General features: G+C 55.1%; 49 protein-coding genes and 1 tRNA gene (1 of these 50 running past the window's edge). 29 read left to right on the top strand and 21 right to left on the bottom strand.

The window, feature by feature from the left end:
- Nucleotides 1-1,530 (bottom strand): dermonecrotic toxin domain-containing protein (locus AQS70_RS00005; RefSeq protein ID WP_338152627.1); only part of this gene is annotated, 1,530 nt, incomplete at its 3' end.
- A 256-nt stretch (nt 1,531-1,786) separates the two neighbouring features.
- Here AQS70_RS00005 and AQS70_RS00010 point away from each other — a divergent pair.
- The 5 genes from AQS70_RS00010 to AQS70_RS00030 all read left to right on the top strand — a co-directional run bounded on the left by AQS70_RS00010 (nt 1,787) and on the right by AQS70_RS00030 (nt 8,027).
- Nucleotides 1,787-3,541, top strand: a complete 1,755-nt coding sequence (locus tag AQS70_RS00010; RefSeq protein ID WP_055100898.1) for a sensor histidine kinase — start codon at nt 1,787-1,789, stop codon at nt 3,539-3,541.
- Nucleotides 3,542-3,544: 3 nt separating this feature from the next.
- Entirely contained in the window at nt 3,545-4,876 is a 1,332-nt protein-coding gene (locus tag AQS70_RS00015; protein WP_055100899.1) for a sigma-54-dependent transcriptional regulator, read from the top strand.
- A gap of 457 nt (nt 4,877-5,333) precedes the next feature.
- The gene (locus AQS70_RS00020; RefSeq protein ID WP_055100900.1) at nt 5,334-6,656 is read left to right on the top strand and encodes an MFS transporter; all 1,323 of its coding nucleotides are present in this window, start codon (nt 5,334-5,336) and stop codon (nt 6,654-6,656) included.
- Nucleotides 6,657-7,020: 364 nt separating this feature from the next.
- Entirely contained in the window at nt 7,021-7,278 is a 258-nt protein-coding gene (locus AQS70_RS00025; protein ID WP_055100901.1) for a hypothetical protein, read from the top strand.
- A 128-nt stretch (nt 7,279-7,406) separates the two neighbouring features.
- Nucleotides 7,407-8,027 (top strand): flavin reductase family protein, encoded by a 621-nt coding sequence (locus AQS70_RS00030; protein WP_055100902.1) that lies wholly within the window; start codon nt 7,407-7,409, stop codon nt 8,025-8,027.
- Here the strand turns inward: AQS70_RS00030 and AQS70_RS00035 are convergent, their stop codons facing one another.
- Together AQS70_RS00035 and AQS70_RS00040 are read right to left on the bottom strand one after the other, a co-directional pair.
- Nucleotides 8,028-8,270: a hypothetical protein gene (locus AQS70_RS00035; RefSeq protein WP_055100903.1), complete on the bottom strand. Its 243-nt coding sequence runs from the start codon at nt 8,268-8,270 to the stop codon at nt 8,028-8,030.
- 41 nt (nt 8,271-8,311) lie between these two features.
- Nucleotides 8,312-8,641, bottom strand: coding sequence for a putative quinol monooxygenase (locus AQS70_RS00040; protein ID WP_055100904.1), 330 nt, complete (start codon nt 8,639-8,641; stop codon nt 8,312-8,314).
- A 316-nt stretch (nt 8,642-8,957) separates the two neighbouring features.
- Between AQS70_RS00040 and AQS70_RS00045 the strand changes: the two genes are divergently transcribed.
- Nucleotides 8,958-9,887, top strand: a complete 930-nt coding sequence (locus AQS70_RS00045; protein WP_055100905.1) for an AraC family transcriptional regulator — start codon at nt 8,958-8,960, stop codon at nt 9,885-9,887.
- Here the strand turns inward: AQS70_RS00045 and AQS70_RS00050 are convergent.
- Nucleotides 9,882-11,519, bottom strand: a complete 1,638-nt coding sequence (locus tag AQS70_RS00050) for a 5-guanidino-2-oxopentanoate decarboxylase (RefSeq protein WP_055100906.1) — start codon at nt 11,517-11,519, stop codon at nt 9,882-9,884. The genes AQS70_RS00045 and AQS70_RS00050 overlap by 6 nt on opposite strands.
- Nucleotides 11,520-11,633: 114 nt before the next feature.
- Between AQS70_RS00050 and AQS70_RS00055 the strand changes: the two genes are divergently transcribed.
- Nucleotides 11,634-12,530 carry a LysR substrate-binding domain-containing protein gene (locus AQS70_RS00055; protein WP_055100907.1) on the top strand — a complete coding sequence of 299 codons (897 nt, stop codon included), beginning with the start codon at nt 11,634-11,636 and terminating at the stop codon, nt 12,528-12,530.
- Between the two features lie 160 nt (nt 12,531-12,690).
- On the opposite strand, the gene AQS70_RS00060 is transcribed toward AQS70_RS00055, so the two are convergent.
- The gene (locus AQS70_RS00060; RefSeq protein ID WP_055100908.1) at nt 12,691-13,308 is read right to left on the bottom strand and encodes an NAD(P)-dependent oxidoreductase; all 618 of its coding nucleotides are present in this window, start codon (nt 13,306-13,308) and stop codon (nt 12,691-12,693) included.
- Between the two features lie 42 nt (nt 13,309-13,350).
- Nucleotides 13,351-14,229, bottom strand: coding sequence for an MBL fold metallo-hydrolase (locus AQS70_RS00065; protein WP_055100909.1), 879 nt, complete (start codon nt 14,227-14,229; stop codon nt 13,351-13,353).
- 105 nt (nt 14,230-14,334) lie between these two features.
- Between AQS70_RS00065 and AQS70_RS00070 the strand changes: the two genes are divergently transcribed.
- On the top strand, nt 14,335-15,240 hold the full coding sequence (locus AQS70_RS00070; RefSeq protein WP_055100910.1) for a LysR family transcriptional regulator: 906 nt from the start codon (nt 14,335-14,337) through the stop codon (nt 15,238-15,240).
- Between the two features lie 22 nt (nt 15,241-15,262).
- Here the strand turns inward: AQS70_RS00070 and AQS70_RS00075 are convergent, their stop codons facing one another.
- A complete protein-coding gene (locus AQS70_RS00075) occupies nt 15,263-16,156 on the bottom strand; it encodes a helix-turn-helix domain-containing protein (protein WP_055100911.1) in 894 nt (297 codons plus the stop codon).
- 171 nt (nt 16,157-16,327) lie between these two features.
- On the opposite strand from AQS70_RS00075, the gene pobA reads away from it, so the two are divergent.
- Together pobA and AQS70_RS00085 are read left to right on the top strand one after the other, a co-directional pair.
- Nucleotides 16,328-17,512, top strand: a complete 1,185-nt coding sequence (gene pobA / locus AQS70_RS00080) for a 4-hydroxybenzoate 3-monooxygenase (protein ID WP_055100912.1) — start codon at nt 16,328-16,330, stop codon at nt 17,510-17,512.
- A gap of 61 nt (nt 17,513-17,573) precedes the next feature.
- Nucleotides 17,574-19,088, top strand: a complete 1,515-nt coding sequence (locus AQS70_RS00085; protein WP_055100913.1) for an MDR family MFS transporter — start codon at nt 17,574-17,576, stop codon at nt 19,086-19,088.
- 213 nt (nt 19,089-19,301) lie between these two features.
- Here the strand turns inward: AQS70_RS00085 and AQS70_RS00090 are convergent, their stop codons facing one another.
- The 3 genes from AQS70_RS00090 to AQS70_RS00100 are packed head-to-tail and all read right to left on the bottom strand — an operon-like array spanning nt 19,302 to nt 22,098.
- Nucleotides 19,302-20,123 carry a hypothetical protein gene (locus AQS70_RS00090; protein WP_055100914.1) on the bottom strand — a complete coding sequence of 274 codons (822 nt, stop codon included), beginning with the start codon at nt 20,121-20,123 and terminating at the stop codon, nt 19,302-19,304.
- Nucleotides 20,124-20,153: 30 nt separating this feature from the next.
- The gene (locus tag AQS70_RS00095; RefSeq protein WP_055100915.1) at nt 20,154-21,152 is read right to left on the bottom strand and encodes an NAD-dependent epimerase/dehydratase family protein; all 999 of its coding nucleotides are present in this window, start codon (nt 21,150-21,152) and stop codon (nt 20,154-20,156) included.
- Nucleotides 21,153-21,204: 52 nt separating this feature from the next.
- Nucleotides 21,205-22,098, bottom strand: coding sequence for a LysR family transcriptional regulator ArgP (locus AQS70_RS00100; protein WP_055100916.1), 894 nt, complete (start codon nt 22,096-22,098; stop codon nt 21,205-21,207).
- A 104-nt stretch (nt 22,099-22,202) separates the two neighbouring features.
- Between AQS70_RS00100 and AQS70_RS00105 the strand changes: the two genes are divergently transcribed.
- From AQS70_RS00105 to AQS70_RS00135, 7 genes are all read left to right on the top strand, one after another.
- Nucleotides 22,203-22,805, top strand: a complete 603-nt coding sequence (locus AQS70_RS00105; protein WP_055100917.1) for a LysE/ArgO family amino acid transporter — start codon at nt 22,203-22,205, stop codon at nt 22,803-22,805.
- Between the two features lie 197 nt (nt 22,806-23,002).
- A complete protein-coding gene (locus AQS70_RS00110; RefSeq protein WP_055100918.1) occupies nt 23,003-23,599 on the top strand; it encodes a superoxide dismutase in 597 nt (198 codons plus the stop codon).
- Nucleotides 23,600-23,853: 254 nt separating this feature from the next.
- Nucleotides 23,854-25,905: a putative bifunctional diguanylate cyclase/phosphodiesterase gene (locus AQS70_RS00115; protein WP_055100919.1), complete on the top strand. Its 2,052-nt coding sequence runs from the start codon at nt 23,854-23,856 to the stop codon at nt 25,903-25,905.
- A 166-nt stretch (nt 25,906-26,071) separates the two neighbouring features.
- A complete protein-coding gene (locus AQS70_RS00120; protein WP_055100920.1) occupies nt 26,072-27,418 on the top strand; it encodes an imelysin family protein in 1,347 nt (448 codons plus the stop codon).
- A 1,312-nt stretch (nt 27,419-28,730) separates the two neighbouring features.
- Nucleotides 28,731-30,149, top strand: coding sequence for a di-heme oxidoreductase family protein (locus tag AQS70_RS00125; RefSeq protein ID WP_055100921.1), 1,419 nt, complete (start codon nt 28,731-28,733; stop codon nt 30,147-30,149).
- Nucleotides 30,150-30,174: 25 nt separating this feature from the next.
- Entirely contained in the window at nt 30,175-31,239 is a 1,065-nt protein-coding gene (locus AQS70_RS00130) for an imelysin family protein (RefSeq protein ID WP_055100922.1), read from the top strand.
- A 14-nt stretch (nt 31,240-31,253) separates the two neighbouring features.
- Entirely contained in the window at nt 31,254-32,348 is a 1,095-nt protein-coding gene (locus tag AQS70_RS00135) for a DUF1513 domain-containing protein (RefSeq protein WP_055100923.1), read from the top strand.
- A 112-nt stretch (nt 32,349-32,460) separates the two neighbouring features.
- On the opposite strand, the gene AQS70_RS00140 is transcribed toward AQS70_RS00135, so the two are convergent.
- The 8 genes from AQS70_RS00140 to AQS70_RS00175 all read right to left on the bottom strand — a co-directional run bounded on the left by AQS70_RS00140 (nt 32,461) and on the right by AQS70_RS00175 (nt 39,410).
- Nucleotides 32,461-32,682 carry a hypothetical protein gene (locus AQS70_RS00140; RefSeq protein WP_055100924.1) on the bottom strand — a complete coding sequence of 74 codons (222 nt, stop codon included), beginning with the start codon at nt 32,680-32,682 and terminating at the stop codon, nt 32,461-32,463.
- Complete coding sequence (locus AQS70_RS00145) at nt 32,682-33,398, bottom strand: lipopolysaccharide kinase InaA family protein (protein WP_055100925.1); 717 nt, start codon at nt 33,396-33,398, stop codon at nt 32,682-32,684. The genes AQS70_RS00140 and AQS70_RS00145 overlap by 1 nt, the downstream gene beginning before the upstream one ends.
- A gap of 223 nt (nt 33,399-33,621) precedes the next feature.
- Nucleotides 33,622-34,902, bottom strand: a complete 1,281-nt coding sequence (locus AQS70_RS00150) for a sensor histidine kinase (RefSeq protein ID WP_055100926.1) — start codon at nt 34,900-34,902, stop codon at nt 33,622-33,624.
- Nucleotides 34,892-35,575 carry a two-component system response regulator ColR gene (gene colR, locus AQS70_RS00155; RefSeq protein WP_055100927.1) on the bottom strand — a complete coding sequence of 228 codons (684 nt, stop codon included), beginning with the start codon at nt 35,573-35,575 and terminating at the stop codon, nt 34,892-34,894. Before colR ends, AQS70_RS00150 begins: the two co-directional genes overlap by 11 nt.
- Before the next feature lie 330 nt (nt 35,576-35,905).
- Nucleotides 35,906-37,549, bottom strand: coding sequence for a chaperonin GroEL (gene groL, locus AQS70_RS00160; RefSeq protein ID WP_055100928.1), 1,644 nt, complete (start codon nt 37,547-37,549; stop codon nt 35,906-35,908).
- Nucleotides 37,550-37,597: 48 nt separating this feature from the next.
- On the bottom strand, nt 37,598-37,891 hold the full coding sequence (locus tag AQS70_RS00165; protein WP_016779794.1) for a co-chaperone GroES: 294 nt from the start codon (nt 37,889-37,891) through the stop codon (nt 37,598-37,600).
- A 248-nt stretch (nt 37,892-38,139) separates the two neighbouring features.
- A complete protein-coding gene (locus AQS70_RS00170; RefSeq protein WP_055100929.1) occupies nt 38,140-38,613 on the bottom strand; it encodes an FxsA family protein in 474 nt (157 codons plus the stop codon).
- 80 nt (nt 38,614-38,693) lie between these two features.
- On the bottom strand, nt 38,694-39,410 hold the full coding sequence (locus AQS70_RS00175) for a HugZ family pyridoxamine 5'-phosphate oxidase (protein ID WP_055100930.1): 717 nt from the start codon (nt 39,408-39,410) through the stop codon (nt 38,694-38,696).
- A gap of 51 nt (nt 39,411-39,461) precedes the next feature.
- Between AQS70_RS00175 and AQS70_RS00180 the strand changes: the two genes are divergently transcribed.
- Entirely contained in the window at nt 39,462-40,220 is a 759-nt protein-coding gene (locus tag AQS70_RS00180; protein WP_055100931.1) for an SDR family oxidoreductase, read from the top strand.
- 163 nt (nt 40,221-40,383) lie between these two features.
- On the opposite strand, the gene AQS70_RS00185 is transcribed toward AQS70_RS00180, so the two are convergent.
- Nucleotides 40,384-41,397 (bottom strand): DUF481 domain-containing protein, encoded by a 1,014-nt coding sequence (locus tag AQS70_RS00185; RefSeq protein WP_055100932.1) that lies wholly within the window; start codon nt 41,395-41,397, stop codon nt 40,384-40,386.
- A 151-nt stretch (nt 41,398-41,548) separates the two neighbouring features.
- Between AQS70_RS00185 and AQS70_RS00190 the strand changes: the two genes are divergently transcribed.
- The 4 genes from AQS70_RS00190 (at nt 41,549) to AQS70_RS00205 (ending at nt 46,319) form a co-directional block, all read left to right on the top strand.
- The gene (locus AQS70_RS00190) at nt 41,549-41,902 is read left to right on the top strand and encodes an MGMT family protein (protein ID WP_055100933.1); all 354 of its coding nucleotides are present in this window, start codon (nt 41,549-41,551) and stop codon (nt 41,900-41,902) included.
- A gap of 42 nt (nt 41,903-41,944) precedes the next feature.
- Nucleotides 41,945-43,492 carry an AmpG family muropeptide MFS transporter gene (locus AQS70_RS00195; RefSeq protein WP_055100934.1) on the top strand — a complete coding sequence of 516 codons (1,548 nt, stop codon included), beginning with the start codon at nt 41,945-41,947 and terminating at the stop codon, nt 43,490-43,492.
- A gap of 146 nt (nt 43,493-43,638) precedes the next feature.
- The gene (locus tag AQS70_RS00200) at nt 43,639-45,354 is read left to right on the top strand and encodes a proline--tRNA ligase (RefSeq protein WP_055100935.1); all 1,716 of its coding nucleotides are present in this window, start codon (nt 43,639-43,641) and stop codon (nt 45,352-45,354) included.
- A gap of 17 nt (nt 45,355-45,371) precedes the next feature.
- Nucleotides 45,372-46,319 carry a hypothetical protein gene (locus tag AQS70_RS00205; protein ID WP_055100936.1) on the top strand — a complete coding sequence of 316 codons (948 nt, stop codon included), beginning with the start codon at nt 45,372-45,374 and terminating at the stop codon, nt 46,317-46,319.
- A 58-nt stretch (nt 46,320-46,377) separates the two neighbouring features.
- Here AQS70_RS00205 and dinB read toward each other — a convergent pair whose 3' ends face one another.
- Nucleotides 46,378-47,445, bottom strand: coding sequence for a DNA polymerase IV (gene dinB / locus AQS70_RS00210; protein ID WP_055100937.1), 1,068 nt, complete (start codon nt 47,443-47,445; stop codon nt 46,378-46,380).
- 289 nt (nt 47,446-47,734) lie between these two features.
- On the opposite strand from dinB, the gene AQS70_RS00215 reads away from it, so the two are divergent.
- From AQS70_RS00215 to AQS70_RS00230, 4 genes are all read left to right on the top strand, one after another.
- Nucleotides 47,735-47,811 (top strand) — tRNA-Met (locus AQS70_RS00215).
- Nucleotides 47,812-48,067: 256 nt separating this feature from the next.
- Entirely contained in the window at nt 48,068-50,710 is a 2,643-nt protein-coding gene (gene mprF, locus AQS70_RS00220) for a bifunctional lysylphosphatidylglycerol flippase/synthetase MprF (RefSeq protein WP_055100938.1), read from the top strand.
- Entirely contained in the window at nt 50,710-51,990 is a 1,281-nt protein-coding gene (locus AQS70_RS00225) for a virulence factor family protein (RefSeq protein ID WP_055100939.1), read from the top strand. Before mprF ends, AQS70_RS00225 begins: the two co-directional genes overlap by 1 nt.
- 155 nt (nt 51,991-52,145) lie before the next feature.
- The gene (locus AQS70_RS00230; RefSeq protein WP_055100940.1) at nt 52,146-52,688 is read left to right on the top strand and encodes a hypothetical protein; all 543 of its coding nucleotides are present in this window, start codon (nt 52,146-52,148) and stop codon (nt 52,686-52,688) included.
- Nucleotides 52,689-52,953: 265 nt separating this feature from the next.
- Here AQS70_RS00230 and AQS70_RS00235 read toward each other — a convergent pair whose 3' ends face one another.
- A complete protein-coding gene (locus AQS70_RS00235) occupies nt 52,954-54,855 on the bottom strand; it encodes a potassium transporter Kup (protein WP_055100941.1) in 1,902 nt (633 codons plus the stop codon).
- A gap of 310 nt (nt 54,856-55,165) precedes the next feature.
- Here AQS70_RS00235 and rimO point away from each other — a divergent pair, with 310 nt between their 5' ends.
- The 3 genes from rimO to AQS70_RS00250 all read left to right on the top strand — a co-directional run.
- Nucleotides 55,166-56,503 carry a 30S ribosomal protein S12 methylthiotransferase RimO gene (gene rimO / locus AQS70_RS00240; protein WP_055100942.1) on the top strand — a complete coding sequence of 446 codons (1,338 nt, stop codon included), beginning with the start codon at nt 55,166-55,168 and terminating at the stop codon, nt 56,501-56,503.
- A gap of 107 nt (nt 56,504-56,610) precedes the next feature.
- Complete coding sequence (locus AQS70_RS00245) at nt 56,611-57,084, top strand: GNAT family N-acetyltransferase (RefSeq protein ID WP_055100943.1); 474 nt, start codon at nt 56,611-56,613, stop codon at nt 57,082-57,084.
- A 71-nt stretch (nt 57,085-57,155) separates the two neighbouring features.
- Nucleotides 57,156-57,671: the 5' portion of an rRNA pseudouridine synthase gene (locus AQS70_RS00250; RefSeq protein WP_055100944.1), read on the top strand. It continues 195 nt past the right edge of the window; only the first 516 of its 711 coding nucleotides appear in the window; it begins with the start codon at nt 57,156-57,158; the stop codon falls past the right edge of the window.

Genomic DNA, 57,671 nt, shown 5'->3' on the forward strand with positions numbered 1-57,671 from the left:
AACCCCGATAAAACCGCCACTGATCAACAGATCAGCAGTATCAAGCAGTGCATGGGCAAACTCATTGGACTCTCCTTGGCTGGCCTGGTAAACGCCTTTGACCAGGCTATAACTCAGCGCACCGAGTATGACTACTTGCAACACTCGGTTCAGGCTGGATAGTCCACCCGGAACCGGCGTCATGAGCAAACTCAACACTTCTTGCCCAATCGCCAGCATCGCGTCTTTAAGCGCTTGCCAATCGGCGTCGGAACGCGTCTTGGCCAGCAGCCTGAAGTCAGCCTTGTAACGGTTTTCTGGATACGCACTCAACATCTGGGGCAATGTGCTCTGATCCTCGTGAACCGGGTCAGGGTAAATCGCCACGGTGTTCAGTGATGGCTCGGGGAACGCCGCATGAAAGCCGTCATACAAAACACCGGCCAACCAACTCAAGCCCGCAGGACGGGGTTCATCAGTGACCAGCCGTTGAAAATGACGGAGTTCGGTCAGGGGTAAATACGAAGCAAACCACCCCATATTTTTATCTTGATGGGCTTGTTTAAGCTGATCGATAAAGTGCTGTTTATAGTCATCCAGCGTCGGATGAAAGAGCAGCCCGCCGCCCGGGCGGCCAGGGAAGTAACTGTACCCGCCTGTCTCACGAGAAAAATGAATGAGAAACAACGGGATGGGAATGAAATCGTCCAGTGACAGCGTCGTGCGGGCCATTTGGGTCAAATGTACATGGGCACTCAACTTACCTTTGAAGACTTCGCGCAATTGAAGGTAGCGGCGCCGGGTAACACCGCTGACCGCCGAGTTTCGATACGCCTCCAGCAATTCCAGTTCAAACGTGTCACAGGCCACATTAGCAATGAGCTTTTTCAAGGCCCCGTCAGGGCCCATTGCCTGCGACAGCCTATTCGATAACGCCGTGCCTAAATCCAGACGACGAACGATGGCGATAAACGTCCTGACATCGATCGTTTTTTCTGATTTTCCGTAACGAATAAAGCTGGCCTCGACGAAACTGAACGGTTTGAGAAAAATCGAGTCGGCGCTGAACCCGAAATTAGCACAGGCCGCGTCCCACAAACTGATTGAATGCAAACGGTCGACATGTTCCGACTGATCCAGAGCACGATCTGTGCGACTACCAGCCTCACTTACCTTATCCGGGTTGATCCAGCCACTTAAGACATCCAGCGGTGTTCGCTGCTCTTTGAATTCTCGGTAACGGGTATAAATCCAGGCCTTTTCAGGGTCAACGTCGTCCCCGGTCAAGCGTTTCAGTTCCTGTTTGAGTATCGTCAGATACGTACTCTTGAAGTCGGCTTTGAACCGCGCACTTTCAGCATCAAGCGCTTTTACGCTCGTTTGAGCCTTGCGTTGTAAAGCAACGTATTCCAGGATCCTCTCGTTAGTAAACCCCTCAAAATTGGCCTTCATGGTAGAGGCAATAAAGCTCAAGGCTTCTTGCTGTGCCCATTGCCCCGCAGATAACAACACGGGGACTTTGTCCGGGGCGTCTAGTGGTTGGTCGGTCATATACCGTTTCCTGGGAGTTAAACACTCACCCTAAACAGCTTGAAACCGATCTACGCGGTAGATAGTTAGCCTGCGGGAAAACCTCACACCTGCAATCAGCACAAAGCTTTCGCACATAGCTCTACGAGTCGCCAAACCCTGTCGTCAGGTGGACGACCGGCGGACTATAAGCGCCTGTGTGGTGGCGGGTAAGGTAGGAGCCAGAACCACCGCCATGTTATGGTTTGCGCCCTCAAATCCAAGCCCAAGCCCCCTTATGCCCGTGACTTCTCGCCACCTGCGTCTGGCTGTGTATACCCTGCTGATTGTGATCGGCGCCGCTCTGGCTGGCGGCTGGGCGATGCATCAGGCCGAGCGCCATGCGCTGGAAGAAAGCGCCAAACGCGGCCCCGAGCAGCTCAACTTGTATGCGAACTCGCTGCACACGCTGATTGAACGCTACCGCGCCCTGCCTGCGGTGTTGGCCTTGGACCCGGAGCTGATATCGGCGTTAAGCGGCCCGATCAACAGCGATCTGCAATCGACGCTCAATCGCAAGTTGGAGCGTATCAATGGTGCGGCGCAATCCTCGACCCTAGAGCTCATGGACCACACGGGGCTGGCGGTGGCGGCCAGTAATTGGAACACCTCAAACAGTTATGTGGGTAACAATTACGGCTTTCGCCCTTACTTCAAGCAAACCCGAGTCGCAGGCGCGGGTAGCTTCTATGCGGTGGGTGTGACCAGCGGTATTCCAGGGTATTTCTTGTCCAGCGCCATCCATGATGCCCAAGGCACGTTTTTGGGGGCGATGGTGGTCAAGTTGGAGTTTCCAGAACTGGAACGCGAGTGGAGTCATGGCAACGACATCCTGCTGGTAAGCGATGCACGTGGGGTGGTGTTTATCGCCAACCAACCGGGCTGGCGCTATCGGTTTCTGCGCCCATTGTCGGACCAAGATCACAGTGAAATTACCGAGACTCGCCAGTACTACAAACAGCCGCTGATACACATGAGCACGCGCACTCTGCGCAGTTTTAGCGACACCAGTTTTCTGACCCGCGTCGATGGCCCCAATGGCTCAAAAGACTATTTGTGGGAGTCGTTACCGCTTAGCGCAGAAGGCTGGACACTGCACTTGCTGCGGCGGCCACTGATCTCGGCCGAAGACAGCCGCAATGCGGCCCTCGCGGGTGTTGGCCTGTGGCTGACCTTGGTTTTTTTGGGGCTGTTTTTACTGCAACGCTGGCGCCTGTCACGCTTACGCCAACGTAATCGTGAAGAGCTTGAACAGCTAGTCGAAGACCGTACCCGCGACTTACGCACGGCCCAAGACGGCCTGGTGCAATCGGCCAAGTTGGCCGCCTTGGGCCAAATGTCCGCTGCCTTGGCCCATGAGATCAACCAGCCGCTGACCGCTCAGCGTATGCAACTGGCCACGCTGCGTTTGTTGCTCGAGCATGGCCGCGTCGACGATGCGTACAAAGCGCTGGCCCCGTTGGAGAATATGCTCACGCGCATGACGGCCCTCACCGGGCACTTGAAAACCTATGCCCGACAAAGCCCCAGTGGCTTGCGCGAGCCACTCGATTTGGCCACGGTAGTTGACCACGCCTTGCACCTGCTCGAAACGCGCCTACAAGATCAAGCCATTGACCTGCACGTCGATCTGATACGCCCAGCTTGGGTACGCGGTGACGCCATCCGGCTGGAACAAGTGCTGATCAACTTGCTGGGCAATGCGTTGGACGCCATGCGTGAGACGCCTAATAAGCGTTTGCAGGTTCGCATCGAATCGGATCAACAGCTGTGGCACGTAATGGTCAGCGACACCGGCGGCGGGATTCGCGATGAGCATTTGGGTAAGATCTTCGATCCGTTTTTCACCACTAAGCCGGTGGGCGATGGACTGGGGCTTGGGCTGGCGGTGTCTTACGCCATTGTTCACGAACTTGGCGGCCGCCTGACCGCCAGCAACCACGGCGAGGGCGCGTTATTCACCCTGACACTGCCGATCGCACAGGAATCTTGAAGCATGCTCAATTCGGTGATTGTGGTCGATGATGAGGCCAGTATTCGCAGTGCTGTAGAGCAATGGTTGAGCCTGAGCGGGTTTGACGTGCAGTTGTTCAGTTGCGCCGAAGACTGCTTAAGCCAACTGCCCGCGCACTTTGCCGGGGTGGTCGTCAGTGATGTGCGGATGCCTGGCATGGGTGGCTTGGCCCTGCTTACCCAGTTGCAGCAACAAGACCCAGACCTGCCGGTGATTCTACTGACCGGGCATGGCGATGTGCCGATGGCCGTCGAAGCCATGCGCGAGGGGGCATACGACTTTCTAGAAAAACCCTTCAGCCCCGAAGCCCTACTGAGCAGCCTGCGGCGCGCACTGGAGAAACGCCAACTGGTGCTGGAAAACCGCCGTTTGCATGAACAGGCCGACCTACGCGAGCAAATCGACGGGCGCTTGCTCGGCGTGTCACGCAGCTTGCAGACCTTACGCCGACAGATCATCGACTTGGCGCCGCTGCCGGTTAACGTGCTGATCCGTGGCGAAACCGGCAGTGGTAAAGAGCTGGTCGCACGTTGCCTGCATGACTTTGGCCCCCGCGCCGACAAGCCTTTTGTGGCCCTGAACTGCGCAGCCATCCCCGAGCACCTGTTTGAGGCCGAGTTGTTTGGCCATGAAAGCGGGGCGTTCACCGGCGCGCAAGGCAAGCGAATCGGCAAACTGGAATATGCCGATGGCGGCACGTTGTTCCTCGATGAAATCGAGAGCATGCCCTTGGCCCAGCAGGCCAAACTGCTGCGGGTCTTGCAGGAACAAAAGCTTGAGCGCTTGGGCGCCAACCAAAGCATCCCTGTGGACTTACGGGTAATTGCAGCGACCAAACCGGACTTGCTCGACGAGGCGCGTGCCGGGCGTTTTCGTGAAGACTTGGCTTATCGACTGACCGTGGCTGAATTACGCCTAGCGCCGTTGCGTGAGCGCCGCGAAGATATTCCGTTGTTATATGAGGCGTTTTCCCGCCATGCAGCACAGCGCATGGGGCGCAAGGTAACGCCGTTGTCCGGGGGGCAACTGTCGCATCTGTTGAGCCACAACTGGCCTGGCAATGTGCGTGAACTGGCAAACGTCGCCGAGCGGCATGTACTGGGGTTGAGTGACCCGCAGTTCGACGAGATTGACGCGAGCCAATCGCTGGTGGCCCAACAAGAAGCGTTTGAAGCTCAATGTTTGCGGGCTGCGTTGACGCGGCACAAAGGTGACATCAAGGCCGTGCTCAACGAACTGCAACTGCCGCGCCGCACGTTAAATGAAAAGATGCAGCGCCACGGGTTAGTCCGCGAAACGTTTTTGAGCCCGTAGGCGCGAGCGTGCTCGCTCTTATCAAACATGAAGTCAGTTATTGATTTTAAAAGACACCACAGGGTGTGTTGGCAGACAAATATCCTGCGTAGGAGCTGCCGCAGGCTGCGATCTTTTGATGTTGCGGTAGAAGATCAAAAGATCGCAGGCTGCGCCAGCTCCTACAAAAAACGAGATGCACCCAAGCACCGTGCGCGATGGTGTTACAACTGCCAGCAGTTGATCGCAGCCTCTTATCAAACATGAAGTCAGTTATTGATTTTAAAAGACACCACAGGGTGTGTTATGAGCGGATTTGCGCTTACGAATAACCCACAACCAGCAAGTTTCCGCTCATTTATTGATTGAAATCCTTGTAAACCGGGGCGTTCAGGCCTTGGCACAAGTTCTGCTATAGCCCCCACAAGCTCGCGCTTTGTCGCGCTATAACAAAACCAAGAAAACAAGGATCCATTCAATGGATAACTCAAGCTCTCTGCCTGCTGGGGCAGCCTCTGCTGCACCTCAAGTAAAGACCACGTCCAGCCGTATCAAGTCCATCTTCAGTGGTTCTGTCGGCAACATGGTCGAATGGTACGACTGGTACGTGTACGCCGCGTTCTCGCTGTACTTCGCCAAAGCCTTTTTCCCCAAAGGCGACACCACCGCTCAACTGCTCAACACCGCTGCCATTTTCGCCGTGGGCTTTTTGATGCGCCCCATCGGTGGCTGGCTGATGGGTCTGTACGCAGACCGCAAAGGCCGTAAAGCCGCATTGATGGCCTCGGTATTGCTGATGTGTTTCGGCTCGCTGGTGATCGCGCTGTCCCCTGGGTACGAAACCATTGGGGTCTGGGCACCTGTATTGCTGGTCTTCGCACGCTTGTTGCAAGGTTTGTCGGTGGGTGGCGAATACGGCACCTCGGCCACTTACCTCAGTGAAATGGCCACCAAAGAACGCCGTGGCTTCTTCTCAAGCTTCCAATACGTGACCCTGATCTCGGGCCAGCTCATCGCACTTGGGGTGCTGATCATCCTGCAACAAACCCTGACTGAAGAGCAGCTGTATAGCTGGGGCTGGCGTATTCCGTTTGTCATCGGTGCCCTGTGCGCGGTGGTAGCGTTGTGGTTGCGTCGCGGCATGCAAGAGACTGAGTCGTTTAAGAAGGTCAAGACCACGCCAAAAGAAAGCGCCATGCGCACGTTGCTGCGCCACCCCAAAGAACTGCTGACCGTCGTCGGTCTGACCATGGGCGGCACGCTGGCGTTTTACACCTACACCACGTACATGCAGAAGTACTTGGTGAACACGGTCGGGATGAGCATCTCGGACTCCACCACGATTTCGGCGGCCACGCTGTTCCTGTTCATGTGTATTCAGCCGCTGGTGGGCGGGCTGTCTGACAAGATTGGTCGGCGCCCGATTCTCATCGCTTTCGGGATCTTGGGTACGCTGTTCACAGTGCCCATTCTGACCACGTTGCACACCGTTACAACATGGTGGGGCGCGTTCTTCTTAATCATGGCTGCTTTGATCATTGTCAGCGGCTACACCTCGATCAACGCCGTGGTTAAAGCAGAGCTGTTCCCGACCGAGATCCGTGCACTGGGCGTCGGCTTGCCTTACGCACTGACCGTGTCGATCTTCGGCGGTACGGCTGAATACATCGCGCTGTGGTTCAAAAGCGCTGGCATGGAAACCGGTTACTACTGGTACGTCACGGCGTGTATCGCCTGCTCGCTGCTGGTGTACGCGACCATGAAAGACACCCGCACTCACTCGCGGATCGAGACCGACTAACACGAGCTGGCCCTACCGTTTTCTTCCCTTTTGAGCTGCCGAGGCACGAAGGCTGCGATCTTTTGATGTTAAAGATCAACAGATCGCAGCCTGCGGCAGCTCCTACGCGTAAGAACTATCTGACTTAATAGTCAGTTAACTTACAACGCGCACTCTCCCTCCTAACCAAAACGTCTATTGGCAAACAGCGTTGGTGTGGCCACACCCGTGTGGCAAACCCTCTCTGAAGCCAGCCTTCGCACGGACCAACACATCTAATTATTAGATGCTTAGGCGCTAATTTATGCGCTTTTTAATCGGATTGATCGGCGTAACATTCAATCCATAGACAGCACATACCCAATCACGTAACAGGAGCTTCATCATGAAAAGCAAATTTATCCTCGCCGCTGCACTGTCGGTACTGGCCTTCAACACCTTCGCCGCTGATGGTTTTGATCGCACCCCGTCCTCAACCTTCGCTGAAGACGGTTACAACAACACTCGTTCAGCCACCTTCGCTGAAGACGGCTACAACAACACTCGCTCGGCCACCTTCGCTGAAGACGGTTACAACAGCACCCGTTCAGCAGCCTTTGCTGACGATGGTTATGACCGCACCAACGGCGCTCGCTTCAGCTAACCCACGCTGGCAGCATCGCAGCCCGGCTTTGCCGGGCTTATTCATTTTTAGGGCTTGAGGGTTTGTCATCACAGGTTTTGCCTTGCACTATGTAGCCCCTCTGTCTCAGCTGTTTACGGATGCTTGCCATGCCTGACGATATCCATTTTTACGAGCCTTCCAAGGGTCACAATCTGCCTCATGACCCTTTCAATGCCATTGTCGGGCCGCGCCCGATTGGCTGGATTTCGTCACAAGACGCGCAGGGTCAGTTGAATCTCGCACCGTATAGCTTTTTTAATGCGTTCAATTACATCCCCCCGATCATTGGTTTTTGCAGCGTGGGGCGCAAAGACAGCCTCAATAATATTGAGCAAACCGGTGAGTTCGTTTGGAACCTGGCCACGCGCCCATTGGCCGAGCCAATGAACCAAAGCTGCGCAGCGGTAGGCCCCGAGGTGGATGAGTTTGCGTTGGCAGGGTTGACCACTGTGGCGTCACGTGTGGTGAGCGTGCCGCGGGTGGCCGAAACGCCAGTGTCGTTTGAATGTAAGGTCACGCAGATTATTCAGCTCCAGCGGGCCGATAAGGCGCTGGTGCCGAGCTGGCTGATTCTGGGGGAAGTGGTGGCGGTGCATATTGCTAAACACTTGCTCAAAGACGGCATTTACGACACGGCCGCAGCGCAACCTATTTTGCGCGGTGGCGGCCCGGCGGACTATTTCCAGCTAGGCCCAGAAGCGTTGTTTAAAATGCACCGCCCAACGTAACTACCAGACCAGTTCAGCGTCGTCAGTGACGCCTTGCAGTCGCTTTAATTGTTCTACCGCTGCGGCATCGGCTGCCGTGGCGGTGGCGAAGGTTTGTTCGCTCAACACTTTATGAAATCGCGGTGCGCCGCCTTCGTATAAAGCTTTGACCGCAATGGCCGCGTGGTAGGCCCCGGCAACGCCCATTTGCGCAGGGACGACGGCTGATACTGCTTCAAATTGTTCAAACTCTTTACGCGCCATGCTCACCTTCCGGCCAATGCAAAAGGCGCCATTCTACCCATTTAGCTAGCACGCTTGCGCAACGGCGTGCTGCCCTGCTCGTCAAAGGTTTGAAAATCCAGGCTACACACCACTTGCTGGTTGAGCAGCGTGCTAAACACGTCCATCAAGGGTGAGTTGAAGTACGCTTGCATCGCACACGCGTCCGCCCACTGCCCCGAGACATGCCACAGCAGTGGATCACTGTCGCAAGGGTGTAGCACGAAGTTCAGGCAACCGGGGACTTGCAGCGTGGGTTCGATCAGTTGCTTTAAGTGTGCATGCACTTGGGCCGAACACCCGGCACGAGCGCGAATCAACGTCAGGTGACTGACAGCACAGGACTGGGACATGGATGCCTCCACAAAAAAGGGCTATGAGTGGAAGGCTCTAAGATTAGAGACCAGCGCTGCAGGCCGTTAGTCGATTCCTGCCCCAGACTTGCACGATTCTGCTCGATCACCTCAACCCGCTCGCAGCGCACTTTCTGACCTGACTTCAACGTTACCCACGGTTTCAAGCAAGGTTGCGCCACTCTTGAGCATTGAATCTTCAATGGCGGGTCAACGCAGACAGGATCAGGCAAGTTTTCAGTAGAAATTGGCTACCCCTGTACCTTGCACAAACTTAAGCTGTGAACCTTTCACTGCATGATCGAGGATGCGCCCCATGTTTGTGCCAGAACCCCCTCGACCTGCGCCGGACTGCGCACTGGAACATCAGCGCGTGGAACTGGCCAACCTGATCGACCGCCACACCCAAAAAGACGGCTCGTTCGCGACAGGTATCGAGGCGTTTTTTCTATCGCGTTACAGCCAACCCATGGATTTTTCCACCAGCCAAGCAAAACCTGCGTTGTGCATCATGGCTCAGGGCCGAAAAGAAGTGCGCTTGGCGGATGAAGACTTCGCCTACGACCCCCTTAACTACCTTGTAGTGTCGGTGTCGCTGCCTATCAGCGGACGCGTCATCGAGGCATCCCCCGAGCGCCCCATACTGTCTTTACGTCTGGATATCGACCCCATTGATATCACCACGTTGCTCAGTGAGGCTGGCCCTATGGGTGTTCCTTCGCGGCCCGCCAGACGTGGGCTGTATGTTGAGCCCATCGACCCGCCCATGCTGGATGCTTTGCTGCGCCTGACGCGTCTGCTTGATGCCCCAAAAGACATCGGCATCCTCGCGCCGCTGATTCGCCGCGAGATTTTGTACCGTTTGCTACGCAGCCCACAGGGCTATCGCTTGTACGAAATTGCCAGTGAGAACACTCAAACTCATCGTGTCAGCCGTGCGATTTCTTGGCTTAACGAACACTACGAACAACCCTTGCGTATCGACAATTTGGCCCGCGAGGCTAATTTAAGCGTGTCAACGCTGCATCATCGGTTCAAAGCCATGACTGCCATGAGCCCGCTGCAATATCAAAAACAGCTACGCCTTAACGAAGCCCGGCGGCTGATGCTCAGTGAAGGGCTGGATGCCTCGGCGGCGGGGTATCGCGTAGGGTATGAGAGTGCTTCACAGTTCAGCCGCGAATACAGTCGGCAATTTGGCGCGCCTCCCGCACGGGATCTGGCGCGCCTGCGCAAGACGTTATAGCGCGAACGTCTGCTGCCAGTGTTGCTCGTCAATTTCAATCACGGTTGGCCCCTGGCGATCAACTGCACTGGCCAGCGCCGCCCGTAATTGCGCTTCGCCCTCAACGGCCAACGCCGTGCAGCCCAAGGCCTTGGCTGCGCCTATCAGGTCCGGGGTGTAGATGTCGACACCAACGGGCTCGATGCCGCGGTTGAGCATGTATTTTTTGATTTCGCCATAGCCTTGGTTGTTCCACAGCAACACGATGATCGGCGTGCGCGCCTCAACGGCGCTGGCCAATTCGGGCAGGGTAAATTGCAAACCGCCATCACCGATCAAACACAGCACCGGGCCTGCCGGTTGGCCATCGACGCAACGCCCCAACCACGCCCCAATGGCAGCCGGCAAGGCATAGCCAAGGGTGCCGTAACCGGTCGATGAGTTGAACCAACGCCGAGGGTGCTCGGGGTTGAAGGTCAAGTTGCCGGTATACACCGGCTGAGTCGAGTCGCCGACGCACACAGCCTGAGGCAGTACCTCAAAAACGGTCTGCAAAAAATGTGTCTGCGCACGGGTCGGCGCATCCCACGTAGCGGCTAACTGCATGTTTAAACGCCCAGCGCGCTCGGCGCCCCAGTCAGCCAGCCGTTCAGGCAGCACTTGAGTTGAGAGACGAGCCAGCAAGGCTTCGGCGGCCAATTGAGCATCAGCCACCAACGCCAGCGTTGGCGGGTAATTGCGCACGGTTTGGTCCGGATCGATGTCGATGCGCAGCAACGCGCCGGGGATCTCAAAGCCGCCAGCAAAGGTCACGTCATAATCGGTTTCGGCTAACTCGGTGCCAATCGCCAGCACCACATCGGCCTCAGCGACCAACGCACGAGTCGCGGCCAAGGTTTGTGTGGAGCCGATTAATAAAGGATGAGACGAAGGCAGCATGCCTTTGGCGTTGATGGTCAGCGCCACGGGCGCGCCTAGGTGTTCGGCCAGTTGCAGCAAGGCCCCAGCGGCGTCGACGGCGCCGCCACCGGCCAGAATCAGTGGCCGCTTGGCCTCAATCAGGCGCAGGCTCATCTGCTCAATCGCCGCAGGCGCCGCTCCAGGTCGAGCGATATTGACCGGCTGACTGCTGAGCAAGGCGTCAGCATTTTCGACTAGCACGTCCAGCGGGATCTCAATGTGTACAGGCCGAGGACGACCGGCCTGAAACACTGCAAAGGCACGCGCTAGCACGCTTGGCAACTCGGCTGCGGACATTAACGTGTGGGAAAACGCGGCAACGCCCGCCACCAACGCGCGTTGATCAGGCAGCTCATGTAACTTGCCACGTCCACCGCCCAGTTGGCTGCGCGATTGCACACTGGAGATCACCAACATCGGAATCGAGTCTGCGTAAGCCTGCCCCATCGCCGTGGTGATATTGGTCATGCCCGGCCCAGTGATGATGAAGCACACCGCAGGCTTACCACGGGTGCGCGCATAGCCATCGGCCATAAAGCCTGCACCTTGCTCGTGACGCGGGGTCACGTGGTGGATGCTTGAACGGGCCAGGCCACGATACAACTCCACGGTATGCACGCCGGGGATGCCGAAAACCTGCTCAACGCCATACGCTTCCAGCAGCTTGACCAATACTTCGCCGCACGTTGCCATCCGTTATGCCCTCTTGTTGTTCTCGAGTGATGAACCATTGAAGCGAGGGTGTGTGGCGGGCACAACGCAAACCTGCTCATACTACCCATGTCCTGAAATCATGGCTGACTCAACATGAAACGTCTTCCGCCGCTGCCTGCGCTGCACACTTTTCTGATCACTGCCCAGTGCTGCAACTTCACGCGTGCCGGTGAGCAACTGCATATCACCCAAGGCGCGGTAAGCCGACAAATCGCCGGGCTTGAAGCGCATTTAGGGTATCCGCTGTTCCATCGCCAAGCTCGCGGCTTGAGCCTGACGCAACAGGGCCAGGCGCTTTACCCGCGCATTGAAGAGGTTTTCGAGCTGATCGGCGAGGCCGTCGAACATGCCAGCATTCGCCGCACGCCCCTGCAAATCAAAGCGCCGACCTGCATGCTGCGTTGGCTGTTGCCCAAGTTAATCGCATGGCAAACACTGCGCCCGGACGTGCCGGTGGAGCTGACCAGCAGCGTGCAGCACGGCATCGACTTTCGCCGTGAAGACTTTGATGCGGCAGTGGTTTACAGCCCGCTGCCGGGGCCAAAACGGGTAGGCCAGCACCTGTTCGATGAATTACTGACCCCGGTCTGTGCGCCGCACTTGCTCGAAGGCCCTAACGCCATTAACGCGTTGCGCGACCTTGAACAGCACACCTTGTTGCACCCCAGCCGGGACCAGCGGGATTGGACGCACTGGTTGAGTGCCGCTGGGGCGCAATTATCGAGCATTCGCCAGAGCCAATACTTCGATACCTTGGACTTGGCCGTTACCGTCGCCGTCCAAGGCAACGGCGTCGCGATAGGAGATTGCACGCTTATCGAAGAAGACCTGAAAGCGGGACGCCTCGTCATGCCCTTTGATTTAAACGTGCGCACTGGGGCGGCTTATATGCTGGTGGGTTCAACCCGCAACGAACCATCGGCGCCGCTGCGCGAATTAATGGATTGGTTAGTAAAACAAGCCAACACAAAACCCGCGGCGACTGATTAAAACGTATGCATAGGGGCAGGTTTCTTGCAGGTGGATTTAGATCAACACCCGCGTAGGAGCTGCCGCAGGCTGCGATCTTTTGATCTTTAAAAGCAAAAGATCGCAGCCTGCGGCAGCTCCTACACCAGCAGATTGCTCGGCATTGGATTGAGGTTTTTGGCTAGTAACCTACGGTAAAGCGCTGGCGGGAATGCTTGGGTTGCTCAACTTCGTCCAACAGAGCAATTGCGTAATCCGCGAAGGTGATCCAGCTTTTGCCCTCTTCACTGACCAGTAAATGGTCTTTGCCCAGGCGGAACTTGCCCGTGCGCTCGCCTTCTACAAACTCGGCAGACGGCGACAGGAAGGTCCAATCGAGGTCTTTTTCGCTGCGTAAGGTGTCCAGATACACGCCGCCCGCTGTGGCTTCGGCTTTGTAAGCGTCTGGGAAACCCTCGCTGTCGATAACATTGGTGTCGTCGGGCAGTAACAGCGAGCCCGCACCGCCAACCACCAGCAAGCGCTTAACCCCAGCTTTTTTCACCGGTTCAAGAATCGCCTCAGGTTTTAAAGTCGAGAAATGCGCAGCGCTGAGCACCACGTCACTGCCTTGCACCGCGGCTTGCAAGGCTTGGGTGTTGTTGACGTCAACGTCCTTGACCACCATATCCTCTCGCTCACCGATTTTGGACGAGGCATGGCGGGCAATCGCTGTTACTTGATGGCCACGACGCAGCGCTTCTTCCAGCAATTGGCTGCCTGCGCGACCGGTGGCGCCGATAATTGCAATCTTGCTCATGATGTTCTCCCGTTGAATGGACTGCGTAGGGTTCGCTTTAAATCACCACTGGATTTCGCCTTTCGCTACTTTGGCGCTCAGCTCCAGCGAAGACTCTTCACCTAAGTTCGGGTAACGCTTTTTCATGGCGGCGATTAGCTCGTCCGAGTTCTTGGCTTTGAGGGTTTCTTCATCAAACGCCTTGATGTAATCACGCGTGAAGTTAACCGACTGCAATGAGCGGTCGTTCTCGCCCAAATAATGCCCCGGTATGACGATCTCCGGTTGCAGGCTGGCGATGCGCTTGAGGGTAGATAACCATTGGCGGTGCGACTGCGGGGTCTGAGTATCGGCCATCCACACGTGCAGGTTGTCGGCCACGACCACGCCACCCACCACGGCTTTAAGCGATGGAATCCAAACAAAAGTGCGCTCGGGTTGCCGCCCGTTCAGGCCGACCACATCCAGCTCGTGCCCTTCCAGCTCCAAGGTGTCGCCGTTGATCACCTGCGGCACGATCAGCTTGCTCGGCACATCAGCCCCCATCTGTGGCCCCCAGAACGCCAATTTGGCGTCCTTGGTTTGTTTGATGTGGGCAACCGTAGGTGCCGATGCCAGCACTTTGGCATCTGGAAACGCTTGGGTCAGGGTTTCAAGGCCGAAGTAATAATCGGGGTCGCCGTGGCTGATGTAGATCGTGGTCAGGTGTTTGCCGCTGGCGCGAATTTTATCGACCACCTGCTGGGCTTGTGCTTTAGAAAACTGCGCATCCACCAGAATCGCGTCTTTCTCGCCGCTGACCAGCACCGACGACACCGGAAAAATCGCCGCAGCGCCAGGGTTGTAAACATCCAAGGTCAAAGGAGCGGCGGCTGCATGGCAGGCGAATCCGAGCACAACCGCACTCAGGCAAAAACGTCGGACAGTCGAAAGTACGGTCATGGAACTTCCTGCATTAAAAATCAGCGATAGACAGAGCTTAGACGCACAATAGGCGCTAAAAAATGCGATGCTCCGACATAGTTTGTTTCAGTAATCGGGCAGATCATGGATCGTTTAATTGCAATGCGCGTGTTTGTGACAGTAGTCGACTTGGGCAGCCAGTCGGCCGCCGCCGACCATCTAGACCTATCACGCCCAGTGGTATCGCGTTATTTGGCTGAGCTTGAGGAGTGGGTCGGTGCGCGCTTGATGCACCGTACCACGCGCAAGTTGAGCTTAACCGCTGCCGGCAACGAAACCCTGCCCCGCTGCCGCCAGCTACTGGAGTTGGCCGATGACTTACAGGCCGCGGTCAGCGTGCCCGATGCGGCGCCACGCGGATTACTGCGCATCAGCGTCAGCACGTCGTTCGGCCAAGCGCAATTGGCCAGTGCGGTGACCGAGTATGTTCGGCGCTACCCGCAGGTCAAGATTGATCTGCAAATGCTGGATCGCACGGTCAACCTGGTGGACGAGGGTATCGACTTGGCCATTCGCACCAGTAACGACCTGGACCCGAGTTTGATCGCGCGCAAGCTGACGGTTTGTCGTTCCGTACTCTGTGCCTCACCGGCTTATTTGCACGAGCATCCTGCGCCACAACAGGTTGATGACCTGCGCCAGCACAACTGCCTGAGCCACGCGTATTACGGCAAGAGCCTGTGGCATTTCAAGGTCCAAGGCGAAGCGGTTTCGATCCCAGTGCAGGGCAATATCAGCGCCAATGAAGCCAGCACGTTGCTCAGCGCCACACTGGCTGGGGCAGGGATTTCGCTGCTGCCCAGTTATCTGGTCGGGTGCGCGGTGCGCCGAGGTGAGTTAGTACAACTGTTACCCGAGTCGGAGCCCTTGGCGTTGAACATTTATGCGGTGTACGCCTCACGCAAACATATGCCCGCGACACTGCGCAGCATGCTCGACTTTCTCTCGGAACGTTTTACCGAGGTGCCCTCTTGGGACAAAGATTTGTAATGTGCCATTCAAGCTTGAAGCGTCACGTCGGGCGGAGGCTGTCAGCCCGTTCGGTTCGATAGGCACTGGGCGAAGTCCCGGTTAGACGTCGGAAAAACCGCGCAAAATACGCCGGATCGGCAAACCCCAAACGATCCGCCACTTCGCTGATGGTCATAGGTGTGTAGATCAAATGACGCTTGGCCTCCAAAAGCAGGCGCTGATGAATGATCTGCAAAGCCGACTGCCCCGCCAGCTCGCGACAGATGCTGTTCAAGTGCGCAACGCTGATGCCAACCTGATGCGCCAATTGCTCAACACTGGGTTGTTGCTGAAACAGGGCTTCGACCTGTTGGTTGAAGAGATTCAAATAGTCACGCCCACGCTGGGGTACTTGCTGGGCTTCACGACGTTGAATGACCTGACGCGTGACCCATACCAGCAGCACGCTGATCAACGATTGCAGCAACATATCGCGGGCGGGGCGAGCGCTGACATATTCACTGTGTAGCGCGCTGAACAAGCTGTTCAGGTAATGCCGGTCCTTACCCGCCGGGTAGCTGGCAACACGCTGTAAGGCATTGAGCGATCCACCCAATTGTGTTTGTAACTGCGTGACCAATGGCGCCGCCAAGGTCAGAACAAACCCTTCAACGTTGGGTGAAAATTGAAATCCGTGTACGCACAGAGGCGGGATCACCTGAATCGAAGATTCCGTCAGTTCATGGTAATGGCCTTCTACCTCGACCCGCGCTTGACCTTTATGGACGTAAAGCAACTGGCACAAATCGGCATGCCGATGGGGGCGTATCTCCCAATCATGAACGCGGCTGCGCAATGAAATGGTTTCACAATGCAGCAGGTCTGGGCTGAGCCAATCTTGTTGCTCACCGTAAAGCTTGAATACCGGGATCGAAGCACTATTGGGGGCAGCCATGGGTTTGACCTGATCATTGGGCGCGGGGCGATAATCGCACCGATTAGCGAAAAGTACCGACAATGACGCCGTTATCACCTTCATTTGCCACGCTCGCAAGCGAAAAATACAGGCACAAAAACCCTAAATGAACCCCAACACTTGTTACGGGCCTTGCGAGAGACAACAACAATGAGAACTCAAGTCGCTATTATCGGTGCTGGGCCTTCTGGCTTACTGCTCGGCCAACTGCTGCACAACGCCGGGATTGATAACGTCATTCTCGAACGTCAAACCGCGGATTACGTGCTCGGACGAATTCGCGCAGGGGTCTTGGAACAAGGCATGATCGACCTGCTGCGTCAAGCCGGTGTTAGCCAGCGCATGGATGCTGAAGGTCAAGTACATGATGGCTTTGAACTAGCATTGGATGGCCGTCGGGTACACATCGACCTCAAAGGTTTGACTGGCGGTAAAAGCGTGATGGTCTACGGCCAGACCGAGGTCACCCGTGACTTGATGGCCGCCCGCACAGCCGCGGGTGCACAAACGCTGTATAGCGCCAGCCATGTGCAGCCCCATGATATGAAAACCGACGCGCCTTACATCACCTTCGAAAAAAACGGCGAAACGTGGCGCTTGGACTGCGATTACATCGCCGGCTGCGATGGTTTTCACGGGGTCGCACGTCAGTCGATTCCGAGCGAAGTGTTGAAAGTCTTTGAGCGTGTGTATCCGTTTGGCTGGCTGGGTGTGTTGGCAGACACACCACCGGTGAATGATGAGTTGGTTTACGCCAAACATAAGCGCGGTTTTGCCTTATGCAGCCAACGGTCGGCGACTCGCAGTCGCTATTACTTACAGGTGCCCGCCGATGAAAAAGCGCAAGACTGGTCAGATCAGCGTTTCTGGGACGAATTAAAAACCCGCCTGCCCGCCGAGTTGAGCGAACGGCTGGTGACCGGCCCTTCGATCGAGAAAAGCATCGCGCCGCTGCGCAGCTTTGTGGTCGAGCCCATGCAGTTCGGCCGTCTGTTTTTGGTGGGTGATGCCGCCCATATTGTGCCGCCCACTGGCGCCAAGGGCTTGAACCTGGCGGCGAGCGATGTCAGCACGTTATTCAAGATTCTGCTCAAGGTGTACACCGAGGGCCGCACCGACTTGCTGGAACGCTACTCCGAGGTGTGCTTACGCCGAATCTGGAAAGCCGAGCGCTTTTCGTGGTGGATGACCTCGATGCTGCACCGCTTTGCTGACAGTGATGAGTTTAGCCAGCGTATTACTGACAGCGAGTTGGCCTATTTCATCGACTCTGAGGCCGGGCGCACAACCATTGCAGAAAATTACGTTGGACTTCCTTACGAAACTATCGAATAGCAAGCTATCGAGTACAATCGCGGGCATCCCGACCTACGTTTGATGCCCGCAGGTGTACTTCGTGACCAGCCTTAACCCGCCTTTACAGGCCAAACCCGCCATTCGCAGCATTTTGGTTGCCCTGATGCTGGCCATTTTTTTGGGGGCGCTGGATCAAACCATCGTCGCCGTGTCGATTCCGGCTATTTCTGCGCAATTTAAAGATGTCAGCCAACTGGCGTGGGTGATTTCCGGCTACATGGTGGCCATGACCGTGGCCGTGCCGATTTACGGCAAGCTCGGCGACTTGTACGGACGCAGAAGCCTGATGCTGTTTGGCATGGGCTTGTTTACCCTAGCGTCGGTGTTTTGCGGGCTTGCGCAGAACATGGAACAACTGGTGTTGGCGCGGATCATTCAAGGCATTGGTGCGGGCGGGATGATCTCGGTTAGCCAAGCGATCATCGGCGACATCGTGCCGCCCCGCGAGCGTGGGCGCTATCAAGGGTATTTCAGCAGCATGTACGCGGTGGCCAGCGTAGCCGGCCCGGTGCTGGGCGGGTTCATGACGGAATACTTATCGTGGCGTTGGGTATTTCTCATCAATTTACCGCTGGGGTTGATGTCGTGGCTTATCGCTTATCGCACGCTGATCGGGCTACCTATCCCACAGCGCAAGCCAATTATTGACTACACCGGCACGCTGCTGATGATTGTTGGCCTGACCTCACTGCTGCTGGGCATCACCTTTATTGGTCAGGGCCTCAGTTGGCGCGATGATCAAGTGCTGGGCCTGTTTGCGGTGGCGCTGGTGGGTTTAGTGCTGTTTGTTTGGCATGAACGACGCACCCCGGAGCCTTTGCTGCCGATGCACTTATTCGCCAATCGCAGCGCAGTGCTGTGCTGGTGCACTGTTTTCTTCACCAGCTTCCAAGCCATTTCTCTGATCGTGTTGCTACCGCTGCGTTACCAGAGCGTGACCGGCGCGGGGGCGGACAGTGCGGCTCTGCACCTGCTACCGCTGGCCATAGGCTTGCCGATGGGTGCCTACTTTGCTGGTCGCATGACCTCGGTGACTGGGTATTACAAGCCGATGATCTTAAGTGGGGCCATTTTGATGCCCTGCTCCATCATCGGTATGGCGTTGAGTGCGCCGAGTGCGGAGCTGTTGAGCGGGGTCTTTATGCTGCTGAGCGGGATCGCGGCGGGGTTGCAGTTTCCGACCTCGCTGGTGGGCGCACAAAACTCGGTGCAGCAACCGGATATTGGCGTCGCCACCAGCACTACTAACCTGTTCCGCTCGTTAGGGGGGGCGGTGGGTGTGGCGTTGATGTCAGCCTTATTACTGGCATTGCTGCATGACTCGTTACTAACACCTGTAGGCCAACCACTACTGGGGGAAGCCAGCTCGGGTAATGCGTTACTCGACGGGCTCAACGCGGTGCAGGGGCCGGCGCTGGACAGCTTGCGCAGTGAATTGCTGGACACCTTCCGCCATTTGCTGTTGGTCAGTGCTGCTATTTCGTTGTTGGGCTTGGGTGCGGCGATAGCGATGCCCAACAAGGTCTTGCGCGGGCGCAAGGATAAAGCTCAGTGACTGGGCCTATTCTCGCGCCTACAGAAGCCCACTGTAGGAGCTGCCGCAGGCTGCGATCTGTTGATGTTAAAGATCAAAAGATCGCAGCCTTCGTGCCTCGACAGCTCCTACAGGGTTGTGATCTGCGGCCCAAAAGGGGATGGATGCCCAACCTTTGGGCCGCAAATCATCTTTTGACGTGGCAACAGGCTGGTCTATGCCTGCTTCTCGGGCTTATGGCCGGGCGCTGATTTGCTTTTGCAGATTCTGGATCTGGCTTTGCAAGGTGTTGATGTTGCGCGTCATTTGGGCACGGAATACGTCAAACTCAGCTGTATTAGGCCCTTGCGAGGCCGCCGGACGGTTTTCTAGCTGGCTTTTGAGCACGATCATATCCTGCTCCAAACGCTTCATTGAATCGTTCGGGTTGCCCTGTTTCTGCAACGCCGTCACGGCACCCGCCTGCTGTGCAACCGTGGTTTTAAGCGTCGCCAGTTCAGACCCAACAGCTTTTAGGTCACTCTCCAGTTGGGTCTGGGTTTCTTTCTGGGTGGTGACTTGTTGCACCATAGCGGCTTTGAGGCTTTCAAAGCGCTGATCCAGATTGTCCTGCTGCCCTGTGACCAACCCTTGCTGACGCTTGCCCTGCTCCACAAGCTGATCTTCAAGCTGTTTGATCTGTAACTTTAGGGCTTCGCTGCCGTTATTAATGTTCGACTCACTGGCCACCACTTTGCCTGAGATGGCCTGTAGGCGCCCCGCTGCCTCCTCGCTGATACGAGCAAAGCTTTCTTGAGTGGCAACCAGTTGCTGCTCCATCAAAGAAATTTGTTGAAAGCTCCACCAGGCCAGCCCGCCTACGGCTACTAATAGTGCCAAGATCAATGCCCACAAAGGCCCAGTGCTTGGGCCTTTGACCTTAATCACCGGTGTATTGCGCGAGTACACCGTGGTGCGATCACGTGCCCCGCCGTTCAACGCCAACTCATCGTGGTCATCGGCATCGGCACGCAGGGGCGGAACATTGTCAAAGTCGTCACGTGAGTCGTTACGCATGGAAAAACCTTATCTGGATCCTGAAAAATATTAGCGGTACGGCGACTCTTGAGCTTTCCACCAGCCACAAAACTCGTCCAGCGCCGTCCATAGGCTGACGTTGGGGTCGTAATCGAGGTAGTGCCGCGCCCGGCTGATGTCGAGAGTAAAGTCTTTATTCATCACCTGCACTCCATAACGCGACAGCGTTGGTGCCGGTTGACCCGGCCACAGCTTGCACGCCGCCTCGCTCAACGCGCCCACACAGTAGGCGCCACCGTACCCGCGATAACGGGTGACTGGCGGCAGATGCATCTGACGCATGACATAGTTAACGACGTCCCAAAACGGAATTGGCGTGCCATTGCTGATGTTGTAAGCCTTACCTAAAGCCGAGCCGCTCACTAATACGCTGCTCATCAGCGCTTCACTGAGGTTGTGCATGCTGGTGAAATCAACTTTGTTCAAACCATTGCCAATGATTGCGACACGATTTTTGCGTTGTTGCGCCAGCAATCTCGGGAAAAGGCTCATGTCCCCGGCGCCGGTGACAAACTGCGGGCGCAGAGCAATCACTTCAAGACCGAATTCCTGAGCCCCAAACACCCTTTGCTCCGCCAAAAACTTGGTTTCGGCGTAAGGGTGTTTAAAACGCTTGGGGACCTGATCTTCGGTGAGACCTAAGTGTGAGTGGCCGTCAACGTACAGTGAGGCCGAAGACAAATGCACCAACCGCCGTACCCGCTGTTTTAAGCACGCCTCCACCACGTTCTCAGTCACCAGCACGTTGTCGCGGAAGAAGTCTTGATAACGCCCCCACGTGCCGACGTGCCCCGCACAGTGCACCACAACATCAACATCGACGCACAGGTCACGCACCAATAAGGCATCGGTCAAATCACCCTGGATAAACTCAGCACCACGGCGCACCAGGTGTTCGACACCTTCGGCTCGACGCCCGCTGACCCGCACGTCAAAGCCCTGCTCTAAGGCAAAACGCGCAAAGCGTCCGCCAATAAAGCCGCTTGCGCCGGTAACCAGAATCTTCATCAATTGCTCCAAATGCTGTAAGTCTTGTTGCCTGCTGTTTAAACGTTGGATGTCAGGCTAAAGGCACTAACCACTGAGACACAGAACGGGATAAATGTGCCGTGAGCGCTTCTAGCAGTTGCCCACCATTGCGCCAATGATGCCAGTACAGTGGCACGTCGATGGGTTTATCTGGCAAAAGCTCCACCAGTACCCCATTGGCCAGTTGCTCGCGCGCCTGTTGTTCAGGGATCAGCCCCCAGCCAAGCCCCGCCTCAGTTAGGCGAATAAAGCCTTCTGATGAGGGGCATAGATGGTGTTCGAACCCGCCGTCTACCCCCAGCGCTGCCAAGTAGCGATGTTGCAAAAAATCATCCGGGCCGAACACCAAGGCCGGGGTTTTAGCTAAATGTGCGGCGCTCACACCCTGGGGAAAATGCCGCTCAATGAATGCAGGGCTGGCCATCGCGCGATAGCGCATTGCGCCCAATAACAGACTGCGTGCGCCCGCTACCGGGCGTTCACTGGCACACAAGCACGCTGCCACTTCGCCTGCGCGCATGCGCTTAAGACCGACGGTCTGGTCCTCCACCACCAAGTCCAGTAACAGGTGGTTGTCGGCGCAAAAACCCCCTACTGCCTGCGCCCACCAAGTGGCCAAGCTGTCAGCGTTTAATGCAATCCGCAGCCGCTCCGGTAAGCCTTCATCATCCAGCGCTGGAACCACACTCTGCAGATCACGCTCAAGTAAACGCACCTGCTGCACATGGTTGAGTAAACGCTTGCCGATGTCGGTAGGGCTTGGGGGCGTGACACGCACTAGCACAGGTTGTCCGACACGGGATTCAAGCAATTTGATGCGCTGGGAAACAGCCGATTGTGACAGTCCGAGTACCTGCGCCGCACGCTCAAAACCGGCCTGTTCAACAACGGCGGCCAACGCCGAGAGTAATTTATAGTCGAACATCAGTTTTCCTAATGGGCGATCAGCAATATTGTTTTTTCTTATACAGCCAAGACTCAGACAATAGCCAGCATCAACCTTCTCTTGTGATGTGGCGAGTAAGTCTTATGTGGCAGAGCTACCTGAATGGCCTGTTGGTCGCGTTCGGCCTGATTATGGCCATCGGCACCCAAAACGCTTTCGTACTGGCGCAAAGTCTACGCCGGGAACACCACCTGCCGGTGGCCGCCTTTTGCGTGATCTGTGACGCGCTACTGGTGGCTGCTGGTGTCTTTGGTCTGGCGACTCTTCTGGCGCAAAACGCGGTGTTGTTAAGTGTGGCGCGCTGGGGCGGCGCAGTGTTTTTGCTATGGTATGGCACGCAGGCGTTACGCCGAGCCTTTTCGGCGTCGAGCCTTGAGCAGTCGACTGGCCAGACCGCACGCTCACTCAAAGCGGTGATGCTGAGCGCATTGGCGGTGACATTACTTAATCCACACGTCTATCTGGACACGGTGTTATTAATTGGCTCACTTGGCGCACAACAAAGCGTGCCTGGCGCCTATGTAGTGGGGGCGGCAAGTGCTTCGTTGCTGTGGTTTTTCAGCTTGGCCCTGGGCGCAGCATGGCTTGCCCCTTGGTTGGCCCGTCCCGGTACGTGGCGCCTGCTGGATCTATTGGTGGCGATGATGATGTATGCCGTGGCCGTGCAGTTGATTGTGGCGGGTTAAAGGGCCAGAAAAGCATCAAATTTTTGAATCATTCTCGCTGAAACGTCTATCCCACACAGTTGTCGCGTGGTTATGCCGCAACCCCGGTGCTATGATCCGAGGCTTGCGCCGCAAAGAGTACAAACTCCCCGGCGCGTGTTTGGCCGCCCGTGATCGGCCTTGCGCTCATCGCAACTGACCTGATTAGGAGAATCAACATGGCTTTCGAATTGCCGCCGCTGCCGTACGCCCACGATGCCTTGCAGCCGCACATCTCCAAAGAAACCTTGGAGTATCACCACGACAAACACCACAACACCTACGTTGTGAACCTGAACAACCTGGTGCCTGGCACCGAGTTCGAAGGCAAAACCCTAGAAGAGATCGTTAAATCCTCTTCGGGCGGTATCTTCAACAACGCCGCTCAAGTATGGAACCACACGTTCTACTGGAACTGCCTGTCGCCAAACGGCGGCGGCGAGCCTACTGGCGCTCTGGCTGATGCCATCAACGCTGCTTTCGGCTCGTTCGAAAAATTCAAAGAAGAATTCAGCAAAACGTCTATCGGCACCTTCGGCTCTGGCTGGGGCTGGCTGGTGAAGAAGGCTGACGGTTCCCTGGCACTGGCCAGCACCATTGGCGCCGGCAACCCGCTGACCAGCGGTGACACTCCGCTGCTGACTTGCGACGTTTGGGAACACGCTTACTACATCGACTACCGCAACGTACGTCCTAAGTATGTCGAAGCGTTCTGGAACATCGTTAACTGGAAGTTTGTTGCAGAGCAGTTCGAAGGCAAAACCTTCACCGCTTAAGGCTGACTTTTCAAAAAAACCCGGCATTGCCGGGTTTTTTTATGGCCAAAACAAAAGCAACTGATGAATCTGTCTTTGCGCCAGCTAAGATCAATTACCTAAGGGTTTTATTTCATTCGACGGCTCAAGTTCAGCGGGTTTTGAACCGACACATTAGCCAGTGCAAAAGCCCCCAGATAGCGCCCTTTAAGACTATAAGCGACTCCTTCATCCCCATGACCACAGGCAAGTCGGCAAGAAATAAGGAATGACCTTTGAAGCTGGAATTCAAGAACAGCTTGTCGATCAAACTACTCAGGATCGTATTGCTCTGCGCATTGATCGTGGGCGGGGTTTTAGGTTGCGCGCAAATCGTGTTCGACGCCTACATCACTCGCCAAACGGTCACCGAAGACGCCAACCGAATCCTCAACATGTTTCGCGACCCCTCAACTCAGGCGCTGTACAGCCTAGACAAAGAAATGGCGATGCAGGTTGTTGAAGGGCTGTTTCAAGACAGCGCGGTGCACAAAGCATCTATCGGCCCGCCTAATGAAGCCGTGCTTGCCGAAAAAAACCGCCCCCTGCTGGACACGTCCAGTCGCTGGCTAACCGACTTGATTCTGGGCAAGGAACGTACATTCACAACAAGCTTGGTAGGCGCAAACCAAGAATATTACGGAGACTTGAGCATCACCTTCGATACCGCCACGTACGGACAAAGCTTCTTGACCAACGCTGGCGCCCTAATGCTTTCGGGGCTATTGCGCGCCTTGCTGATGAGCTTGGTGTTGTATCTGGTGTATCACTGGTTATTGACTAAACCTTTGTCAAACATAATCCAGCACCTCACTCGCATCAATCCTGACCACCCCAGCGAGCATTTGATCCCGCTCCTCAAAGGGCATGAAAACAATGAACTTGGACTCTGGGTTAACACCGCTAATCAGTTGCTAATCTCGATTGAGCGCAATACTCATTTACGCCATGAAGCTGAAAACTCTTTATTGCGCATGGCCCAATACGACTTTTTAACCGGGCTGCCGAACCGTCAGCAATTGCAAACCCAGTTGAGCAAGATCTTGGTGGATGCCAGCCGATCACAACGCCGAGTTGCCGTGCTGTGTGTCGGCCTTGATGATTTCAAAGGCATCAATGAGCAATTTGGGTATCAAACCGGCGATCAGTTGTTGCAAGCCCTAACCGACCGCATTCGCGCCCACAGCGGTAGCCTTGGTGCATTGGCGCGCTTGGGTGGCGATCAATTTGCGCTGGTGCAGGCGTACATCGAGCAGCCTTACGAATCTGCGGAGTTGGCGCAGTATATTTTGGACGACCTCGAAGCGCCGTTCAGTATCGAACAGCAAAACATTCGCCTGCGCGCCACTATCGGCATCACGCTGTTTCCTGAAGATGGCGACACTTCTGAGCAGTTGCTGCAAAAAGCCGAGCAAACCATGACCTTGGCCAAAAATCGCTCACGTGGCCGTTATCAGTTTTATATCGCCAGTGTGGACCGCGAAATGCGCCGCCGCCGAGAGCTGGAGAAAGACCTGCGCGACGCGTTGGCTTGCAACCAGCTGTACTTGGCCTATCAACCCCAAATTCGTTACAGCGACCATCGAGTTGTCGGCGTCGAAGCGTTATTGCGCTGGCATCATCCTGAACACGGTCTGATCGCGCCAGACCTGTTTATCCCGCTGGCCGAAGCCAATGGCAGCATTATTGCCATTGGCGAGTGGGTGCTGGACCAAGCTTGCAGTCAACTGCGCGAGTGGCACGATCAGGGGTTCACTGAGCTGCGCATGGCGGTCAATTTGTCGACCGTGCAATTGCATCACAGCGAGCTGCCACGCGTAGTCAATAATCTGTTGCAGGTCTACCGCTTACCCCCTGGCAGTTTGGAACTGGAAGTGACAGAAACCAGTTTGATGGAGGACATCACCACCGCAGCCCAGCATTTACTGAGCCTACGCCGCTCAGGAGCGCTTATTGCCATTGATGACTTCGGCACCGGTTATTCATCGCTGAGTTACCTCAAAAGCCTGCCACTGGACAAAATCAAGATCGACAAGAGCTTTGTGCAAGACCTGATTGACGATGACGACGACACCACGATCGTGCGCGCCATCATTCAACTGGGTAAAAGCTTGGGTATGCAAGTGATTGCCGAGGGCGTCGAAACCCTTGAGCAAGAAGCGTATGTGATCAGTGAAGGCTGCCATGAAGGCCAGGGCTATTTGTACAGCAAGCCTTTAAGCGCACGAGAGTTGAGCGCTTATTTGAAACAGGCCCAGCGCAATAGCGCGCCTAACACGTCTGTTTAGGCCGCGATTTTTTGCGACATCGCGGACATCAACGCCAGAGGCTTTAGCAAATAGGAAATATTTACAGTCGTAACCCTTTACATAAAATGCATATCTTTCGCATTATGTCGCACGTTTTGCGTGCCGTCGCATGCTTGTCCCACCTCTCGAAGCAGGATGTTCGCCCATGATTCGTATGCCCCTGGCTACCGCCAGTCTGCTGGCCATCGCTATTTCACTCGCCGGTTGCGGTGATCAAGACAAAGAAAAAACAGCCACAGCCCCCACGCCAGCGGCAGCGACTACTTCTGCTACGCCAGCCACGGATGCCAGCGCGACGAAAGTTGACGACGCCGCAGCCAAAGCTGTTGTCGGGCACTACGCAGACATCGTGTATGCCGTCTACAGCGACTCCGAGTCCACGGCTAAAACGCTGCAAACCGCTATCGACGCGTTCCTCGCCAAACCGAACGCCGATACGTTAAAAGCTGCACGTGAAGCCTGGGTTGCGGCGCGTGTGCCTTACCTGCAAAGCGAAGTGTTCCGCTTTGGCAACACCATCATTGATGACTGGGAAGGCCAAGTGAACGCTTGGCCGTTGGACGAAGGTCTGATCGACTACGTTGACACCAGCTACGCGGGCGCTCTGGGTAACCCAGGGGCGAATGCCAACATCATCGCCAACACTCAGATTCAAGTGGGCGAAGACAAAATCGACGTCACAGAAATCACCCCTGAAACCTTGGCCAGCCTCAATGAGCTGGGCGGTTCCGAAGCCAACGTAGCCACTGGCTACCACGCCATTGAGTTCCTGCTGTGGGGCCAAGACCTGAACGGTACTGGCCCAGGCGCGGGCAACCGCCCTGCTTCTGACTACCTAGAAGGCGAAGGCGCCACAGGCGGTCACAACGAACGCCGTCGTGCTTACCTCAAAGCGGTGACTCAACTGTTGGTGAACGACCTGAATGAAATGGTCGGCAACTGGGCGCCAAACGTTTCCGACAACTACCGCGCCACGCTCGAAGCTGAGTCCCCACAAAACGGCTTGCGCAAAATGCTATTCGGCATGGGCAGCCTGTCGTTGGGTGAACTGGCGGGTGAGCGCATGAAAGTGTCGCTAGAAGCCAACTCCCCCGAAGACGAGCAAGACTGCTTTAGCGACAACACCCATAACTCTCACTTCTACGATGCCAAAGGCATTCGTAACGTGTACTTGGGTGAGTACCTGCGCACTGACGGCACCAAAATGACCGGCCCGAGCCTGTCGTCGCTGGTCGTCGCAATTGACCCGGCCACTGACACCACGCTCAAGTCCGACTTGGCCGACACCGAAGCTAAAATCCAAGTCATGGTTGACCTCGCTAACAAAGGCGAGCATTACGACCAGTTGATCGCTGCCGGTAACGAATCGGGCAACCAAGTGGTACGTGACGCCATCGCTGCTCTGGTTAAGCAAACGGCTGCCATTGAGCAGGCCGCTGGCAAACTGGGCATCAGCGACCTGAACCCAGATAACGCTGATCACGATTTTTGATCTGCTGGGTTTAAGTGACTGATAGAAAAGGCGACCTTCGGGTCGCCTTTTTATAGGGCCCCCGGCGCCCATCGTCACAAACCCAAGTCAAAAGCACACTGTTGTTCACTCAAGAAACCAAACGTGTAAGAGCGAGCTTGCTCGCGATCTTTTGATCATTAACAGATCGCGAGCAAGCTCGCGTCTACAGGAGGTTTCTAGACCCTGCCGTTTCAAAAAACTTTATCCAGACAATACATATTAATAGCTTCTCCCCTGTACATAAGTGATGAAATCAAAACTCAACATTTACCGGATGAGAAAACATGGCTATTAACCCTACACCCTTTCAATTAAGCGGCACCCCTTTACTCCCCCCTAATCAAACAATGTCTCCCGGGCAGTATCTAATAACCGAAAACGGACGCTTTCGACTAGAGCTACAAGCTGATGGAAATTTGATTATTAAAGAAGGTGAAATTATTATTTGGACTGCGGATAACCATTAGGCTTATAGCAAAACTTTGCAGCGCAAAAAAATGCGTGAACACCTTCACTTCGTAATCAGCAATAGTGGTTTTCTTTATGACCCGTCCAGAAGACGCTTATGGATTGCTGAAAGCACTCATAGCATTGATAAATCGCTTTGGTATAACGCCTGCATGGTCATGCAAAACGATGGAAACTTGGTCATTTATGACCAACGTACAGGAAATCTTTGCTGGGCACGAACGGGCTTTACTCCAGGTCGTATGGCAAAAAGAACATTCAACGTGCTCAATATTTTACCTGACGGCAGACCGTACACTCTATGGGAATTTTAACTCCCCAACGATAAACCCTAACCCCACTCAACAAGTCGATTAGTTTTTAAAGGTAGCAGGAGGATATAAACAATAAGAACCATAAGGATCCGTCTGACATTTATAAGCAAGCTCCTCGCCGTGAGTCTTAGGAATAAAACAATCGTTTACACAACCAGAAAGCGTAAACAACATGTATATCGCTATGAGCAATTTCATATCAACTCCTTTTTTATGAAGTATACCTTTCTAAAAATTAATTACACTTCATCACTATCTGATTAATTTGTCAGAAATACCCATTGTATTACGGGTTCTTGTAGGACCTCACTCAATGCCAATCAGTCAAGCTGGTTGGCATTTTCAATCATGATCGACCAAAACTCTGGCCTCGACAGACCTCCCGCGTGGGCCCTATCTTTTTACGAATTAGGCTGTCGGCCTCCACCAAACGCTAATCCCTCTTATTTCTAATCACCTTCCCTGATAAACTTTCGCCCCTCGATTTTGCTGACTGATCTGGACGTTTGATGCCCTCGTTGCCTCTGCGACTGTCTTTGCTGCTGGCCTTAGGCCTTGCTGGCTGTGATGAGGCGCCGCGTTTTACTCAACCTGAGCCTGGCGAAGCCCGCTCTGGCGGGGCTGCGACGGTGCACAAAACTGATCACAATGCGTTTTCCATGCCTTCTGCCAACCTTTCGCCCACCCGGCGTCTGGATTTCAGCGTAGGGAACAGTTTTTTTCGAAGCCCTTGGGTGATTGCGCCCTCCACCACCACGGCGCGTGATGGTCTGGGCCCGCTGTTCAATACCAATGGCTGCCAAAACTGTCATATCAAAGACGGCCGCGGCCATCCTCCGCTGCCAGATGCCAAAAATGCAGTTTCGATGTTAGTGCGTCTGTCGATTCCCAACGAACCTACTTACGCCAAATTGATCGAGCAAACCGGCATCGTTCCTGAGCCGGTGTATGGTGGCCAGTTGCAGGACATGGCGGTTCCCGGTGTGGCGCCAGAGGGTAAGGTTCGGGTCGACTACCAACCTGTATCGGTGCGTTTTAAGGACGGTACTGAAATCGAATTGCGTAAACCCAGCCTGCAGATCACCCAACTGGGGTATGGGCCAATGCATCCCGAAACCCGCATGTCGGCACGTATTGCTCCACCGATGATTGGTTTGGGCCTGCTTGAGGCGATTCCCGATGAGGCGATTCTGGCCAATGCGGCGAACAATCGTCGTGACGGCATCAATGGGCGCCCCAATCAAGTGTGGGATGACGCACAGCAGAAAACTGTTTTAGGTCGTTTTGGCTGGAAAGCAGGTCAACCGAACCTCAACCAACAAAATGTTCACGCCTTTTCTGGTGATATGGGGCTCACTACCCGCTTAAGACCGTTTGATGATTGCACGCCCGCGCAAACCGCCTGCTTGGAAGCACCGAACGGTAACGGACCAGACGGCGAACCCGAGGTCAGTGACAACATTTTACGTCTGGTGGAGTTTTACACGCGTAACCTCGCCGTACCGGCACGTCGCGATGCCGGCTCAGCGCAGGTGCTGGCGGGTAAAAACCTGTTCTATCAGGCCGGTTGCGTGTCATGCCATACGCCCAAGTTCACCACTTCGGCTAACGCCGCTGAACCCGAGCTGGCCAATCAGGTCATTTATCCGTACAGCGATTTACTGTTACACGACATGGGCCCCGGACTTGCCGATAATCGGACCGAGTACGCGGCCTCAGGCAGCGATTGGCGGACCCCGCCGCTGTGGGGCATTGGTTTGACCCAAGCGGTGAGCGGCCACACTCAGTTTTTACACGATGGTCGTGCACGTAACTTACTGGAAGCCGTGTTGTGGCATGGCGGCGAGGCGGAACCCGCCAAACAACAGGTATTGCAATTTAATGCCGAGCAACGCGCTGCGTTGCTGGCGTTCCTGAATTCTCTTTAACGTTTATAAGATCGGGGACCCCGACATGTTTCGACCCAAGCTTTTGTTCACCAGCCTTGCAGCTATCGCCTTGGCAGCCTGCTCGCCTCAAGATCAGCAAGCCGTCACCTCGGCCGCTATCGCCAAACAGGTGATTTTGCCGACTTACAGCCGCTGGGTTGACGCCGACCGCCAACTGGCAGTCAGTGCGCTGGCCTACTGTGAAGGCAAAGAGTCACTCGAAACGGCTCGCGCCGACTTCTTACATGCACAAAAAGCTTGGGCGCAACTGCAACCGCTGTTGATCGGCCCACTGGCCGAAGGCAATCGCTCGTGGCAAGTGCAGTTCTGGCCGGACAAAAAGAATCTGGTCGGACGCCAAGTGGAACAACTGGTTATTGCTCAGCCGCAGATTGATGCCGCCACACTGACCAAATCCAGCGTTGTCGTGCAAGGTCTGTCGGCTTATGAATACATTCTGTTCGACAGCAATATCGACTTGGCTGACGCCACTCAGAAAGCCCGCTACTGCCCATTGCTGACCGCCATTGGCGAGCATCAAAAACAGTTGGCTGAAGACATTCTGGCGGGCTGGAACAGCACTGACGGTATGTTGGCGCAAATGACCAAGTTCCCAAACCAGCGCTACGCTGACTCTCACGAGGCCATCGCTGATTTACTCCGCGTGCAAGTGACCGCACTCGATACCCTGAAAAAGAAGCTCGGCACTCCAATGGGCCGTCAGAGCAAGGGCATCCCGCAACCCCTGCAAGCCGATGCATGGCGCAGTCAGGCGTCATTACAGAGCTTGGCAGCCAGTCTCGCCGCGGCTCAGACTGTGTGGGCTGGCGTCGACAACAAAGGGCTGCGCGGGTTGTTGCCTGCCGAACAAAAGCCGCTGGCAGAGAAGATCGACGCCGCGTACGCCACGTCCCTTAAGTTGCTCAACGATAACCAGCGCTCCCTCAACGAACTGCTGGCTGACGACGCTGGCATCGCGCAACTAAATGCCATCTATGACAGCCTCAATGTGGTCCACCGTCTGCACGAAGGCGAACTGGCCAAGGCGCTGGGCATTCAATTGGGCTTTAACGCCAACGACGGCGACTGATAAAGGATGGTTCGATGATGCGCAGACAAGCTCTCAAGCTCGGCGGCTTACTGCTGAGCGCCATCACTTTGGGTGGCTGGTCGCTGTCTAAACAAGGCCGCAGCCCGCTGCTCTTGAGTGCCCGCGACGATGTGGACGGAAATCACTTTGCAGTGGGTTACCGACTGGACGGCACTCAAGTGTTTAGCACTCAGGTCGGCCAGCGCTGCCATGACATCATCAACCACCCAACGCTGCCTATTGCACTGTTTGTCGCGCGACGTCCTGGCACGCAAAGTTACTTGATCAGCCTCAAGGATGGGCAGTTGTTGCAAACGATCACCTCACAGCCTAATCGCCACTTTTATGGCCATGCCGTGATTCATAAAGACGGCGAGTGGCTGTACACCACCGAGAATGATACCCGCGATCCGGGCCGTGGCGTGCTAGGGGTTTATCGCTTTGAAGGCGAGCGCCTGATCCACAGTGGCGAAATCCCAACCCATGGCGTGGGGCCGCACCAAGTGTCGTGGATGCCTGATGGCGAAACCCTAGTGGTGGCCAATGGCGGTATCCGCACAGAAGCCGAAAGCCGGGTTGAGATGAACCTTAACGCGATGGAACCCAGCCTCGTGTTGATGCAACGAGACGGTAAGTTGCTGAGCAAAGAAACATTGAGCCAGCAAATGAACAGCGTGCGTCATCTAGGGATTGCCACTGACGGCACCATCGTCGCGTGTCAGCAGTTTATGGGCGAGGCTAATCAACTGTCCGAGTTGTTGGCTATTAAGCGTCCCGGTCAACCGTTTGAGCCCTTCCCGGTCGCTGAGCAGCAATTGCGGGCTATGGGTCACTACACGGCCAGTGTGGCAGTACACAGCCAATTGCGCTTAGTGGCGTTGACGGCACCGCGGGGTAACCGGTTCTTTATCTGGGACCTAGACAGTGGCACATTGCGACTGGATGCCCCACTGCCGGACTGCGCGGGTGTGGGTACGGTGGAAGATGGGTTTGTCGTGACGTCAGGGCAAGGTCGGTGCCGGTTTTATGACTGCCGCAAACATGAACTGACTGCCGAACCTTTGGATTTACCGTCTGGGCTATGGGACAACCATCTGCACGTTATTTAAAGCTAAATTTTTTGCCGTTGCAGGCTGCGATGGAGTGCGCAGCGCCCCTGTTATTGAAGGTCATGTGGCTCTTATTGCAGCCTACGGCAGCGAATACTACAAGCGCTTGTGTTCAAGGCCGCAAGCCTTGCTTCATCCCATACATAAACAGCAATAGCTCATGATCGGGCTGTGCGTCCAAGGTGACTTTCGCCACCCGTGGAAGCGGGCATTGCGCACCTGATTTCGCACTGCTTAATACCTGCATCACTGGCGGCTGCCACGCAGCCATCGCCACAGTGGCAACGGCCAAAGAGCCCAGCAAAAACAAACCTCGTGCTATTTCTCGCTTCATCACCGTAACCCTTTGATGGCACTGCCAAACACCTTTTCATAAAAGTAGTTCAGTTTCTTCCAGTCGTCGGTGTTCCACGACGAATGGCGGCGCAACTGTTTGAGGTCGTGCGAGGCAGCCTTGCGAGCCGTCAGACGTTGCCGGCTTTTTTCAAGGTCCAGCAGAGCCACATCAACTTGAGCGCTGTCGCCCTTGCCCGTTACTCGAACAAACACATGTTTGGCATACAGGCAGCCATGCTGCCAACGTCCTAAATGCATACGCGCCAAGGTTTGAGCGATGGTTTCAAGTACCCGATCATGGACAGCCTCACCGTGAGCTTCGCGCTCGCCGGCAGCGTACCAGCTGTCTATTTCAATAAAATTTTCCAGTGCAGCCGTCACCAACAATGCACGCCACTCTTTATCCGCACCTTGTTGCGCCCCGCAATACACCAATTGCGGAACACCCACTGACAGGCGATTGAATGCGAGCAATGCGTCGCGCTCGCGCAATACTGTCGGCCTGCCCATTGGGTAACGCCAACTGCGATAGGTATGACCTACCTGACGTTTTACATAGAGCAAGCGGCCCTGAGCCTCGTGAATCCGCTGCACCCCACTTTCACCACCACGACGTTGATTCGGTTCCTCAACCCACTCGCCTTGTTGCTGCCAGTAAAACTCAAAGCGTTGTTCAGTCGCAGTGTGGGGAGGAGGTACGGATTCAACAGTCATAGGTGATCTCTTGCGTAATAAGTAAACCCGCTGCGAATCAATACCGCGCCACCTTAAGCGGGAGAACGTTCGCATCAAGTCATCATTAGGTGAAAAATTTGTACGAGTGCATCTATAAGCGCTGTAGGGTTTTACAGACGCAGGACGCTGGCTCGGGGCCACTCTACGGACTAATTAAGCGCAGGGAAAGTGGCCTACAGACGGTAGGCCACGAATGGGCGTCTCAGGTGTGAATAGGATTGAGTTCCACATAGAAACGGCAACCATTAGGTTCCATGGTGGTTAACTCGACTCTCCAGCCTTGGCTGTCGCAGATCCGCTGTACCAATGACAGCCCTAGCCCAAGCCCTTCGCCACGCTTTTCACTACCACGAACAAAAGGTTGAAACATTGCCTGGCGCTTTTCTTCGGGAATCCCGACACCACTGTCCTCAACCACAAACCCGGTAGGTTCAAGGCTCAACCGAATGAACCCAGTGTCGGTGTAATGCAGGGCATTGCGCAGCAGGTTGCCCATCACTGCATGCAAGAACGTCGCGTTGTAGCGGGTATCGAGTGGGTTACCTGCGTCATAGATCAGGGTCAGCCCTTTGGCCTCGATAGGCCCGCGCCACAAGCTAATCAACCCCTCAGCCACAGTGGTCAGGGTGACCGTCGGCGAGATGTTGGAATCTTCATGCTGCGCTCGAGCCAGCATAAGGAAGGTCTGTACCAATTCGCGCATTTCTTCGCAGGCGCGGGAAATACGCTCTACTTGCGAGCGACTGCGCTGATCCAATGATGGGCTTTCTAGCAACAGCTCACATGAACTGGCCAGCACCATCAATGGCGTACGCAGTTCATGGCTCACGTCACTGGTGAACAACCGTTCACGGCTCAAGGTGTCACGCAGCCGACCCAAGGTGGCATCAAAAGCCACTGCCAGCTCACCTACTTCATCGGCCGCATAGTCGGGGGCCAAGGGCGGTGCCAGCCCCAACAGCTGTTCACGATGACGCACTTGGCGGGCCAGTCGCACGACCGGGGCCATCACTCGGCGCGCCAGCACCCAGCCAAGAAAGACCGCCAGCGCCAGCGCCAGCACAAACCCGACTAGGACTACAGCAAACAGCACGCGCTCACGTTCTTCGAAATCGCTTTGGTCTTGCAGTAACACGTAGCGTCGCCCGTCGACCACATCGACCATGGCGTGATAAGACAACTGGTCGCGGAACACCTCATGAAAACCCGGTTCCAGATGACGCAGGTCTTTGGGCAGGGCGAAGTCACCACGCCCACCGCTGTAGTAAAACAGTTGGTCGGGCTCAGGCCGATGGTTCCAGTCACTGACGTTGTCCATCAACAGCAAACGCTGTAGATCCCCGCCCAAGCCTGCTGAAATCAGTTTTTCCTCAACCAAGTGCACGGTTGCAACAATCCCCATCGCAAACGTTCCGGCCACCAGCGCACTCATCAGCGCGAACGCGATGATGATGCGCTGGGCAAGGCTTTGTTTAAACTCCATCACGACTCTCGGCGAGGCGATAACCCACACCATGCACCGTTTGCAGTAGCGGCTTATCGAACGGTTTGTCGATCACTTGGCGTAGCTGGTGAACGTGACTGCGCAAGCTATCGCTGTCTGGGCAATCGTCGCCCCACAGGGCTTCTTCAAGGACTTCACGGCGCAGCACATGTGGGCTTTTTTGCATTAAAACGGCCAATAGTTTTAAACCTACTGGGTTGAGTTTGAGCATGCGTCCTTCACGGGTCACTTCAAGGGTGTCGAGGTCGTAACGCAAGTCGCCGACCTGTAGCTCACGACGACCACCGCCTTGAGCGCGGCGCAGGACAGCCTCAATCCGGGCCGCCAGCTCAGATAAAGCAAAAGGTTTGAGTAGATAGTCGTCAGCACCAGACTTGAAGCCTTGCAGGCGATCGTCCAACTGGTCACGGGCCGTTAGCATGATCACTGGCGTATCTCGGCGCGCGTCTTCACGCAGTCGCTTGCACAAGGTGTAGCCGTCGATACCCGGCAGCATGATATCGAGCACGATCAAGTCATAATGCTCGGTCGCGGCCAAGTGCAGCCCAGACAAGCCGTCCTGCGCGCAGTCAACGGTATACCCCTTAAGCCCTAGGTAGTCCGCCAGATTGGCGAGGATATCGCGATTGTCTTCAACCAATAAAATTCGCATGGGCATTTTTCTCCGTACGCAGTTACGGCCATCTTGGCCCCGGCAGCTTAAGGCCAAGAACCGCTGAGAGCCAGCATTGGAGGGTCTTAACGCGATTAAGTTAATAGCGTGGCCACTTTAACGACTCTTTCACTAAAAGCTCACAAATGTCATACAGTCGCGTGCGCATACTTGTCTTGGCACAGTTTTGGGCGCTCGTTTGGTGAAAGGTTAAAAGGCAAAAGATCGCAGCCTGCGGCAGCTCCCCGGCGCGCAGGGTACTTTCTTTAGCCACAAAAAACCCCGCCTGATCACTCAGGCGGGGTTTTTGCGTAGCGGGGTAAGGCTGGCTTACATCATGCCGCCCATACCACCCATGCCGCCCATGTCTGGCATGCCGCCAGCTGCTGGCTTGTCTTCTTGGATCTCAGCGATCATCGCCTCAGTGGTGATCATCAGGCTGGCAATCGAAGAAGCTGCTTGCAGAGCCGAACGAGTCACTTTAGCTGGGTCAAGAATACCCATTTCGATCATGTCGCCGTATTCGCCAGTGGCAGCGTTGTAACCGTAGTTACCCGAACCCTGCTTCACTTTATCGACAACTACGCTTGGCTCGTCGCCGGAGTTGGCAACGATCTGACGCAGTGGTGCTTCAACAGCACGACGCAGCAGAGTGATACCCACGTTCTGGTCAGCGTTATCGCCTTGCAGATCAGAGATAGCTTGCAGAGCACGAACCAGTGCCACGCCACCGCCAGGTACCACGCCTTCTTCAACGGCTGCACGGGTAGCGTGCAGGGCGTCTTCAACGCGGGCTTTTTTCTCTTTCATTTCAACTTCGGAACCAGCGCCAACCTTGATCACTGCAACGCCGCCCGACAGCTTGGCCAGACGCTCTTGCAGTTTTTCACGGTCGTAGTCAGAAGTGGTATCAGCCACTTGAGCACGGATCTGAGTCACACGCGCTTGGATGTCTGCTTCAACGCCAGCACCGTCGATGATGGTGGTGTTTTCTTTAGACAGAATGACGCGCTTGGCGTTACCCAGGTGCTCCAGAGTGGTGCTTTCTAGGCTCAGGCCGATCTCTTCGGAGATAACGGTACCGCCAGTCAGAACAGCGATGTCCTGCAGCATTGCTTTGCGACGATCGCCGAAGCCCGGCGCTTTAACAGCAGCCACTTTAACGATACCGCGCATGTTGTTCACAACCAGAGTCGCCAAGGCTTCGCCTTCAACGTCTTCAGCTACGATCAGCAATGGACGGCCAGCTTTGGCAACAGCTTCCAGAACTGGCAGCATTTCGCGGATGTTGGAGATCTTTTTGTCAACCAACAGGATCAGCGGGCCGTCCAGCTCAGCCACCATGGTGTCTGGCTTGTTAACGAAGTAAGGGGACAGGTAGCCACGGTCAAACTGCATGCCTTCTACAACAGACAGTTCGTTTTCTAGGCCCGAGCCTTCTTCAACAGTGATCACGCCTTCTTTACCGACTTTTTCCATGGCTTCGGCAATAATGTCGCCGATGGAGCTGTCGGAGTTGGCAGAGATAGTACCAACTTGAGCGATTGCTTTGCTGTCTGCGCACGGCTTGGACAGTTGACGCAGCTCTTTAACAATGGCGATGGTCGCCTTGTCGATACCGCGCTTCAAGTCCATTGGGTTCATGCCGGCAGCGACGGCTTTCAGGCCTTCGTTGACAATCGACTGAGCCAGAACGGTTGCAGTAGTTGTACCGTCACCAGCGTCATCGTTAGCACGGGAAGCAACGTCTTTAACCAGCTGCGCGCCCATGTTTTCGAAACGATCTTTCAGCTCGATTTCTTTAGCGACCGAAACACCGTCTTTAGTGATAGTCGGAGCGCCGAAGCTCTTCTCGATGATCACGTTACGGCCTTTAGGGCCCAGTGTTGCTTTTACTGCGTCAGCCAGGACGTTTACGCCGGCGAGCATTTTTTTACGGGCGGAATCGCCGAATTTAACTTCTTTAGCAGCCATGTTCGTTCTTCCTTAAATACTTTGTAGTAACGGAAAAGGAGCGGAAAATCAGCCTTCGATAACAGCGAGAATCTCGTTCTCAGCCATTACCAATAGGTCTTCGCCGTCGACTTTTACAGTGTTGCTGCCGGAGTAAGGGCCGAACACAACCTTGTCACCCACTTTCACGGCCAGCGCACGCACTTCACCGTTGTCCAGAACGCGGCCAGTGCCCACAGCAATGACTTCACCGCTGTTAGCTTTCTCGGCAGCCGAACCAGGCAGAACGATACCGCCAGCGGTTTTCTTTTCTTCTTCGCTGCGACGGATAACGACGCGATCATGCAGAGGACGAAGCTTCATTGTCGATCTCTCCTAAAGGTGTGTTCATCGGCCGGTGTCAATACCGGCTGGGTTTACAAGTCCGGAAATGCCGGGTGTTAATCGCTTAAGGGTCCCTGCTGTTGCCAGCAAAACCCTGCGGTGCCAGTTACATAAGGGCGCATCCAGTGATTACAAGAGCAGCCTTATGAAATTTTTTAACCTTTCGCACAACCCAAAAACGAACACGGCACCTTAAGTGCCGTGCTACAGCGGTTGATAGATAAAATTTACTTATCCCGATGCTCAAACTCGCCTTCAATCACATTGGGCTCACGACCCACTGGTTGATGCGTGCCGGGACGACGCGAAGCTTCAAACTCTTCAGCAAACGCTCGCTGACGAATCGCCTGTTCTTCTGCGCGTTTGCGCAAGCGATTGACCAAGAAATGGCGAACTGGCGGGAACAGCAACAACAGACCTGCGATGTCGCTGATAAAGCCTGGTAGCACTAACAAGCCGCCACCCAACGCCAGCATCAGACCTTGAAGCATTTGTTGAGCCGGCAACTCACCACGGTTCAGACTCTCACGCGCACTTAAAGCGGTGGCCAAACCCGCAACGCGTACTACCAGAACCCCGAGCAGGGAGCCGGCGATAATCAGCAACAACGCCGGGAAAAACCCGATAGCGGTGCTGACCTTAAAAAAGACGTACAGCTCTAGCACTGGAAACAACAGAAAGAGCAATAAAAAAGCGCGCATCAAATGGTTCCTCTCCGGAAGAATGTCTTCCAACACAGCTTAGATGACGGCGCGACTTTCTGAATTCAAGGTTGTGCGCTTTATTTTTTAGGCCATTCGCTTGCGCGGGCCAAAAGAACCAAGGCTTCGCGCACCTGTGTCGAAGTATTACAAGGTTCTGGAAACCCCAACCAATACAAACTTTGACCGATGCGTAAATGCATCCCCTCGCTATCTAAGCCGACCAGTTTAGCGGGCTCGGTGCTTGGCAGCCCGGCCAGCTCAACGTAATGAGCGATGGCGTTAGCGTGATCTTCGTTCATATGATCGACCATGCGCACCTCGACTTTACCGGCAAAAGGATTGGCCAAGGACACTTGATCGACCCAGTGAATAGCACCAAACCCGCCGATATAACGATGACGAACCGGGTTCAGTACCCAGAAATCGAAGTCGTGGGCGGTGTGATAGCTTTGCGACTCAGGAAAGTAGCGGTAATAACGCTCAGCGGCCGCCTCAATGGCTACTGGTTCGACCAGTTGCTCGGCGTTTGCCAAGTAGGTCAAGCGTCCAACCGCCTGCACATCTTCTGCGCCACGTTCGCCTACCATCAATGAGCACTTGGGATCTTTGCGCAAGTTGTGGGTGTGCTGGGCGATTCGACTGATCAGTATTAAGGGGCGTCCCTGCTCATCCAGGCAATAAGGCACCACCGATCCGAAGGGAAAGCCTGGCATCGCCTTGGAATGTGTGGCTAGCGCTCCACGGTATTCCTTGAGCAATAATTCTCGGGCATGCTTGGCAACTTCAACGCTCAACTTATGACTCCTTAATAAAAATCCGTCGAAACGGTCGAGATCAGGGCACACATGCAACTAAAAGATAAAGTAATCATTATCACTGGCGGCTGCCAAGGGCTCGGTCGCGCCATGGCTGAATATCTGGCAGCCAAGGGCGCAAAACTAGCGCTGGTCGACTTGAACTCGCAAAGACTTGAACAGGCCGTTGCGGCCTGCCAAGCCCACGGGGTCCAGGCACGTGCTTATTTGTGCAATGTGGCGGATGAAGAGCAGGTTACACAAACTGTGGGCCAAATAGCTGATGACTTTGGCGCGATCAATGGTTTGGTGAACAACGCGGGGATTTTGCGTGACGGCCTTTTAGTGAAAGTGAAGGACGGCGTACTCAGCAAAATGAGCCTAGCGCAGTGGCAGGCCGTTATCGACGTCAACCTCACTGGGGTTTTTCTTTGCACCCGCGAAGTGGCGGCCAAGATGATCGAGTTGAATTGCCAGGGCGCAGTGATCAATATTTCTTCGATTTCGCGCGCAGGCAACATCGGGCAGACCAACTACTCAGCAGCCAAAGCGGGTGTCGCGGCAGCAACCGTGACTTGGGCTAAAGAGCTGGCGCGATATGGTATTCGAGTGGCGGGGATCGCTCCAGGCTTTATCGAAACCGAAATGGCGCTGAGCATGAAGCCAGAAGCCCTTGAGAGAATGACCTCAGTTATCCCGCTGAAACGCATGGGCAAGGTCGAGGAAATAGCCCATTCAGCGGCGTATATCTTTGAAAACGATTATTACAGCGGACGCATTCTGGAACTGGACGGCGGCTTGCGGATTTAAGCAGGCTCGTCTGCATGAGCTGCCTATGGCTGCGATTTTGTGAGCTTATTAAAGCTAAAGATCGCAGCCTGCGGCAGCTCCTGCACTTATAAGTCGCGCAACCTAATGCTTCGTAGGAGCTGCCGAAGGCTGCGATCTTCTGATCTAAACAAGCAAAAGGTCGTTACCACAGAATGCCAAAGCCCGCGGTGTAACGGGTTTTATTGAGCGCGTTATCTTGACCGCTGTCACTGCCAATCAAGTCTTTTTCAGCTTTCAAGTTGAGTGATGCCCACTCGGTAACTTTGTAACGCAAGCCAATTTCAGCATCTAGGCTGTAATCGGAGTCTCCACCCAACGGCTTGCCCAACTCACCGTTGGTAAAGATCGACACAGTTTTGCCGACCAAATAACGGTTGTAATCCCACTTCATGGCTAACGAATAAAAATTACTTTTGCTGCCATCGGAGTATTCATAGTCGGTGCGGTTTAGCAGTGAACCCAGCGAAAATGCGCCGAGCTCATCATCCCAAAACTGATAACCAGGGCCAGTACCTACAGTACGCTGGCGAGAAATGTCTTCAACTCTGTCGCGGGTGTAACCCAAGCGGCCCTGCCAGTACCACTTCTCATCAATAAAGTGGTCTAGCGCATATTCGGCGTTCCAGTTGTCAGTGGTGACCACATCGTTCTGGAACTCACGGTTATAGGACGCTTCGGCGTTATGCCGCCATGCACCGTGGCGAGCCGTGGTTTTGAGGTCGATGTCATAATCGTCGGTGTCTTTGTCGGCCCGCTTGTAGTCCAGCGCGACATCGACATTACCTTTCCAGACCAAGTCTTCGATTACTGGTTTGGGCTTGACCATTTGCTGGATACTGGCCAGCTCCACGGTTCTAGGGGCTTCGCCATTCGCCAAAATAACTTTGCCGTCTTCGGCTGCTTTCAACGACTTGGCTTTTTCGCCCGCGTACGCATCTTGTTTGACAAGTAACTCTTGATCGCTTTCTAGGGTTTTGACTTGCTTCCAGTCAATGGGAATGGCACCCGCATACTCGGTCTGAATGAGTAATTTACCCCCGTCAAAGACTTTGATCTTGCCGCTCAGCCGATCACCGTTCTTTAACCAGACCGTATCGGCAAGTACTGGCGTGGACACATTTAAGACGGCAAGGCATAACAGGGTTCTGGGCAACATAAGCAGATGTGAAACTCGGGTTTACTGAAGATGACGGCATTATCCAGTAGGACACGCCCCGGGCAAAGAAAGACCCGGTGTTTACCTTGTAGTTCCTTTGCTACAGTTCGCGACGGAAACGTCTGGATCTTCAACGCATTGAAATCACGCCATGAATTCAACAGATAGTCCATTGCCAACACCGGCCGAGCTTCGCCGCACAGCCCTCTACTCGACCTTGATGCAGGTGCCGAGCGGCAAAGTAGTGACTTATGGTCAACTGGCCGAGCTGGCGGGTCTGGGTCGAGCGGCACGCTGGGTGGGGCGCACGCTGGGCCAACTGCCTGAAGACACCCGGCTGCCTTGGCATCGTGTACTGGCTGCGGGCGGAAGAATCAGTTTGCCAGCTGGCAGCCTTAGCGGTGATGAACAACGAGCGCGTCTGCGCAGCGAAGGATTAAGCATTTTTAATAATCGGGTGGATATACAACGTCATGGCTGGCGCCCGATAGAGCACTGCGGTTAGAGTGCGCCCTTTGTTTCCGTAATCAAAGGCAGACTCGAGTCCATGCCCCGTAAAACCTGGCGCGAAGCGCTAGCTGCCTATTCCAGCCCCTCAACCCTTGTACTGTTATTGCTCGGTTTCGCCGCCGGTTTACCGTACATGCTGGTGTTTTCAACGCTTTCTGTCTGGTTACGCGAAGCCGGTGTTGCGCGAGAAACCATTGGTTATGCAAGCCTGATCGGTTTGGCCTATGCCTTCAAGTGGGTCTGGTCGCCGCTGCTCGACCAGTGGCGTCTGCCACTGCTAGGAAGGCTCGGCCGACGCCGTTCTTGGCTGGTGCTTTCACAGACACTGGTGATCCTCGGCCTGATCGGCATGGGCTTCTGTGACCCGCAAAACCATCTCTCATGGTTGATTGCCATTGCCGTAATTGTGTCATTTGCTTCGGCCACCCAAGACATCGCCATCGACGCCTACCGCTTGGAAATCGCAAGCGACAACCGTCAAGCCGCTCTCGCCGCGAGCTATATGTCGGGTTACCGGGTCGCGGCTCTGCTGGCCACGGCAGGCGCACTATTTTTTGCCGAAGGTTTCGGCTCTACCGGCTTTAATTACAAGCACTCTGCTTGGACTGGCACCTATGTCTTGTTCGGCCTGCTCATGGTGCCGGCGCTCATCACCACCTTTGTCATGCGCGAACCCCCGGTGACGCTGCGCACCCAGTTGTCGGCGGGACGCTACAGCTTTGTCCATCAACTGGCCTCTGTTTTCGTTCTGATTGTGTTGCTGGTGTCTGTACCGGCGATGTTCACCCAGCTTTACAACACTGACTTTGCGGGCGTGCTATTCGAAGGCATGAGCCCGATGACATTGCTGATGGAAGATCGCGCCTTCTTGCGCGCCATCCTTTACACCCTGTTGACGGCCATGTGCCTGTCATCCATAGGGCGACGCGGGCTCGCGCCGGTACTCACGCCGGTCAATGACTTTATCGTGCGTTATCGTTGGCAGGCGCTGTTACTGCTCGGGCTGATTGCCACCTACCGTATGTCTGACACGGTCATGGGCGTTATGGCCAACGTGTTCTATATCGACCAAGGCTTCACCAAAGACCAGATCGCTGGGGTGAGCAAGATTTTTGGCCTTTTCATGACCCTGTTCGGCGCAGGCATGGGCGGCTTGCTGATTGTGCGCTTCGGTATTTTGCCGATTCTGCTGATTGGCGGTGCCGCGTCCGCTGCGACCAATCTGCTCTTTATGCTGCTGGCCGACATGGGTCCCAATCTGAACATGCTGATTGTCACGATTTCACTCGACAATTTCAGCTCCGGGCTCGCTACTTCAGCGTTTGTCGCCTATCTGTCTAGCCTCACCAACCTCAAGTTTTCTGCCACCCAGTACGCACTTCTCAGCTCAATCATGCTGCTGCTGCCGCGTTTGATGGGCGGTTATTCAGGGGTGCTGGTCGAGAAGTTCGGTTATCACACTTTCTTTATTATCACCGCCATCATGGGCATCCCAACGCTCTTGTTGATCAGCCTGCACTGGTATCAAGAAAACCGTAAAGCGCGCTTGAACCCTACGCTAGATCTCGAAAAACACCCCGAATAAACCTTAGGGCCGCTCCCTTGTCATTCCAAACAATGGCACGGGAAAGCCCCTCTGGCACATGCCTCCCCCTACGGCCTGTACGCAATCCGCTCTCGCCCGTACAATGGCCAGTCAAATTTAGTCATCAGCAACGGCAACGACTACCCATGCGCACCAGTCAATATTTGCTCGCCACACAAAAAGAAACGCCTTCGGACGCGGTCGTTATCAGCCATCAGCTGATGCTGCGCGCCGGCATGATTCGCAAACTAGCCTCCGGCCTGTACACATGGCTGCCCATGGGCCTGCGGATCATGCGCAAAGCTGAAGCCATTGTTCGCGAAGAAATGAATGCTGCAGGCGCTTTGGAAGTGCTGATGCCGAGCATCCAGCCAGCTGAATTGTGGCAAGAGTCCGGTCGCTGGGAAGAGTACGGCCCGGAGCTGCTGCGCCTTAAAGATCGCCACGGTCGTGAGTTTTGCGTGGGCCCAACCCACGAAGAGGTCATCACCGACCTGTGCCGCAACGAGCTAAACAGCTACAAGCAGTTGCCGATCAATCTGTACCAGATCCAAACCAAGTTCCGTGACGAGATCCGCCCACGCTTCGGCTTGATGCGTGGCCGTGAATTCATCATGAAGGACGCTTATTCGTTCCACGCCGATCAAGCGTCGCTGCAAGTCACTTATGACCGCATGCATCAGGCTTACTGCAACGTGTTCACCCGCCTGGGCTTGAAGTTCCGCCCAGTAGAGGCCGACAACGGCTCCATCGGCGGCGCTGGCTCCCACGAGTTCCACGTACTGGCCGAATCCGGTGAAGACGATATCGTATTCAGCAATGGCTCCGAATACGCAGCCAACATCGAAAAGGCCGAAGCGATCCCAGCCGAAACCTCTCGTGCTGCAGCCACTGAAGAGCTGCGCCTGATTGATACGCCTGACGCCAAAACCATTGCTCAATTGGTAGAGGGCTACAACCTGCCAATCGAAAAAACCGTCAAGACCCTGATCGTTCATGCGGCCGAAGAAGGCAAGCTGATCGCGCTGGTGATTCGTGGCGATCACGACCTGAACGAAATCAAGGCCGGCAACCACCCATTGGTGGCCAGCCCACTGAGCATGGCGTCGGATGCAGAGCTGCGTGATGCAATCGGCGCCGGTGCTGGCTCCTTGGGCCCGCTCAACCTGCCATTGCCTTGCATCATCGACCGTTCAGTTGAGCTGATGAGCGACTTTTCCGTAGGCGCCAACATCGACGACAAGCATTACTTTGGCGTGAACTGGGAGCGTGATCTGCCTGTCCCAACCGTCGCCGACCTGCGCAACGTGGTGGCTGGCGACCCAAGCCCGGACGGTAAGGGCACACTGGAAATCAAACGCGGTATTGAAGTGGGCCACATCTTCCAGTTGGGTAACAAGTACAGCGAGGCGATGAAATGCCAAGTGCTGGGCGAAAACGGTAAGCCTGTGACTCTGGCTATGGGTTGCTATGGCATTGGCGTTTCTCGTGTGGTGGCAGCGGCCATTGAGCAGAACAACGACGAGCGCGGCATTATCTGGAGTGATGCTTTAGCGCCTTTCCAGATCGCCCTGGTCCCCCTGCGCTACGAAACCGAAGCCGTACGCGAAGCCACGGATGCTCTTTATGCTCAGTTAACCGCCGCAGGTTTTGAAGTGCTGCTGGATGACCGAGACAAAAAAACCAGCCCGGGGATCAAATTCGCAGACATGGAACTGATCGGTATTCCGCATCGGATCGTTGTCAGTGATCGCGGCTTGGCCGAAGGTAATTTGGAGTACAAGGGCCGCACCGAAGCCCAAGCCCAAGCCCTTCCCGTTGCAGACGTTCTGGCTTTCCTTCAGGCACGTATCCATCGCTGAATCTACATAGAGACACCATGTTCAATCGAAGTACTTTGACGGGCGCCGCCACATGCGGCGCCCTGCTGTTGAGCGGCTGCGCCAATCACATGTCCCAACGCAGCGAGCATGAAGAGCGCGTCGAGCGCAAACTGCTCGCGCACACCCTGCAAATTGATGTCGGCTCACCTTCTGTAATGGAGCTGCCGCAACGCCGTGTGCGCATCAATGAACAAAAGACTTTTGAAGTCACTGAGTTCGATGTCACACGTCATTACGATCGCTACACGCCCTACCAGCCTTGGCGCGAAGTCTATGAAATGCCGCTGGGTGCGGTGGCGGTGGTTGCCGGGGTGGGTGCCAACGTGCTGAACGTTTTCATGTTTGGACAGTTGCCCGACAGCGTGACCAAAGACTGGATCAGCTATGGCGTCGACGGCCTCAACCCGGCGATGAACGTGCAATCTCACGGCCGCGCCGAGCAGAATCTGGCCGGTATCGAAGAGATTCAACGCGACAAGCGCATGGAGTCTTCAAGCTTGCCGTGGGCCGAGCGTCCGGTCATCGTCAGCGCGGGTAAGCAACACCACGAAATGAGCACCGATCGTAACGGGATATTGCGCCTTAACTTGCTAGACAGTCCGTTTGCCGAGCAAGACTTGAGTCGCGTGAGCACATTGATCATTAAGGTCGAGGACGCTCAGGACGAGACTCACTGGGACTCATCACTGTCCATCAGCAGCTCGCTGCGTGGCAAGTTGCTTGAGGCGCACACGCTGATTTACGACGATCTTGAGGCTGATGACGTCAGCCAATGGGTCCGTCGTGTCAAACGCCTGTCAGAACTTGGGCTTGAAGAAGAAGCCAGTGAACTGGAGCAAAGTCTGATCGAGCTGACGCGTAATGATCCAGAGTTGCAGCGTGAGTTTGTTCAGTCTCTGACCAAAAATGCTGGGCGACTGGTGGCTGACCCGGGCAATAGTTAAGCTCGACCTGCTATGAGAGCTGTAAATCCTTGAAAAGGATCGCAGCCTGCGTCAGCGCCTACGGATGTTTAGCGAACAGCTCCAATTGTTCGTGCCCCAGGTTCAAATCATGCAAGCGCACGCCAAGCCCCAACAACCGCACGGGCTTGGCCCCTCGCGCAAACGCCTGACTCAATAACCCCTCATAACTTTCAAGATCCCGCCCCGCCCCGGACTGCTCCAACGTAGTCTGGGTAAAGTCATGGAATTTAACTTTGACGAAGGGTTTGCCTGGCCGGTAACTGCTGTCTATTCGGCCGATACGTCTGTTCAAGGTTTCCAGAAGCTCAGGCAGCTTATCTAAGCAGGCAGCCAGATCCGGCAAATCAGTGTCGTAAGTATTTTCAACACTTACTGACTGACGCCGACTGTCACTTTGCACCAAGCGCTCATCAATACCGCGCGCCAACCCCCATAAACGCTCACCAAAGCTGCCAAATTCACGTACCAGAGCCAGCTTGTCCCAGTCGCGCAGATCCTGACAGGTTTCGATACCTAACCTCGCCAGCTTGTCTGCCGTCACCTTACCGACACCGTGCAACTTATTGACCGCCAACGCTGAGACAAAGTCTTCAACCTGATCTGGAGTAATAACGAACAGGCCGTTGGGCTTTCTCCAGTCGCTGGCAATTTTGGCCAGAAATTTATTCGGCGCTACCCCCGCGGATACGGTGATGTGCAACTGATTCGAGACTCGACGCCGAATGTCCTGAGCAATACGCGTAGCACTGCCACCAAAATGCAGGCTATTGGAGACATCCAAGAAGGCTTCATCCAAAGACAGCGGTTCAATGATCTCGGTGTAATCGCGCAAGATGCCGTGGATCTCTTTTGAGGCCTCTTTATAGGCATCCATCCGACCGTTAACGATGATCAGGTCTGGGCACAGCTTAAGGGCATGCCTAGATGCCATCGCTGAACGCACACCATATGCCCGTGCTTCATAGTTACAGGTCGAGATGACACCGCGACGGTCCGCCGACCCTCCGACCGCCATGGGTTTGTTCGCCAGGCTCGGGTTGTCGCGCATCTCAATAGCGGCATAAAAACAGTCACAGTCGACATGGATGATTTTGCGCTGCGTCATGTAAGGCAGTGTTCTTCGTGAATGTAGGTAAAGCAGAGCGCCAGTATGTCACTGAGAACTGTATATAGCACCAGTGGTGTTGATTTGAACGACCAGCGATGCACGCCACATGGCTATATGTATTTTTCTAATCGAATTGAAAGCACTCAATAACGCTACACCCTAGGCACCAAAGGGCCTGCAACGCTTTTAACCACGACACCTTAGCTCTAACCAATTGAAGCAAAAGACATTTTTTAAAATTAACGTTTGACAGCGGCGCGTATCGCTGTAGAATCCGCCCCACAGACGCGGGATGGAGCAGTCTGGTAGCTCGTCGGGCTCATAACCCGAAGGTCGTCGGTTCAAATCCGGCTCCCGCAACCAAACATCAAAAAAGGCTACTCGAAAGAGTGGCCTTTTTTGTGCGCGATCGAAAATACTCTTCTGGCTAGATGTAAGCGTCTGTCATCTCTCTTAAAACTCGGCTGTCTATGCTGAGCAGCAGCAATTACCTATATTTCACACGCCAAACCTGAACATCAGACAAACAATTGGAAGTATTTTGAAATATTTTGAGCAAAAGGATTGGTTACTTGAGTCGTTGCCTCCATCCTATCGCGCACGATTCACGAGGTGATTGATGCCCGATAATTCGCCAGAACTTAAAGAACCCGCTGTAGCCGTCAATCCCATTGCAGCCAAACGCCTGCATTTACTGGATCTGTTGAGCAAGTACCGCCAACCTATCGGGCTCGCACTGACTCTTCTGCTATTTGCCATAGCCTTGATTGCTTGCCGCCACCTGCTCAGCGAGCTTGACCTGTACGCCCTGCAAGACTCCATGATGGAGGTGCCCAGACCTGCTCTTCTGGGCGCTGTGGCTGCAACTGCTGTCGGTTTTTTGATTTTGCTCGGCTACGAGTGGTCAGCTAGCCGCTATGCCGGTGTCAAACTGCCACCCAAGACCTTGGCCTTGGGTGGTTTCACCGCCTTTGCCATTGGTAACGCCATCGGTCTGTCACTGCTGTCGGGCGGCTCTGTACGCTATCGCTTGTACGCGCGCCATGGCGTAGGTGCATCCGAAGTCGCACACATGACACTGTTTGCCAGTTTGTCGCTGGGCTGCGCATTGCCGCCGCTTGCGGCCTTAGCGACCCTGAGCAATCTGCCTGCAGCCTCCGCAGCATTGCATATCTCGGCTTACATTCTGGGTGCCATTGCAGTGGCCGTGCTGCTGTTATTTGGGCTGTTAGCGCTAGGCATTTACCGCCGACGCCTGCCTGAACAACCTATCCCGGACAACCTGCTGGTTAAAGCCGGACGCCGGACGTTGCGCCTGCCTAGCCCTCGTCTAACTCTATTGCAATTGCTGATTACTGCACTGGACGTCGCCGCGGCAGCCACTGTGCTGTATTTGCTATTGCCAGAAGCACCTCCATTTGGCGCTTTCGTACTGGTTTATCTGCTGGCTCTGGCCGCAGGTGTACTCAGTCACGTGCCTGGCGGTGTGGGGGTATTTGAGGCGATCTTGCTGGCCGCTTTTGCCGAAAAACTCGGCGCTGCGCCTTTGGCCGCCGCCCTGCTCCTGTATCGCCTGATTTATGTCATTTTGCCGCTGCTGATCGCGTGCCTGATGCTGCTGTTCAACGAAGCCCAGCGCCTGATCCAAACCCGGCAAAGTTTGCGAGTAGCCTCAGGCTTGGCCGCGCCCATTCTTGCGGTATTGGTTTTTATGTCCGGCGTAGTTTTACTGTTTTCCGGGGCGACACCGGAAATCGACACGCGCCTTGAACACATCGGTTTTCTGATCCCTCATCGCTTGATTGATGCCTCGCACTTCGGTGCCAGCCTAATCGGCGTACTGTGTCTGTTGTTGGCTCAAGGTCTGCGTCGACGCTTATCAGCCGCCTGGATGCTGACTACGATTTTGCTGCTAGTGGGCGCCGTGCTCTCGTTGCTCAAGGGCTTTGACTGGGAAGAAGCAACCATCTTGGTTCTTACTGCGAGCTTGCTGGGCCTGTTCCGCCGCTCGTTCTACCGCCCTAGCCGCCTGACCGAGCTACCTTTCTCTGCGCTTTATCTGGTGGCCAGCGCCTGTGTGTTGGGCGCTTCGGTGTGGTTGTTGCTGTTTGCTTATCAGGATGTGCCTTATAGCCATCAACTGTGGTGGCAATTCACCCTCGACTCAGATGCTCCGCGTGGTTTGCGCTCGCTGTTGGGCGCAGCGGTTCTGCTGGTTATCGTCTCTCTCACGTGGTTACTGCGCACTGCACGTCCCACCATCCACTTGCCGGATGCGGGCGAACTGGAGCGCGCTGAGAAAATTCTGCTGGCTTCGGACCAACCGGATGGCGGGCTTGCTCTGACCGGCGATAAAGCCTTGCTGTTCCACCCGCATGACAACGCGTTCTTGATGTACGCACGCCGCGGCCGCAGTTTGGTTGCGCTGTACGACCCCATCGGGCCAGCGCAGCAACGTGCCGAATTAATCTGGCAGTTCCGAGATTTGTGCGACACCTTCCATGCCCGCCCCGTGTTTTATCAGGTGCGTGCCGAGAATTTGCCGTTCTACATGGACATCGGTCTGACGGCGATAAAACTGGGCGAAGAAGCCCGGGTTGACCTACATCGCTTTGATCTCGACGCCAAAGGCAAAGAGATGAAAGATCTGCGTTACACCTGGAATCGTGGCACCCGCGACGGCCTGTCGCTGGAAATCCACGAGCCAGGCGAAGCGCCAATGGATGAGCTAAAAGTCATTTCCGATGCATGGTTAAGCGGTAAAAATGTGCGGGAAAAAGGCTTCTCGCTCGGTCGCTTCAGCCAGGACTACATCAAGCATTTCCGGGTTGCGATCATTCGCTTTGAAGGCAAACCCGTGGCCTTTGCCAACTTGCTTGAGACGCACAGTCACGAGCTGTCGAGCCTCGACTTGATGCGCGCACACCCGGAGGCGCCAAAGCTGACCATGGAATTCATGATGGTCGGCTTGATTCAGCATTATAAAAAGCATGGATATGCACGTTTCAGCTTGGGAATGGTGCCATTGTCTGGCCTACAACCGCGTCGCGGCGCACCACTGACTCAGCGTTTGGGGTCGATGCTGTTCCAGCGAGGTGAGCACTTGTACAACTTCCAGGGTTTGCGGCGCTTCAAAGATAAATTCCAGCCCGACTGGGAACCTCGTTATATGGCCGTGCCTGCCGGGCTTGACCCGTTAGTCGCACTGGCTGATACCGCCGCCTTGATTGCAGGTGGCTTGACTGGATTGGTGAAACGTTAATGAAACATCGTTCCTGGCGTTTTTTGCTGTTATTTCTGGTGGTACTGGCTGCGGTTGCGGCTGGCGGTTATTGGTTCTGGAATCGCCCAGCTCCGGAGCCAACGCTCCAGCACCTGAGCCAAAGCGATGGCACAACCTTGACCACAGTCATTCCTGGTCAGAAAGCTCGTGCTCAAGTGATCATTGCAACGCCTGCCGATCAAGCGCTGACCGACACTCAGTTGGTGGCGCTGAGCCGTGGTGGCAAAGCGCAATTGGTGCAGGTCATTCTGCCCAAAGAAGACTGCGCGCTGCAGCAGCAGGCTTTGCAAACTGCGCTAAAGCAACTGAACGGCTCTGCCACGCTGGTCAGCGGGGTTGGCCCAGGCGCAACCTTGGCTTGGCGCTGGCTTGCCGAGCAAACCAACGACAAGGCGCAAGCCGTTTCGGTGGGTTTCACACTCGAGCAACCCGGCTGCACGCTGCCAATGCCTAAATCGGCTGCACACGGCAACTGGTTAGTGGCGTGGAACGATAACCCTGACGACCCAAGCGCCGCCTTCGTACGCGACCAACTCAATGCTCAGACCAGCATCAGCGACTATGACATTCACTACCCACAGGTATTGAGCAACGAACTGCGCAAGATTCTGGTCGGCGATGACAACGGCGGGCTCAGTATGCCTGTTGTAGAAGTACCCGCAGGCCAGCAAAACAGCACCGTGACCCTGTTCTTGTCGGGTGATGGCGGTTGGCGCGACTTGGATCGTGACGTCGCCGGCGAGATGGCCAAAATCGGCTACCCAGTGGTCGGTATCGACACATTGCGCTACTACTGGCAGCACAAAACGCCTGAGCAAAGTGCCACCGACTTGACCGAGCTGATGCAACACTACCGTCAAAAATGGGGTACGCAGCGCTTTGTATTGGTCGGTTATTCGTTTGGTGCAGACGTATTGCCTGCTACCTACAACCTCTTGCCAGAAGCCGAACAAAAACGCGTGGACGCCATTATCCTGCTGGCTTTTGCCCGCAGTGGCAGCTTCGAGATTCATGTCGATGGCTGGCTGGGCAAAGCGGGCGCTGAAACAGATACCGGCGAAGCAATGTCCAAATTGCCTGCCAGCAAAGTGGTGTGCATCTACGGCGCAGAGGAAGCCGATGAAAGCGGTTGCACCGGCAAAACCGCTGTGGGTGAAAGCGTGAAGCTACCCGGCGGCCACCACTTTGATGAGAACTACCCCGCGTTGGCTCAGCGCTTGGTAGACATGATTAAAAAGCATCAGACTGCCGCTCAGTAGTCAGCATCACCTGATGCAGACAGGCAGCTATGTTTCTAGAGTTCTGCCTTACAGCCTCGAGGCGGAACTTCGCACTCCAGATCAGGAATCCACGCCTAGCGGATGAGTGGCAGCGCTTATTACAGTGAAAACTCATAAGGAAAAGGAGTTTTTAAATGCGCTATTTGAGAGTGACCGCCCAGGATCGCAGCGGCAATGGTCGGGCCGATACAGTACTGCTGCGTTTTTATGAAGAAGTGCAAGGCCAGGCCGACAAACTGGTACTCAAAGCAGGGGCGGTAGACATGACCGCAGATGGGGTGACGGATCTGCAGTTCGGGGGTGACGTTAACCATGACGGCAAAGATAACGCCAAGGATGAAAAGCTGATCAAGGCCTTCGCCAATGCGTTTTTGAAACTTGAATGGTTCAATCAAGGTAAAAGCTGGCAGCGGTATATCAAGGTGTTTGCCGAGGATTACTACCATGACAACTCTCCAAATGTCGTCAGACTGCATCTTCATGAAGGAACAGGTACACCCAGAAATCAGACCCTGATTTACAAGGCTTCGGCCCATGACATTAACAATGACAATACGCTCGACTCAGTGGTTTACCTTGGTGAGAATGGCGACGGCGAGAACATTTGCACTCAAGCACAAGAGCGATTGATCAAGGAGATGAGCCAAAACTTTCTGAAGTTCAAGTGGCATAACTAAAAGCCCAACTTCAAGCTTATGGGCTAAACGGTACAGAGTGGAGACAGGCAATCTCTTTGGCCTGGCTCCATGAGCAACATGAAACCCGGCTCAAGACACACACCCTCTATGGCAGTTAGAAACACGTAGAGTACGCCCCACCCAAAAGAACTGAGGGTGTTGCTGCTAAGTCTAAGGAGCCCTCTCCTGAAAGAAAAAAGGCTCATTACCTAGTCGTTACCCTGCTCATCTGAATCAGGGCTTATTTATAGCCACTCCCCCTCGTCTACATCTCGACTTGAGTCCCTAGCTCGATCACCCGGTTTACCGGCAGATTAAAGAACCGCAGATTACTGTTGGCATTCTTCAACATGAAGGCGAACAGGCCCTCACGCCATTTCGCCATGCCGACCAGTTTAGAAGCGATGACAGTTTCGCGACTTAGAAAGTAAGTCGTACGCATCGGGCTGAAGTCAAGCTCGTCAAGATGGCACAGCTTGAGCGCCTCCGGCACATCCGTCTCGTCCATAAACCCGAAGTGCAAGATCACGCGGAAAAAGCCTTCACCGTAGGCGTCGACTTCAAAACGTCGCTGCGCAGGTACTCGCGGCGAATCTTCGTTAACCACGGTGAGTAAAACGACTTGTTCATGCAGAACTTGGTTATGCAACAAGTTGTGCAGCAAGGCATGCGGCACAGCGTCCGGTCGGGCGGTCAGAAAAACAGCCGTGCCTTGCACCCTATGAGGGGGCTGAACCCGAATACTGTTGATAAACAACGGCAGCGCCAAAGCACTTTCATCAAGTCGATCAACCAGCAGCTGCTTGCCGCGCCGCCAAGTGGTCATCAGGATAAACAGCACAATCCCCGCCAACACCGGGAAGGCACCACCCTGCACAATCTTCGGAACGTTAGCGGCGAAGAACAGACCGTCGACCAACAAAAACCCGATCAGCACCGGTACAGCCAATACAGGCGGCCATTTCCACAACATCAGCATCACCGCCGACACCAGAATGCTGGTGATCAACATGGTCCCGGTCACAGCCACACCATAGGCCGAAGCCAGAGCGCCTGACGACTCAAAGCCAAGCACCAGCAAAATCACCCCAACCATCAGCGACCAGTTCACTGCCCCGATGTAAATTTGCCCTTGCTCGGCGCTGGAAGTGTGCTGAATGTGCATGCGCGGGATGTAACCCAACTGAATCGCCTGCCGAGTCAACGAGAAAGCCCCAGAGATCACGGCCTGAGACGCGATAACCGTCGCCAACGTGGCCAATACCACTAATGGAATCAGCGCCCAGCTGGGCGCCAGCATATAGAACGGGTTACGCGCCGCCTCTGGGTTCTCCAGCAGCAAAGCCCCCTGACCGAAGTAATTGAGCACTAACGCGGGCAATACCAAAATGAACCAGGCGCGGGCAATCGGCTTGCGTCCAAAGTGCCCCATGTCAGCGTATAACGCTTCAGCACCGGTCAAGGCCAGCACCACAGCGCCCAAGATAGCCACGCCCATGCCCGGATGAGAAACAAAGAAACGTACGCCCCAGACAGGGTTCAATGCGCTTAGCACTTCAGGGTGTTGAAAGATCCCATGGATCCCCAACCCGCCAAGCACCACAAACCACAACACCATGATAGGACCGAATAACTTACCCAGCATGTCGGTGCCGCGACGCTGGATCAAAAACAGCGCTATCAGCACAATCAGCGCGAGAGGCACGACCCAACGGTCCAGCCCATCAAACGCCAACTCCAGCCCTTCAACCGCCGACAAGACCGAGATGGCCGGCGTGATCATGCTGTCGCCATAAAAAAGCGAAGCACCGATCAACCCCAGAATCACCAGTACTGTGCGCAACTTGGGATAGGGTGCGGCTGCCCGCCGCGCCAAGGCTGTCAGGGCCATGATGCCGCCCTCACCTTCGTTGTCGGCGCGCAAAATAAACAGCACGTACTTGATCGAGACAACCCAGATCAACGACCACAGAATCAGCGCCAAAATACCGAAGACGCCGTCGTGATTAACCTGTACGCCGTACCCGCCGGAAAACACCTCTTTGAGGGTGTACAACGGGCTGGTGCCAATGTCGCCATAGACCACGCCAACCGCGGCGACCAGCATTGCGATAGGTTTTGCCTTTGAGTGACCGTCTTCTGCTGCCGGACTACTGACATGCCCCATTAACCACTCCTAAGGCTGTTGACCCTATTTCTTAATAGCGAGCGCCACACAAGGTGTGCAGCATGCTCTGATTTTCAGACTGTTAGCCACGACTTTTACCGACGAAATAAGCTCCGTTAAAAAGCTGTTTTCGCGACGGCGCGCAGCATAGCGCAGCACTCGTCGTAAATCCCCGTATAACGCTGGTCAAGCGCGCCCTGCGTCGCTAAAATTGCGCACTTTTTTTGATCAGAGGCGCAGCACACGCTAAGCGCCCGTTCGTCGTGCAGCCTTTACGGGCATGTAACGTCACTACATACCGAGGTTCGCCATGTCCACCGCTACCACGCCAGCCAACCCAAAGGTCGGCTTTGTTTCCTTGGGTTGTCCAAAAGCATTGGTCGACTCCGAGCGCATCCTTACGCAACTGCGTATGGAAGGCTACGACGTTGTTTCCACCTATCAAGATGCCGATGTCGTGGTGGTCAACACGTGCGGCTTTATTGACAGCGCCAAAGCGGAATCGTTGGAAGTGATTGGCGAAGCCATCAAGGAAAACGGCAAGGTCATCGTGACCGGCTGCATGGGCGTCGAAGAAGGCAATATCCGCGACGTACATCCGAGCGTGCTTGCCGTGACTGGCCCGCAGCAGTACGAACAAGTGGTCAACGCGGTTCACCAAGTAGTGCCGCCTAGGCAGGATCACAACCCGTTGATCGACCTAGTCCCACCTCAAGGGATCAAGCTGACGCCACGCCATTACGCCTACCTGAAAATTTCTGAAGGCTGTAACCACAGCTGCAGCTTCTGCATCATCCCTTCGATGCGCGGCAAATTGGTCAGCCGCCCAGTGGGCGACGTTCTTGATGAAGCCCAGCGCTTGGTGAAAGCCGGGGTTAAAGAGTTGCTGGTTATCTCTCAAGACACCAGCGCTTATGGCGTTGACGTTAAATACCGCACGGGTTTCTGGAACGGCGCGCCGGTCAAAACCCGCATGACTGAACTGTGCGAAGCCTTGAGCACGCTGGGTGTATGGGTACGCCTGCACTACGTTTACCCGTATCCGCACGTTGACGAGCTGATTCCGCTGATGGCGGCGGGCAAGATCCTGCCGTATTTGGACATCCCGTTCCAGCACGCCAGCCCTAAAGTGCTCAAGGCCATGAAACGCCCAGCCTTTGAAGACAAAACCCTGGCCCGCATCAAAAACTGGCGCGAGATCTGCCCTGAGTTGATCATCCGCTCGACCTTTATTGTCGGCTTCCCCGGCGAAACCGAAGAAGACTTCCAGTACCTGTTGGACTGGCTGACCGAGGCTCAACTGGACCGCGTAGGCTGCTTCCAGTACTCCCCAGTCGAAGGCGCCCCAGCTAACTTGCTGGACGCGGCAATCGTGCCAGACGACGTTAAACAGGATCGTTGGGAGCGCTTCATGGCTCATCAACAAGCCATCAGCGCCGCACGCCTGCAAATGAAGATCGGCAAGGAAATCGAAGTGCTGATCGACGAAGTTGACGAACAAGGTGCGGTGGGCCGTTGCTTCTTCGACGCGCCGGAAATCGACGGCAACGTGTTTATCGCCACCGAGAAAGATATCAAGCCGGGCGACAAGATCATGTGCCGCGTCACTGACGCCGACGAGTACGACTTGTGGGCTGAAGCTCTGTAATCGACAACCGGCCCTCAAAAAGCCCTGCCGCTCATTAATGCGCCAGGGCTTTTTTTACAGCTATTGTTTAGAAAGCGCCTCAATCATCAGTGTTGGAGACACGCGCGATGGAACAACAATGGATTACCCAAACCCCCCATTTAAGGGACTTCGAAGCATTAACCGAGGTGTGGGAAGCATCTGTTCGCGCCACCCATGATTTTTTGCCTGAAAGCTACATTGTGCTGCTGCGCCAACTGGTGAAAACCCAATACCTAGACACCGTAATGCTGATTTGCTGCAAAGACCCCGTCAACCAGCGCATTACAGGGTTTGCCGGGATCGCAGCCAACAAAGTTGAAATGCTGTTTATTCACCCTGATTATCGCGGCCAAGGCGTAGGCAAATGCTTGCTTATGTCCGCCATCAACGAATTTAACGCCAAGTGTCTGGACGTCAACGAGCAAAACCTGCAAGCCATCGGCTTTTACTTAAAACAAGGGTTTGAGGTTGTTGGGCGTTGCGAAACGGACGGGATGGGGCAGCCTTTTCCACTGCTGCACCTGCGTTATCAACATCCTTCGCGCCTACCACGCGCTTAAGTCAAATGTTGCCGGACTTAACCGGCGCCAGGCGGGTACAATAGCCGCCCCATCATATTACGGCCCTTGTCATGTCTGAACCGATACGTCTCTCCAAACGCCTCATCGAACTCGTCGGCTGCTCACGCCGTGAGGCCGAACTGTTCATTGAAGGTGGCTGGGTCACGGTAGATGGCGAAGTCATCGACGAACCACAATTCAAGGTCGACCAGCAAAAAGTCGAACTCGATCCGCAGGCCAAAGCTACGGCACCTGAGCCTGTTACGTTGTTGCTGAACGCCCCTGCGGGCTTGGACACTGACAGCGCGATGCAACTGCTCAACGCGCAATCGCTGAGCGAAGAGCATCGCTTCGGCAAGCGCCCGCTTAAAGGGCATTTCCTACGTCTGAGCGTCGGCAACGAACTACAAGCTAACGCCAGCGGATTACTGGTGTTTACCCAAGACTGGAAAATCGTTCGCAAGTTGACCGCAGACGCCAGCAAAATCGAGCAGGAATACGTGGTCGAGGTGTCAGGCGAGATGGCTGCGCACGGTCTGAATCGACTCAATCACGGCCTGACCTACAAAGGACGCGAGCTGCCTGCG

This window comes from Pseudomonas endophytica (assembly GCF_001411475.1).
Lineage (GTDB): Bacteria > Pseudomonadota > Gammaproteobacteria > Pseudomonadales > Pseudomonadaceae > Aquipseudomonas > Aquipseudomonas endophytica.

Coding starts and splice junctions, on each gene's coding strand:
- AQS70_RS00030 (WP_055100902.1), top strand. CDS start 7,407: ATGCCTGACGATATCCATTTTTACGAGCCTTCCAAGGGTCACAATCTG.
- AQS70_RS00145 (WP_055100925.1), bottom strand. CDS start 33,398: ATGACTGTTGAATCCGTACCTCCTCCCCACACTGCGACTGAACAACGC.
- AQS70_RS00140 (WP_055100924.1), bottom strand. CDS start 32,682: ATGAAGCGAGAAATAGCACGAGGTTTGTTTTTGCTGGGCTCTTTGGCC.
- AQS70_RS00025 (WP_055100901.1), top strand. CDS start 7,021: ATGAAAAGCAAATTTATCCTCGCCGCTGCACTGTCGGTACTGGCCTTC.
- AQS70_RS00195 (WP_055100934.1), top strand. CDS start 41,945: ATGCCCCGTAAAACCTGGCGCGAAGCGCTAGCTGCCTATTCCAGCCCC.
- AQS70_RS00170 (WP_055100929.1), bottom strand. CDS start 38,613: ATGCGCGCTTTTTTATTGCTCTTTCTGTTGTTTCCAGTGCTAGAGCTG.
- AQS70_RS00090 (WP_055100914.1), bottom strand. CDS start 20,123: ATGCGTAACGACTCACGTGACGACTTTGACAATGTTCCGCCCCTGCGT.
- AQS70_RS00070 (WP_055100910.1), top strand. CDS start 14,335: ATGGATCGTTTAATTGCAATGCGCGTGTTTGTGACAGTAGTCGACTTG.
- AQS70_RS00105 (WP_055100917.1), top strand. CDS start 22,203: ATGTGGCAGAGCTACCTGAATGGCCTGTTGGTCGCGTTCGGCCTGATT.
- AQS70_RS00020 (WP_055100900.1), top strand. CDS start 5,334: ATGGATAACTCAAGCTCTCTGCCTGCTGGGGCAGCCTCTGCTGCACCT.
- AQS70_RS00190 (WP_055100933.1), top strand. CDS start 41,549: ATGAATTCAACAGATAGTCCATTGCCAACACCGGCCGAGCTTCGCCGC.
- AQS70_RS00230 (WP_055100940.1), top strand. CDS start 52,146: ATGCGCTATTTGAGAGTGACCGCCCAGGATCGCAGCGGCAATGGTCGG.
- mprF (WP_055100938.1), top strand. CDS start 48,068: ATGCCCGATAATTCGCCAGAACTTAAAGAACCCGCTGTAGCCGTCAAT.
- AQS70_RS00060 (WP_055100908.1), bottom strand. CDS start 13,308: ATGAGCAAGATTGCAATTATCGGCGCCACCGGTCGCGCAGGCAGCCAA.
- AQS70_RS00045 (WP_055100905.1), top strand. CDS start 8,958: ATGTTTGTGCCAGAACCCCCTCGACCTGCGCCGGACTGCGCACTGGAA.
- pobA (WP_055100912.1), top strand. CDS start 16,328: ATGAGAACTCAAGTCGCTATTATCGGTGCTGGGCCTTCTGGCTTACTG.
- AQS70_RS00150 (WP_055100926.1), bottom strand. CDS start 34,902: ATGGAGTTTAAACAAAGCCTTGCCCAGCGCATCATCATCGCGTTCGCG.
- AQS70_RS00055 (WP_055100907.1), top strand. CDS start 11,634: ATGAAACGTCTTCCGCCGCTGCCTGCGCTGCACACTTTTCTGATCACT.
- AQS70_RS00165 (WP_016779794.1), bottom strand. CDS start 37,891: ATGAAGCTTCGTCCTCTGCATGATCGCGTCGTTATCCGTCGCAGCGAA.
- AQS70_RS00130 (WP_055100922.1), top strand. CDS start 30,175: ATGTTTCGACCCAAGCTTTTGTTCACCAGCCTTGCAGCTATCGCCTTG.
- AQS70_RS00185 (WP_055100932.1), bottom strand. CDS start 41,397: ATGTTGCCCAGAACCCTGTTATGCCTTGCCGTCTTAAATGTGTCCACG.
- AQS70_RS00015 (WP_055100899.1), top strand. CDS start 3,545: ATGCTCAATTCGGTGATTGTGGTCGATGATGAGGCCAGTATTCGCAGT.
- AQS70_RS00245 (WP_055100943.1), top strand. CDS start 56,611: ATGGAACAACAATGGATTACCCAAACCCCCCATTTAAGGGACTTCGAA.
- rimO (WP_055100942.1), top strand. CDS start 55,166: ATGTCCACCGCTACCACGCCAGCCAACCCAAAGGTCGGCTTTGTTTCC.
- AQS70_RS00100 (WP_055100916.1), bottom strand. CDS start 22,098: ATGTTCGACTATAAATTACTCTCGGCGTTGGCCGCCGTTGTTGAACAG.
- AQS70_RS00110 (WP_055100918.1), top strand. CDS start 23,003: ATGGCTTTCGAATTGCCGCCGCTGCCGTACGCCCACGATGCCTTGCAG.
- AQS70_RS00125 (WP_055100921.1), top strand. CDS start 28,731: ATGCCCTCGTTGCCTCTGCGACTGTCTTTGCTGCTGGCCTTAGGCCTT.
- groL (WP_055100928.1), bottom strand. CDS start 37,549: ATGGCTGCTAAAGAAGTTAAATTCGGCGATTCCGCCCGTAAAAAAATG.
- AQS70_RS00135 (WP_055100923.1), top strand. CDS start 31,254: ATGATGCGCAGACAAGCTCTCAAGCTCGGCGGCTTACTGCTGAGCGCC.
- AQS70_RS00075 (WP_055100911.1), bottom strand. CDS start 16,156: ATGGCTGCCCCCAATAGTGCTTCGATCCCGGTATTCAAGCTTTACGGT.
- AQS70_RS00010 (WP_055100898.1), top strand. CDS start 1,787: ATGCCCGTGACTTCTCGCCACCTGCGTCTGGCTGTGTATACCCTGCTG.
- AQS70_RS00200 (WP_055100935.1), top strand. CDS start 43,639: ATGCGCACCAGTCAATATTTGCTCGCCACACAAAAAGAAACGCCTTCG.
- AQS70_RS00235 (WP_055100941.1), bottom strand. CDS start 54,855: ATGGGGCATGTCAGTAGTCCGGCAGCAGAAGACGGTCACTCAAAGGCA.
- AQS70_RS00225 (WP_055100939.1), top strand. CDS start 50,710: ATGAAACATCGTTCCTGGCGTTTTTTGCTGTTATTTCTGGTGGTACTG.
- AQS70_RS00035 (WP_055100903.1), bottom strand. CDS start 8,270: ATGGCGCGTAAAGAGTTTGAACAATTTGAAGCAGTATCAGCCGTCGTC.
- colR (WP_055100927.1), bottom strand. CDS start 35,575: ATGCGAATTTTATTGGTTGAAGACAATCGCGATATCCTCGCCAATCTG.
- AQS70_RS00180 (WP_055100931.1), top strand. CDS start 39,462: ATGCAACTAAAAGATAAAGTAATCATTATCACTGGCGGCTGCCAAGGG.
- AQS70_RS00065 (WP_055100909.1), bottom strand. CDS start 14,229: ATGACCGTACTTTCGACTGTCCGACGTTTTTGCCTGAGTGCGGTTGTG.
- AQS70_RS00205 (WP_055100936.1), top strand. CDS start 45,372: ATGTTCAATCGAAGTACTTTGACGGGCGCCGCCACATGCGGCGCCCTG.
- AQS70_RS00120 (WP_055100920.1), top strand. CDS start 26,072: ATGATTCGTATGCCCCTGGCTACCGCCAGTCTGCTGGCCATCGCTATT.
- AQS70_RS00095 (WP_055100915.1), bottom strand. CDS start 21,152: ATGAAGATTCTGGTTACCGGCGCAAGCGGCTTTATTGGCGGACGCTTT.
- AQS70_RS00050 (WP_055100906.1), bottom strand. CDS start 11,519: ATGGCAACGTGCGGCGAAGTATTGGTCAAGCTGCTGGAAGCGTATGGC.
- dinB (WP_055100937.1), bottom strand. CDS start 47,445: ATGACGCAGCGCAAAATCATCCATGTCGACTGTGACTGTTTTTATGCC.
- AQS70_RS00040 (WP_055100904.1), bottom strand. CDS start 8,641: ATGTCCCAGTCCTGTGCTGTCAGTCACCTGACGTTGATTCGCGCTCGT.